Source organism: Streptomyces sp. NPDC102467, assembly GCF_044765445.1.
Taxonomy (GTDB): Bacteria; Actinomycetota; Actinomycetes; order Streptomycetales; family Streptomycetaceae; genus Streptomyces.
Genome location: NZ_JBIWKA010000002.1, coordinates 289,744 through 342,103 on the forward strand (window position 1 = coordinate 289,744; position 52,360 = coordinate 342,103).

Annotated in this window: 66 protein-coding genes, 2 pseudogenes and 1 riboswitch (2 of these 69 running past the window's edge); of the genes and pseudogenes, 35 read left to right on the plus strand and 33 right to left on the minus strand. The window is 71.0% G+C overall.

All coding sequences use genetic code 11. From position 1 onward, the window contains the following. On the minus strand, positions 1–270 hold the 5' portion of the coding sequence (locus tag ACIREE_RS04410; protein ID WP_404146036.1) for a GlxA family transcriptional regulator. 687 nt of this gene lie to the left of the window's left edge; only the first 270 of its 957 coding nucleotides appear in the window; it begins with the start codon at positions 268–270; its stop codon lies beyond the left edge, outside the window. Between the two features lie 371 nt (positions 271–641). Here ACIREE_RS04410 and ACIREE_RS04415 point away from each other — a divergent pair, with 371 nt between their 5' ends. Further along, entirely contained in the window at positions 642–2,702 is a 2,061-nt protein-coding gene (locus ACIREE_RS04415; protein WP_404146039.1) for a restriction endonuclease, read from the plus strand. A 162-nt stretch (positions 2,703–2,864) separates the two neighbouring features. Here ACIREE_RS04415 and ACIREE_RS04420 read toward each other — a convergent pair. From ACIREE_RS04420 to ACIREE_RS04490, 15 genes and pseudogenes are all read right to left on the minus strand, one after another. After that, positions 2,865–3,825: pseudogene (locus ACIREE_RS04420) on the minus strand (IS701 family transposase); the annotation flags it as partial. Further along, positions 3,753–3,998: a hypothetical protein gene (locus ACIREE_RS04425; RefSeq protein WP_404146857.1), complete on the minus strand. Its 246-nt coding sequence runs from the start codon at positions 3,996–3,998 to the stop codon at positions 3,753–3,755. The gene ACIREE_RS04425 and the pseudogene ACIREE_RS04420, both read right to left, overlap by 73 nt. Then, positions 3,995–5,427, minus strand: a pseudogene (locus ACIREE_RS04430) (ABC transporter transmembrane domain-containing protein); the annotation flags it as partial. The pseudogene ACIREE_RS04430 and the gene ACIREE_RS04425, both read right to left, overlap by 4 nt. A gap of 82 nt (positions 5,428–5,509) precedes the next feature. Further along, positions 5,510–6,547, minus strand: coding sequence for a YihY/virulence factor BrkB family protein (locus ACIREE_RS04435; protein WP_404146041.1), 1,038 nt, complete (start codon positions 6,545–6,547; stop codon positions 5,510–5,512). 47 nt (positions 6,548–6,594) lie between these two features. Further along, on the minus strand, positions 6,595–7,236 hold the full coding sequence (locus ACIREE_RS04440; protein ID WP_404146044.1) for a LysE family translocator: 642 nt from the start codon (positions 7,234–7,236) through the stop codon (positions 6,595–6,597). Between the two features lie 33 nt (positions 7,237–7,269). Then, positions 7,270–7,494, minus strand: coding sequence for a gas vesicle protein K (locus ACIREE_RS04445; protein WP_404146819.1), 225 nt, complete (start codon positions 7,492–7,494; stop codon positions 7,270–7,272). Between the two features lie 200 nt (positions 7,495–7,694). After that, the gene (locus tag ACIREE_RS04450) at positions 7,695–7,883 is read right to left on the minus strand and encodes a gas vesicle protein (protein ID WP_404146047.1); all 189 of its coding nucleotides are present in this window, start codon (positions 7,881–7,883) and stop codon (positions 7,695–7,697) included. Continuing rightward, complete coding sequence (locus tag ACIREE_RS04455) at positions 7,880–8,746, minus strand: GvpL/GvpF family gas vesicle protein (protein WP_404146050.1); 867 nt, start codon at positions 8,744–8,746, stop codon at positions 7,880–7,882. Before ACIREE_RS04455 ends, ACIREE_RS04450 begins: the two co-directional genes overlap by 4 nt. Further along, positions 8,739–9,110, minus strand: coding sequence for a gas vesicle protein (locus ACIREE_RS04460; RefSeq protein WP_404146053.1), 372 nt, complete (start codon positions 9,108–9,110; stop codon positions 8,739–8,741). Before ACIREE_RS04460 ends, ACIREE_RS04455 begins: the two co-directional genes overlap by 8 nt. Further along, a complete protein-coding gene (locus tag ACIREE_RS04465; RefSeq protein WP_404146056.1) occupies positions 9,110–10,300 on the minus strand; it encodes an SRPBCC family protein in 1,191 nt (396 codons plus the stop codon). Before ACIREE_RS04465 ends, ACIREE_RS04460 begins: the two co-directional genes overlap by 1 nt. Next, positions 10,293–10,931: a DNA primase gene (locus ACIREE_RS04470; protein WP_404146059.1), complete on the minus strand. Its 639-nt coding sequence runs from the start codon at positions 10,929–10,931 to the stop codon at positions 10,293–10,295. Before ACIREE_RS04470 ends, ACIREE_RS04465 begins: the two co-directional genes overlap by 8 nt. Positions 10,932–10,984: 53 nt before the next feature. After that, the gene (locus ACIREE_RS04475) at positions 10,985–11,230 is read right to left on the minus strand and encodes a gas vesicle protein GvpG (protein WP_404146062.1); all 246 of its coding nucleotides are present in this window, start codon (positions 11,228–11,230) and stop codon (positions 10,985–10,987) included. Between the two features lie 7 nt (positions 11,231–11,237). Further along, on the minus strand, positions 11,238–11,981 hold the full coding sequence (locus tag ACIREE_RS04480; protein ID WP_404146065.1) for a GvpL/GvpF family gas vesicle protein: 744 nt from the start codon (positions 11,979–11,981) through the stop codon (positions 11,238–11,240). Further along, entirely contained in the window at positions 11,978–12,403 is a 426-nt protein-coding gene (locus tag ACIREE_RS04485; RefSeq protein ID WP_404146067.1) for a gas vesicle structural protein GvpA, read from the minus strand. The genes ACIREE_RS04480 and ACIREE_RS04485 overlap by 4 nt, the downstream gene beginning before the upstream one ends. Positions 12,404–12,463: 60 nt before the next feature. Beyond that, positions 12,464–12,841 carry a gas vesicle protein gene (locus tag ACIREE_RS04490; protein ID WP_404146070.1) on the minus strand — a complete coding sequence of 126 codons (378 nt, stop codon included), beginning with the start codon at positions 12,839–12,841 and terminating at the stop codon, positions 12,464–12,466. Between the two features lie 307 nt (positions 12,842–13,148). On the opposite strand from ACIREE_RS04490, the gene ACIREE_RS04495 reads away from it, so the two are divergent. From ACIREE_RS04495 to ACIREE_RS04505, 3 genes are all read left to right on the plus strand, one after another. Further along, positions 13,149–14,357: a phosphatidylserine/phosphatidylglycerophosphate/cardiolipin synthase family protein gene (locus tag ACIREE_RS04495; protein ID WP_404146073.1), complete on the plus strand. Its 1,209-nt coding sequence runs from the start codon at positions 13,149–13,151 to the stop codon at positions 14,355–14,357. A gap of 177 nt (positions 14,358–14,534) precedes the next feature. Beyond that, complete coding sequence (locus ACIREE_RS04500) at positions 14,535–15,272, plus strand: restriction endonuclease (RefSeq protein WP_404146822.1); 738 nt, start codon at positions 14,535–14,537, stop codon at positions 15,270–15,272. 52 nt (positions 15,273–15,324) lie between these two features. After that, positions 15,325–16,377: a YihY/virulence factor BrkB family protein gene (locus ACIREE_RS04505; protein ID WP_404146075.1), complete on the plus strand. Its 1,053-nt coding sequence runs from the start codon at positions 15,325–15,327 to the stop codon at positions 16,375–16,377. Positions 16,378–16,444: 67 nt separating this feature from the next. Here the strand turns inward: ACIREE_RS04505 and ACIREE_RS04510 are convergent, their stop codons facing one another. After that, a complete protein-coding gene (locus ACIREE_RS04510; RefSeq protein ID WP_404146078.1) occupies positions 16,445–16,624 on the minus strand; it encodes a hypothetical protein in 180 nt (59 codons plus the stop codon). A gap of 159 nt (positions 16,625–16,783) precedes the next feature. Here ACIREE_RS04510 and ACIREE_RS04515 point away from each other — a divergent pair, with 159 nt between their 5' ends. Together ACIREE_RS04515 and ACIREE_RS04520 are read left to right on the plus strand one after the other, a co-directional pair. After that, positions 16,784–16,927, plus strand: a complete 144-nt coding sequence (locus ACIREE_RS04515) for a hypothetical protein (protein WP_363193562.1) — start codon at positions 16,784–16,786, stop codon at positions 16,925–16,927. A gap of 177 nt (positions 16,928–17,104) precedes the next feature. Next, entirely contained in the window at positions 17,105–17,401 is a 297-nt protein-coding gene (locus tag ACIREE_RS04520) for a DUF5133 domain-containing protein (RefSeq protein WP_404146081.1), read from the plus strand. 32 nt (positions 17,402–17,433) lie between these two features. On the opposite strand, the gene ACIREE_RS04525 is transcribed toward ACIREE_RS04520, so the two are convergent. Then, complete coding sequence (locus ACIREE_RS04525; RefSeq protein ID WP_404146084.1) at positions 17,434–17,847, minus strand: ATP-binding protein; 414 nt, start codon at positions 17,845–17,847, stop codon at positions 17,434–17,436. Positions 17,848–18,076: 229 nt separating this feature from the next. Here ACIREE_RS04525 and ACIREE_RS04530 point away from each other — a divergent pair, with 229 nt between their 5' ends. Both ACIREE_RS04530 and ACIREE_RS04535 read left to right on the plus strand, forming a co-directional pair. Then, complete coding sequence (locus tag ACIREE_RS04530) at positions 18,077–18,478, plus strand: STAS domain-containing protein (protein ID WP_404146087.1); 402 nt, start codon at positions 18,077–18,079, stop codon at positions 18,476–18,478. A 66-nt stretch (positions 18,479–18,544) separates the two neighbouring features. Continuing rightward, entirely contained in the window at positions 18,545–20,503 is a 1,959-nt protein-coding gene (locus ACIREE_RS04535; protein ID WP_404146090.1) for an acyl-CoA dehydrogenase family protein, read from the plus strand. Positions 20,504–20,518: 15 nt separating this feature from the next. Here the strand turns inward: ACIREE_RS04535 and ACIREE_RS04540 are convergent, their stop codons facing one another. The 7 genes from ACIREE_RS04540 to ACIREE_RS04570 form a co-directional block, all read right to left on the minus strand. Continuing rightward, positions 20,519–20,908 carry a VOC family protein gene (locus ACIREE_RS04540; protein ID WP_404146093.1) on the minus strand — a complete coding sequence of 130 codons (390 nt, stop codon included), beginning with the start codon at positions 20,906–20,908 and terminating at the stop codon, positions 20,519–20,521. A gap of 6 nt (positions 20,909–20,914) precedes the next feature. Next, complete coding sequence (locus ACIREE_RS04545; protein WP_404146096.1) at positions 20,915–21,829, minus strand: Rieske 2Fe-2S domain-containing protein; 915 nt, start codon at positions 21,827–21,829, stop codon at positions 20,915–20,917. 103 nt (positions 21,830–21,932) lie between these two features. Continuing rightward, the gene (gene mihF / locus ACIREE_RS04550; protein WP_404146099.1) at positions 21,933–22,190 is read right to left on the minus strand and encodes an integration host factor, actinobacterial type; all 258 of its coding nucleotides are present in this window, start codon (positions 22,188–22,190) and stop codon (positions 21,933–21,935) included. Positions 22,191–22,394: 204 nt separating this feature from the next. Continuing rightward, positions 22,395–22,955, minus strand: coding sequence for a Dps family protein (locus ACIREE_RS04555; protein WP_404146102.1), 561 nt, complete (start codon positions 22,953–22,955; stop codon positions 22,395–22,397). Between the two features lie 270 nt (positions 22,956–23,225). Beyond that, entirely contained in the window at positions 23,226–24,095 is an 870-nt protein-coding gene (locus tag ACIREE_RS04560; protein ID WP_404146105.1) for a SigB/SigF/SigG family RNA polymerase sigma factor, read from the minus strand. Positions 24,096–24,216: 121 nt separating this feature from the next. Then, positions 24,217–24,345 carry an LPFR motif small protein gene (locus ACIREE_RS04565; RefSeq protein ID WP_404146108.1) on the minus strand — a complete coding sequence of 43 codons (129 nt, stop codon included), beginning with the start codon at positions 24,343–24,345 and terminating at the stop codon, positions 24,217–24,219. A 105-nt stretch (positions 24,346–24,450) separates the two neighbouring features. Further along, on the minus strand, positions 24,451–25,611 hold the full coding sequence (locus ACIREE_RS04570; RefSeq protein WP_404146111.1) for an aromatic acid exporter family protein: 1,161 nt from the start codon (positions 25,609–25,611) through the stop codon (positions 24,451–24,453). 292 nt (positions 25,612–25,903) lie between these two features. Between ACIREE_RS04570 and ACIREE_RS04575 the strand changes: the two genes are divergently transcribed. The 7 genes from ACIREE_RS04575 to ACIREE_RS04605 all read left to right on the plus strand — a co-directional run bounded on the left by ACIREE_RS04575 (position 25,904) and on the right by ACIREE_RS04605 (position 30,748). After that, on the plus strand, positions 25,904–26,920 hold the full coding sequence (locus ACIREE_RS04575) for an SDR family NAD(P)-dependent oxidoreductase (RefSeq protein WP_404146113.1): 1,017 nt from the start codon (positions 25,904–25,906) through the stop codon (positions 26,918–26,920). 40 nt (positions 26,921–26,960) lie between these two features. Further along, a complete protein-coding gene (locus ACIREE_RS04580; RefSeq protein ID WP_404146116.1) occupies positions 26,961–27,149 on the plus strand; it encodes a hypothetical protein in 189 nt (62 codons plus the stop codon). Between the two features lie 94 nt (positions 27,150–27,243). Beyond that, a complete protein-coding gene (locus tag ACIREE_RS04585; RefSeq protein ID WP_404146119.1) occupies positions 27,244–27,507 on the plus strand; it encodes a DUF5133 domain-containing protein in 264 nt (87 codons plus the stop codon). Between the two features lie 91 nt (positions 27,508–27,598). Continuing rightward, positions 27,599–28,645: an acyl-CoA dehydrogenase gene (locus ACIREE_RS04590; protein ID WP_404146121.1), complete on the plus strand. Its 1,047-nt coding sequence runs from the start codon at positions 27,599–27,601 to the stop codon at positions 28,643–28,645. Then, positions 28,642–29,418 (plus strand): PIG-L deacetylase family protein, encoded by a 777-nt coding sequence (locus tag ACIREE_RS04595; protein ID WP_404146124.1) that lies wholly within the window; start codon positions 28,642–28,644, stop codon positions 29,416–29,418. The genes ACIREE_RS04590 and ACIREE_RS04595 overlap by 4 nt, the downstream gene beginning before the upstream one ends. Then, complete coding sequence (locus ACIREE_RS04600; protein ID WP_404146127.1) at positions 29,415–30,032, plus strand: SAM-dependent methyltransferase; 618 nt, start codon at positions 29,415–29,417, stop codon at positions 30,030–30,032. The genes ACIREE_RS04595 and ACIREE_RS04600 overlap by 4 nt, the downstream gene beginning before the upstream one ends. After that, positions 30,029–30,748 carry a glycosyltransferase gene (locus ACIREE_RS04605; RefSeq protein WP_404146130.1) on the plus strand — a complete coding sequence of 240 codons (720 nt, stop codon included), beginning with the start codon at positions 30,029–30,031 and terminating at the stop codon, positions 30,746–30,748. Before ACIREE_RS04600 ends, ACIREE_RS04605 begins: the two co-directional genes overlap by 4 nt. Positions 30,749–30,769: 21 nt before the next feature. Here ACIREE_RS04605 and ACIREE_RS04610 read toward each other — a convergent pair whose 3' ends face one another. Continuing rightward, on the minus strand, positions 30,770–31,948 hold the full coding sequence (locus tag ACIREE_RS04610; RefSeq protein ID WP_404146133.1) for a PP2C family protein-serine/threonine phosphatase: 1,179 nt from the start codon (positions 31,946–31,948) through the stop codon (positions 30,770–30,772). A gap of 162 nt (positions 31,949–32,110) precedes the next feature. Between ACIREE_RS04610 and ACIREE_RS04615 the strand changes: the two genes are divergently transcribed. From ACIREE_RS04615 to ACIREE_RS04665, 11 genes are all read left to right on the plus strand, one after another. Next, positions 32,111–32,434, plus strand: a complete 324-nt coding sequence (locus tag ACIREE_RS04615) for a gas vesicle protein (protein WP_404146136.1) — start codon at positions 32,111–32,113, stop codon at positions 32,432–32,434. 31 nt (positions 32,435–32,465) lie between these two features. After that, positions 32,466–32,981 carry a gas vesicle structural protein GvpA gene (locus ACIREE_RS04620; protein WP_404146139.1) on the plus strand — a complete coding sequence of 172 codons (516 nt, stop codon included), beginning with the start codon at positions 32,466–32,468 and terminating at the stop codon, positions 32,979–32,981. 2 nt (positions 32,982–32,983) lie between these two features. Further along, positions 32,984–33,739 carry a GvpL/GvpF family gas vesicle protein gene (locus ACIREE_RS04625; RefSeq protein ID WP_404146142.1) on the plus strand — a complete coding sequence of 252 codons (756 nt, stop codon included), beginning with the start codon at positions 32,984–32,986 and terminating at the stop codon, positions 33,737–33,739. Positions 33,740–33,741: 2 nt separating this feature from the next. After that, positions 33,742–33,996, plus strand: a complete 255-nt coding sequence (locus ACIREE_RS04630; protein ID WP_404146145.1) for a gas vesicle protein GvpG — start codon at positions 33,742–33,744, stop codon at positions 33,994–33,996. Between the two features lie 5 nt (positions 33,997–34,001). Beyond that, positions 34,002–34,826 (plus strand): histone protein, encoded by an 825-nt coding sequence (locus ACIREE_RS04635; protein ID WP_404146148.1) that lies wholly within the window; start codon positions 34,002–34,004, stop codon positions 34,824–34,826. A gap of 6 nt (positions 34,827–34,832) precedes the next feature. After that, complete coding sequence (locus ACIREE_RS04640) at positions 34,833–35,906, plus strand: SRPBCC family protein (protein ID WP_404146150.1); 1,074 nt, start codon at positions 34,833–34,835, stop codon at positions 35,904–35,906. Further along, positions 35,903–36,244, plus strand: coding sequence for a gas vesicle protein (locus ACIREE_RS04645; RefSeq protein ID WP_404146153.1), 342 nt, complete (start codon positions 35,903–35,905; stop codon positions 36,242–36,244). The genes ACIREE_RS04640 and ACIREE_RS04645 overlap by 4 nt, the downstream gene beginning before the upstream one ends. Continuing rightward, positions 36,241–37,074 (plus strand): GvpL/GvpF family gas vesicle protein, encoded by an 834-nt coding sequence (locus ACIREE_RS04650; RefSeq protein ID WP_404146156.1) that lies wholly within the window; start codon positions 36,241–36,243, stop codon positions 37,072–37,074. Before ACIREE_RS04645 ends, ACIREE_RS04650 begins: the two co-directional genes overlap by 4 nt. Before the next feature lie 2 nt (positions 37,075–37,076). Continuing rightward, complete coding sequence (locus ACIREE_RS04655) at positions 37,077–37,304, plus strand: gas vesicle protein (RefSeq protein ID WP_356490759.1); 228 nt, start codon at positions 37,077–37,079, stop codon at positions 37,302–37,304. Then, the gene (locus ACIREE_RS04660; protein WP_404146160.1) at positions 37,301–37,579 is read left to right on the plus strand and encodes a gas vesicle protein K; all 279 of its coding nucleotides are present in this window, start codon (positions 37,301–37,303) and stop codon (positions 37,577–37,579) included. Before ACIREE_RS04655 ends, ACIREE_RS04660 begins: the two co-directional genes overlap by 4 nt. Before the next feature lie 135 nt (positions 37,580–37,714). Further along, positions 37,715–38,188 (plus strand): Asp23/Gls24 family envelope stress response protein, encoded by a 474-nt coding sequence (locus ACIREE_RS04665; RefSeq protein WP_404146163.1) that lies wholly within the window; start codon positions 37,715–37,717, stop codon positions 38,186–38,188. Positions 38,189–38,247: 59 nt separating this feature from the next. On the opposite strand, the gene ACIREE_RS04670 is transcribed toward ACIREE_RS04665, so the two are convergent. Beyond that, a complete protein-coding gene (locus ACIREE_RS04670) occupies positions 38,248–39,045 on the minus strand; it encodes a SigB/SigF/SigG family RNA polymerase sigma factor (RefSeq protein ID WP_404146166.1) in 798 nt (265 codons plus the stop codon). A gap of 227 nt (positions 39,046–39,272) precedes the next feature. On the opposite strand from ACIREE_RS04670, the gene ACIREE_RS04675 reads away from it, so the two are divergent. The 4 genes from ACIREE_RS04675 to ACIREE_RS04690 all read left to right on the plus strand — a co-directional run bounded on the left by ACIREE_RS04675 (position 39,273) and on the right by ACIREE_RS04690 (position 42,338). Beyond that, the gene (locus tag ACIREE_RS04675) at positions 39,273–40,076 is read left to right on the plus strand and encodes an alpha/beta fold hydrolase (RefSeq protein ID WP_404146825.1); all 804 of its coding nucleotides are present in this window, start codon (positions 39,273–39,275) and stop codon (positions 40,074–40,076) included. Continuing rightward, the gene (locus tag ACIREE_RS04680; RefSeq protein ID WP_404146170.1) at positions 40,076–41,416 is read left to right on the plus strand and encodes a PP2C family protein-serine/threonine phosphatase; all 1,341 of its coding nucleotides are present in this window, start codon (positions 40,076–40,078) and stop codon (positions 41,414–41,416) included. Before ACIREE_RS04675 ends, ACIREE_RS04680 begins: the two co-directional genes overlap by 1 nt. After that, entirely contained in the window at positions 41,413–41,763 is a 351-nt protein-coding gene (locus ACIREE_RS04685; RefSeq protein ID WP_404146173.1) for an STAS domain-containing protein, read from the plus strand. The genes ACIREE_RS04680 and ACIREE_RS04685 overlap by 4 nt, the downstream gene beginning before the upstream one ends. Positions 41,764–42,164: 401 nt before the next feature. Then, positions 42,165–42,338 carry a CsbD family protein gene (locus tag ACIREE_RS04690; RefSeq protein WP_363193526.1) on the plus strand — a complete coding sequence of 58 codons (174 nt, stop codon included), beginning with the start codon at positions 42,165–42,167 and terminating at the stop codon, positions 42,336–42,338. Between the two features lie 74 nt (positions 42,339–42,412). Here the strand turns inward: ACIREE_RS04690 and ACIREE_RS04695 are convergent, their stop codons facing one another. From ACIREE_RS04695 to ACIREE_RS04705, 3 genes are read right to left on the minus strand one after another with little or no spacing between them, the layout of a single operon-like run. After that, positions 42,413–42,667 carry a DUF6332 family protein gene (locus tag ACIREE_RS04695; protein ID WP_404146176.1) on the minus strand — a complete coding sequence of 85 codons (255 nt, stop codon included), beginning with the start codon at positions 42,665–42,667 and terminating at the stop codon, positions 42,413–42,415. A gap of 45 nt (positions 42,668–42,712) precedes the next feature. Beyond that, complete coding sequence (locus tag ACIREE_RS04700; protein WP_404146179.1) at positions 42,713–43,453, minus strand: hypothetical protein; 741 nt, start codon at positions 43,451–43,453, stop codon at positions 42,713–42,715. 28 nt (positions 43,454–43,481) lie between these two features. After that, positions 43,482–44,768 carry a hypothetical protein gene (locus tag ACIREE_RS04705; RefSeq protein WP_404146181.1) on the minus strand — a complete coding sequence of 429 codons (1,287 nt, stop codon included), beginning with the start codon at positions 44,766–44,768 and terminating at the stop codon, positions 43,482–43,484. 249 nt (positions 44,769–45,017) lie between these two features. Here ACIREE_RS04705 and ACIREE_RS04710 point away from each other — a divergent pair, with 249 nt between their 5' ends. Continuing rightward, a complete protein-coding gene (locus ACIREE_RS04710; protein ID WP_404146184.1) occupies positions 45,018–46,454 on the plus strand; it encodes a hypothetical protein in 1,437 nt (478 codons plus the stop codon). Positions 46,455–46,489: 35 nt separating this feature from the next. Beyond that, positions 46,490–47,935, plus strand: coding sequence for a hypothetical protein (locus tag ACIREE_RS04715; protein ID WP_404146186.1), 1,446 nt, complete (start codon positions 46,490–46,492; stop codon positions 47,933–47,935). 7 nt (positions 47,936–47,942) lie between these two features. Here ACIREE_RS04715 and ACIREE_RS04720 read toward each other — a convergent pair whose 3' ends face one another. Then, positions 47,943–48,683, minus strand: coding sequence for a lysophospholipid acyltransferase family protein (locus ACIREE_RS04720; protein ID WP_404146189.1), 741 nt, complete (start codon positions 48,681–48,683; stop codon positions 47,943–47,945). Between the two features lie 109 nt (positions 48,684–48,792). On the opposite strand from ACIREE_RS04720, the gene ACIREE_RS04725 reads away from it, so the two are divergent. Both ACIREE_RS04725 and ACIREE_RS04730 read left to right on the plus strand, forming a co-directional pair. Continuing rightward, positions 48,793–49,041, plus strand: a complete 249-nt coding sequence (locus ACIREE_RS04725) for an acyl carrier protein (protein ID WP_404146192.1) — start codon at positions 48,793–48,795, stop codon at positions 49,039–49,041. After that, positions 49,038–50,243 carry a beta-ketoacyl-[acyl-carrier-protein] synthase family protein gene (locus ACIREE_RS04730; RefSeq protein ID WP_404146195.1) on the plus strand — a complete coding sequence of 402 codons (1,206 nt, stop codon included), beginning with the start codon at positions 49,038–49,040 and terminating at the stop codon, positions 50,241–50,243. The genes ACIREE_RS04725 and ACIREE_RS04730 overlap by 4 nt, the downstream gene beginning before the upstream one ends. Positions 50,244–50,281: 38 nt before the next feature. On the opposite strand, the gene ACIREE_RS04735 is transcribed toward ACIREE_RS04730, so the two are convergent. Together ACIREE_RS04735 and ACIREE_RS04740 are read right to left on the minus strand one after the other, a co-directional pair. After that, positions 50,282–50,959 (minus strand): (2Fe-2S)-binding protein, encoded by a 678-nt coding sequence (locus ACIREE_RS04735; protein WP_404146198.1) that lies wholly within the window; start codon positions 50,957–50,959, stop codon positions 50,282–50,284. 25 nt (positions 50,960–50,984) lie between these two features. Beyond that, positions 50,985–51,365: a (2Fe-2S) ferredoxin domain-containing protein gene (locus ACIREE_RS04740; protein ID WP_404146828.1), complete on the minus strand. Its 381-nt coding sequence runs from the start codon at positions 51,363–51,365 to the stop codon at positions 50,985–50,987. A gap of 68 nt (positions 51,366–51,433) precedes the next feature. Beyond that, positions 51,434–51,560: riboswitch (cobalamin riboswitch) on the minus strand. A 262-nt stretch (positions 51,561–51,822) separates the two neighbouring features. On the opposite strand from ACIREE_RS04740, the gene dhaK reads away from it, so the two are divergent. After that, on the plus strand, positions 51,823–52,360 hold the 5' portion of the coding sequence (gene dhaK, locus ACIREE_RS04745; RefSeq protein WP_404146201.1) for a dihydroxyacetone kinase subunit DhaK. Its footprint extends 455 nt past the window's final position; the window shows 538 of its 993 coding nt (coding positions 1–538); its start codon is at positions 51,823–51,825; its stop codon lies off the right edge, out of view.

Genomic DNA, 52,360 nt, shown 5'->3' on the forward strand with positions numbered 1-52,360 from the left:
GACGACGGCCGGCGGCGGATCGTCGCGGTCCGGGAACCGGTAGCCGGGGACGAAGACGATGTCGGCCCACGCGAGCGCTTCGAGACCGTGGGCGACGACGTACGACAGGCCGTCCCCGCCGGTCACCGGGCCGGGCGCCGCCCCGCACACCCGTACCTCGTACGGCATGCTCGCGCGGGTCGTGAACACCTGGGCCGGAATACCGACGTCGAGCGGCTTGGCGCCCTCGCTGACAAGGACGGCGACACGATGCAGGCGGGAGGCGGGCACGTGACGAGGGTACGCGGGGTGATCGTCACCCGGCCTGCCGGGCGATCCGGGCCACGGCCGCGGCCGGCTCGCCGAGACGCGCGGCGGCGGTACGCCAGTCGGCCGTGACCGCGGCGTGCGGCCGGCACGGCAGCGGGGTCCTCTCGGTGATGGTCGTCCCCTCGTCGGTCGGGGCAGGTCCGACGGGCCTGAGTGCGCGTACTCATTCTCCGCGTAGGTCCCTGAAATCCCGTACCGCCAGAGCTGGTTGCCTTTGACAGGCGGATATGCGCGGAAGGGATTGCTGGGTAAAGTTGTGAGGTCACCGTCCAGCTGTGGGGGCAGCGTGAGTCCGTCGACGGTGATGCGCAGGCGGGGGAGGTTCTTCACATATGAGTCGTCGCTCCACCGGTGTCCTCGGCGTCTGGGCCGAGATGCAGCGGCAGCAGCAGCGTCAGTCGGAGGCCGAGGCCAGGCAGCTCAGGCTGGAAGCTCAGCGGGCACGCGCGTACCAGCGCCGGGTCGCGCAGAGCCACCGGGAGTACCGGCAGGCGGAGGCCCATCGTCGTACGGAGGAACTCGACGCCCGAGTGGCCTCGCTGCAGGGGCTGCTCGCGGCCGGCTGCCGGGCCCCCGCGTTCCGTGCCGACTCGCTCCTGCGCACCGACGAGATCGAACCGTTCACGCCGGGGCCACTGGCGAACCCTGTGCCGCCGCCGGATCCGCTGCGCTACCAGGCGCAGAACGGGTGGACGGCGAACCGCCGCGCCCAGGCCCAGGCCGAGGCGCACGCGCGGTATCAGCGGGATCTGCGCGATGCGCAGGCCGCGGAAGCGCGGCGGCAGCAGGAGTTGACCGCGTACTGGAACCAGTACGACGCGTGGGCGGCGGCCCGGCGGACCGAGGTGCGCCGGCACAACGCGGGTGTCACCGCGGTGGTCGAAGGGGTCCGCCGCCGAGAACCGGATGCCGTCGTCGAGTACTTCTCGGCGGCGCTGTACGCCTCCACCGCGTGGCCGGAAGGCTTTCCGCGCCGGGTCGCCGCCGCGTACGACGCGGCCGCCGGGCAACTGGTCCTGGACTGGGAGCTGCCCGGGTACGACGTCGTCCCGGAGGCCAAGGCGGTGCGGTACGTCTCCTCGCTCGACCAGGACAAGGAGAGTCCGCGCCCGCTGGCCCAGCGCCGCGCGCTCTACCGGGAGGTGGTCGCGCAGTGCGTGCTGCTCGCGCTGCACGACCTGTTCGCCGCCGACGAGCCGGGCGCCCTGGACTCCGTGGCGTTGAACGGCTTCGTCGACGACCACGATCCCGTCACCGGCCGGCCCGGGCAGATCGTGCTGGCCACGGTGATGGCCTCGCGCACGGCGTTCGCGGATCTGCATCTCGCGCAGGTCGACCCGGTCAGCTGTCTGGGCGACGGACTGCGCGGTCAACTCTCTTCGAAGCCGGACCAGTTGAGCTCAGTACGGCCCGCGCGGCGACCGGACGAGGCCGGGAACCGGGTGGTCAGCCACGGCGGCGACGGCGAGCCCGACCTGTACGCGATGGACCCGATCGCCTTCGAGTCGCTCGTCGCCGAACTCTTCCGGGCCATGGGCATGCAGGCGGTCACCACCCAGCGCTCGAACGACGGGGGCGTGGACGTCGACGCCCTCGATCCCGCCCCGATCCGCGGCGGCAAGATCGTCGTGCAGGTGAAGCGGTACCGCAACACGGTGCCACCCACCGCCGTCCGCGATCTGTTCGGGACCGTGCAGGACGCCGGGGCCAACAAGGGTGTCCTGGTGACTACTTCGCGCTTCGGCCCCGGGTCCCACACGTTCGCCAACGGCAAGCCGCTGGAGCTCATCTCCGGCGAGGAGCTCGTCGACCTCCTGCACCGGCACGGCTTGCGCGGGCGACTGGGTCCACGGCCCGGCACGCGGGCCGACAGACCCTCGGCCGCCGCTCCCGAACCCCAACTGCCCGCCGATTACAACGTGTTGGGCATGTCGTGGTCGGGGTCGGTGGCCCTGGACATCTGCGCACTCGTCTGCCGCGGCAACCGCGTCCTGAGCGACGACCACTTCGTCTTCTACAACAACCCTCGCACTCCGGACGGTGCGGTACAGGCGCTCCCGCCGGCCGGCTCCGACAAGGCCGCGCTCCGGGTCTCCTTCGAAGGTCTGCCACCGGCCGCCGACCGCTTCGTCCTCGTGGCGGCCGTCGACCCGGAGGTCAACCCGGACGCCGACCTGGCCGGATTCTCCGACGCACGGATACGCCTGCTGGATCCGCGGCTGACCGAGATCGGAGCACTCGACGTCTCCGACGGCCGCCCCGGCGAGACGGCACTCGTCCTCGGCTCGTTCCGCCACCGGCCCAGCGGGGACTGGGACTTCGTCGTAGGCGGCAAGGGGTACAGCGGCGGCCTGGAGGCACTGCTGCAGGACTACGGGATCGAGGTCGACTAGTACTGCAACGGTGCTTGTCCTGAGTGCTGGCCAGTTTTTAGGGGCTGTGGCCGCGTCGTTTGTAGTGGCTGATGCGGGCTTGGTGTTGGCGCTGTCGCCGCCAGTGTGACCAGTGCAGGATGTGATCGACCGGGGTGGGACGGCGGTTGGTGAGCCGAGTGATCAGCCGTCGGATTTCGGCGAGGCTGAGGTGGATGAGCTGGGAGGATCCGTTTCTGCTTTCTCCGTATCCAACTGGCGGGCCCGCAGGACGGTCAGGCAGGCGTGGGCGGCCATGGCCAGGGTCATGTGGCGGTGCCGGCCGGGGTAGCGGCGAACCTGGTAGTCGTCCAGGCCGCATTCCTGCTTCGCGGTCTGGAAGCACTCCTCGACCGCCCAGCGGCTGCCCGCGACACGGATCAGCTCGTCCATGGTGGTGTCGGCGGGGCAAGAGGCGATGTAGTAGGAGATTTCCTCGGGCCTGCTGACGCTGCGGCGGGCCAGGACCCAGTGCCGGCGGTCTTCGCGGTGCCAGGGCCGCACCTCGATGCGTGCCCAGTCGTAGATCCGTCGGCCATGGGCTCCCTCGCCGCAGGACCGGCGTTTCCACTTCTGCCGCGCCAGGCCGGGAAACAGGTCGTGGACGGGATGGTCCATGGCCCAGCGGGTGACGACGGTGTCGTGCCTGGTGGTGGCCATGACGTGGAAGACGTCCGCTTGCTCGAGCTCGGATCGCCAGCCCTTGCTGAAGCCGTAGGAGGCGTCCGCGGTCACCCAGTTGAACGGGATTTTCTCGGCGTTGGCCCGGCGGACCATCGCCTTGGCCATCGCCACCTTCGTGGCGAAAGGCGACACTGTCGTCGATGCCCGCCTGCTGGCAGCGGTCGCGGTCATCCGTCCAGGACATGGGTAGATACAAGCGGCGGTCGATCAGCGTGCGTCCCCGCTCGGACGCGTAGGCGAGGGAGACCCCGACCTGGCAGTTCTCGGTGCGTCCCGCGGTGCCGGAGTACTGCCGCTGCACCCCGGCCGAGCGGATGCCCTTCTTCAGAAAGCCGGTGTCATCGACGATCAGGACCGCATCGCGGTCACCGAGGTTTGCCACGACGTAGTCCCGCACGTCGTCGAGTACCTCGTCGGCGTCCCGGTGCCGAGCAGGGCCCGCGCCCGGTCCGGCCGGACGAGCGCGCGCAGGGCGGCCCGGGTCCTGGCGGCGGTGGCGACGGGCAGCAGTTCCCTGACGTCGTCCGTGGCGGCCGGGACGCCGGCGGGAGTCTCGGCGTCGGGCAGGTCCGGTATCGCGGAGACCGTGGTCATGACAGCACCGCCGCACGGTAGAGGGGATGGTCGCGTACGAGGTCCTCGTGCGGGGCCTCGGCGGTGACGGTGCCGCCCTCGATGAGGACGACGCGGTCGGTGGCGGCGAGCAGCGCCGGGCTACTGGTGACCAGCAGCGTCGTCCGGTCGGCGCGGACGCGGCGGATACCGGCGGCGATCCGGGCCTCGGTGGCGGCGTCCACCGCGGTCGTCGGGTCGTGCACGACCAGGACGCTGCGGTCGGCGGCCAGGGCCCGCGCCAGGGCGACGCGTTGGCGCTGGCTCCCGGAGAGCGAGCTGCCGCGCTCGCCGACCCCGGCGTGCACGCCGGCCGGGAAGACGGCGGCGACCTGGTCCACGGCGGCCGCGTCCATGGCGGGCCCGGATCGCTCTCCCGGGGCGCGGCCGCGGTCACGTTGGCGAGGAGGGTGCCGTCGAAGAGCTGGGCGTCGTGCTCGGCCACCAGGAGGGCCGAGCGCAGGGCCTCGGGAGCGAGTTCGGTGACCGGCGTGCCGTCCAGGGTGATGCTGCCGCGCTCCGGATCGCACCGGCGCGCGAGGCAGCGCAGCAGGGTCGTCGCGTCCGCCGGGTCGGTGACGACGATGCCGAGGTGTTCGCCTGGGCGCACGGTCAGGTCGACGGCGGTGAGCCCCTCGTGGCCGAGCCCGTCGAGGCGCAGTTCGCCGGGTGCGGGTCCGCCGAGCGCCGCGGTGCCGCCGCTGGTCTCACCCGGCGCGGCCGGCACGTCGGCGATCCGGGTGGCCGAGGCGCGTCCCTTGGCGAACTCGGCGCCCACATAGGCCAGTACACCGATCGGTCCCGGCAGGAAGAGGGCGAGGCCGACCGCGGAGACGAGGGCGCCGAGGCCGATGGAGCCGGTCAGGACGAGTCGCCCGGCCACGAGGGCGATCAGGGCGATGAACGCCCCGGTGAGGGCCAGCATCAGGCCGTTCTGCAGGGCTTCCGCGCGGGCGGCCCGGAGGTTCGCGGACAAGGACGCCTGGCTGGTGGACCGGTAGCGGTCGACGGCGGCGCGTTCGGCTCGCAGCCCCTTGAGCACCCGGACCCCGGCCACCAGGTCGGCGGCGACGGCCGAGGCGTGCGCGGCGCGTTCCTGTTCCGCTTCGCTGCGGTGCTCCAGGGGGCGCGCGAGGAAGTGGCCGAGGACCATCAGGACCGGCGCTCCCACGAGGACGAGCAGCCCGAGGGGAAGGGAGGCCCGGAGCAGCAGCACCGCCCCCGCCACCACTCCGACGACCGCCGCCACCCCGAGGGTCACGGCCATGTTGAGCGCGCCCACTCTGCGGGCGTCCTCGGTGGCCACGCTCACCAGGGCGCCGGCCGGGCGGCCTGCCTCGGCGCCTCCGTGCGGGGCGAGGACGCGTTCGACGATGTCCAGGCGGAGGCGGTGCGCGGCCTGTTCGGCGGCCGGCACTTCGAACAGCTGCACCGGGAACAGCTACACCTCGGAAAAGAGCGCTCAGCGGATCACACCGTCTCGTTACGTCACGTCACGTCTCGTCCATGCGACGCCTGTCCTGCTCGTCCCATGCCCGCGTGTCACGCGGCTCGGCATACGGCTCGGCCTCGGGCGGATGACCGCCGGCGATGGCGCGCTGGCGCGCGGTCTCCGCGTCGAACTCCAGGCCCAGCAGGACGGCCAGGTTGCTGACCCACAGCCACACGAGGAAGACGATCACCCCGGCCATCGTGCCGTAGGTCTTGTTGTACGAGGCGAAGTGGGCGACATAGAAGGCGAACCCGGCGGAAGCGGCCAGCCAGACCAGCAGAGCGAGCACACTGCCCGGCGTGATCCACCGGAATCCCCTGACCTTGGCGTTCGGCGTGGCCCAGTAGAGGATCGCGATCATGATGGTGACCAGGACGACGAGGACCGGCCACTTCGCGACCGACCACACCGCCAGCGCGCTGTCGCCGATGCCCAGCATGGTGCCGGCCTGTCGGGCCAGGCCGCCGGTGAACACCACGATCAGAGCGCTGACCGCGGCCAGCACCATCAGCACCACGGTCACCCCCACGCGCACCGGAAGGACCTTCCACACAGGGCGGCCTTCCGGAATGTCGTAGACGGCGTTGGCGGATCGGATGAACGCCGCCACGTAGCCGGAGGCCGACCAGACCGCCAGCACCAGGCCGACGATCGCGATCAGGGAGCCGGTGCCGCTGTTGCCCTGCAACTGCTCCACCGCCTGCGTGATGATGTCGCGGGCCGAGCCGGGCGCCAGTTGCTTGAGGTTGGACAGCACTTTGTCCGAGGCGGACTTGCCCGTCACCCCCAGCAGGGAGACCAGCACCAGCAGTGCCGGGAACAGGGACAGCACCCCGTAGTACGTCAGCGCGGCCGCCCGGTCGGTGAGCTCGTCGTCCTTGAACTCCCGCAGGCTGCCCTTGAGTACGGCCGTCCATGACCGTTTCGGCAGGTCGGTCGGTGCCTTCGGAGCCCGCTGTTCGACCTGTTCGTCCGGACCGAACCGGTTGGTGTCGCGGTCCTCATCGTGGTCGTGCCGTGGAATTGGTCGTTGCTCCATGAGCGGCGGGTAACCCGTCTGCTCGCCGCCACGCCTGGCTCGCGGCTTCAGGATGACGCCGCCACGCCCGCGCCGATGCCGATGAAGAGCCAGCCGGTCATCAGCTCCCAGCGCCGACGGATCGCCGGCCGCGCGAGGAGTGCCCGCAACCGCGCGGCCACGGAGACCAGCACACCCCAGTACACAAGGCCGATGACAATGTCGAGGGCTCCCAGAAAGAGGATCTGCCGGGTCGCGGAACCGTCGCCGTCGACGAACTGCGGCAGGACACTGAGGAAGAAGAGCGCCGCTTTCGGGTTGAGCACATTGGTCAGGAACCCCTCGGCGAAACCCGAGCGCCGACGGGTGCGCGACGCACGGCGTCCGTGCGCTTTCGGCGCACGGACCCCACCGCGCTCGCCCGCACCCCGCCTGGCCGTCACCACAGCTCGCACGCCCAGGTAGACCAGATACGCCGCCCCCAGCAACTTGATGGTCTGGAAGATCAGAGCGGAGCGGGCCGCGATCACCGACAGCCCCAGCACCGCGGCAGCCATATGCACGCAGAGCCCGCCCTGAGCACCCAGCGCGGCGGCGCGCCCCCTGGAAGAACTCTCGGCCGCGCACCGGACGATGACCAGGAAATCCGGCCCCGGAACGAGATAGGCCACTACCACCACGCCGAGAAAACCCAACAGATCGACCGACATCCGCTCTCCACTCCTCGACGGGTGCAGCCGGGTTCAGCGCGGCAGCAGCGGGCCCAGGGGCCCGAGATCGATGTTGAGGTCCTCGGGGCCGAGGTCGTAGCGCTCGCGCAGTTCCGTCATCCGGTCCTCGAGCAGCATCAACGTGAGGCCGATGCGGTCCTCCTGCTCCTCCGTCAGGTCGCCCGTGTCGAAGCGGCGCAGCGCCTGACGTTCCATCAGCTGTCGCAGCAGTTCGATGATGGTCAGGACGAGCTTCATCAGGTCCCGCTCCACCGTGTCGGGCTCGATCTGGATGCGACCGCGCCCCTTCCCCACCTCGGGCTCCCTGCCGGGGTCCCCTTCGGGCTGCGCCTGAGGCTGCGCTTCGGGGCCCTGGGCCGGCCCGCCACAGGTCGGGCACGTGCTTTGTGCCGTGGCCTCCAGTGGCGCGCCGGGGCGGCCCGTATCGTCGTAGGGGCTCACAGGATGTTCTCCCAAGGGGAGGGGACGTTCTCGTTCACCGAGCTGATCAGGGCCTTCAAGTCGATACGGACCAGGTCCACGTCCGCGATACGCAAGGTGACGTCGCCCGCGAGGACCACTCCCCCGGCGAGCAGCCGGTCCAGCAGGTCCACGAGGGCCACCTCGCGTCGCTCGATGACGGTCATCGCGTGTCACCTGTCGACGGCCCCGGCTCGTCCGCGCGTTCCTCGGGCGGTGCGGAGAAGGAGTACGCGGCCCATGGTCCGGTCAGTTCCACGCGCAGTCCGGGCTGCGTGTCCTTGGTCGCGTCGACGAGTTCCACGAACGCCTCCGACGTCGAACGGTCCACCAAATAGGCGCCGTTGAGGACGTTGCGTCCCGAGCTCCTGGCCAGTTCCGGGTTCTGCGGCGGATGGATCCGGGTCTCCGCGCAGGCTTGCGCGAGCTGGTCGTGGAGCTGCTGCGCGAACGTCTCCGCCTGTTGCCATACCTGGTCGCGTCCGTCTCGTTCGGCACGACGACGGCGCAGATAGTCGCGGCCCGAACCGCTGCCGAGCGCCTGCGCGGTGACGCGCTCCCGCCTCTCGGACCCCGTTGCCCTGGAACCGGAACCGGAACCGGAACCGGAGACGGCAGTCGGCTCGGCCGGCTGCTCCTCCACGAAGACCTTCACACCCCACTCCACCCGGTCCCGGATGCGCACGAGGGAGGTACGGAAGCGCTGCTCCTCCTCTTCAAGCATGGCGCGCACCCCGCTGTCGTCGCGGAACACGGTCGCCAGCCGGAGCGGCAGCGGGCTGGTGACCGACATGAGCGCGGCGATCACCGCCTGGTGGGCGCGTGCCGTGTCGGAGAGCCAGTCGAGGTTCTCCAGGTTCCGGCGCAACGCGCTCTCGGAGAATTGCTCGGCCGGCACGTGACTCACGACGGCCGTCAGACCGGCATGGTGGATCTGCCGTGGCACGGCCTCGCCCACGCCGGTCAGGTCCGCCGCGAGCGGGGCGTCGAGGGAGTCACAGACCGCGTAGACGTACCGCAGGTCAGTCATGGTGCGGCTCCTCCTCCTTCTCCCGGGCCGGGTCCAGCGCCTGCGACGACGTGCTCCCGCCCTCCAGGGCTGCGAGCCGCTCCCGCAACTCGGCGTTCTCCCGGGCGAGTTCCTTGCGCCGCGCACCGGACGACAGCGACGGGTCGTCCTCCCACCAGTCGATGCCCATCTCCTTCGCCTTGTCGACCGAGGCGACGATCAGGCGCAGTTTGATCGTGAGCAGTTCTATGTCGAGCAGATTGATGCGGATGTCACCCGCGATCACGATGCCCTTGTCCAGCACCCGCTCCAGGATGTCCGCGAGGTTCGCCCCCGAACTCCCCCCGTTCAGGGGGGAGTCGGGGAACCTGCTTGCTGTGCTCATCAGCGACTCCGGGCGGGTGCGTGCTCGCGCCGGTCGGGCTCGTCGGCGGGCTCGTCCTCGTCGGCGTCGGCCTCGGCGTCCTCGTCGGCGTACTCGACGTCGTCGTCCTCAGCGTCCTCGGCGTCCTCGTCGACTTCGGCTTCCGCGCCCGCTTCCTCGTCCTCGTCCTCGTCCTCGTACGCCGGCTCGTCCTCGTCGGCGTACTCGTCGTCCTCGGACGGCTCTTCCTCGCTCTCGCCGTCCTCGGCGCGGGCCTCGTCCTGGTCCTCGTCTTCGTACTCGCCGTCGGGCTGGTCCTCGGACTGCTCGTCGGACTGGTCCTGCGAGCGCTCCTCTTCCTCCTCGGCGACCGCGTCGTCGTGACTGCGGACGACCTCGCCGTCGCGGATCTCACCACGCCAGCCGTCCGTCGCCTCGCCCTTGATCGAGATGAAGCGCGCGAAGTGCTTCAGGTCGAGGCGGGCACGACGGCCCTGCGCCCGCCAGATGTTGCCGGTCTTCTCGAAGAGGCCCTTGGGGTAGTACTCGATGATCAACAGGACGCGGGTGAGGTTCGCACCGAGTTCGTGGAAGGTGACGACGCCCTTCGTGGTGCCCTTCGCCCCTTCGGAGCTCCAGCTGATGCGCTGGTCGGGCACCTGCTCCGTGGTGTGCGCCTTCCAACTCCGGCTGGACCAGAAGATCTTCATCTGCCAGTCGGACGTGACGTCGTCCGCGCGGTTGGAGTTCTTCACGCCCCGCGCGAAGGTGGAGAACTCCTGGTACTGGGTCCACTGGTCGTAGGCGGTGCGGACGTCGACGCCGACGTCGATGCTCTCCAGGATGACGGTCGGCTTCTGGCCGGCACCGGACTTGGACTTGCCCTTGCCGCCCTTGCCGAACATTCCCTTCACCCCGTCGACCAGATTGTCCTTGAGGTGGCCCGCGCCGGTTTCGACGGCCGTACGCACCGGGCCCTTGCCCTCGGCGAGCTTGCGGCCGCCGTCCATGGCGAGCTTGCCGAAGCCGGGGCTGTTTCCTTCGGCGATGTCGTTGAGCTTGGCCGTGGTCTGGCCCAGCTTGTTGCCGACGCCGGTCAGCAGATGGGTCGCCTTGGCGGCGAGGTAGTCCTGCGCCTCGGCCTTCAGCCGGTCGGCCGCCTGACTCTTCGCGAGGTCCTTGAGCGGGTTCGCCTTGGGCAGCTCAGCCATTGTTCCGGCCTCCCTTCGTACCACTGCTCGGGGACCGCCTGGCGGCCCCCGCGGGCTTCTTGGCCCGGGACGAAGCCGACTTCTTGGCGGTCGTCCCCTGTGCCCGTGTGCCCTGCTCCGGCTTCCGCCGACCGGACGACGCGGACTTCTTGGCGGGCGCCCGCTTGCGGGGCGCCGGCCGCTCTTCGTCCTGCGCCGACGCCTTGTCGTCGTCCTGCGCCTCGTCCCGCGCCTCGTGCTGCTCGTCGTCCCGCGCCTCGTGCTGCTCGTCGTCCCGCTCATCGACGTCGTCCGCACTGTCGGACTCCGTGGAACCGCCCTCTAGACGGTCCCGCACACCGGTCGTGCTGCTGTGCAGCCTGTTGGCCAGGCCCTCCATCTGCCGTTCCAGGATCGCACCGGTGGCAGCCTTGCCGACGCCGCGGAAGTCGTCGCGCAGCTGCCCGCCGAGCTCCTGGAACTGCGGGTTCTTGTCCAACTGGGTGCGGACCAGGTCCACGACGGCCTTGGGGCTCAGCTGCAGCTTCTTGCCGGCGACCATGGTGCCGACGGCGAAGGCCAGCTTCATCTTCTTGGTACGTCCCAGGAGGTACCCGGCTCCTACTGCGAGGCCGACTGCTGTTCGGTTCATGGTGTCGTCCGTTCCTGCACGTATGGCTTCACGCGCCTAGGTGTGATCCGGCGTCACGCGCCTGTCTGTCTGCTCCGACCGGCCTCGAGCCGGTCGAGAAGCTCGTCCTCCATCCGGTCGAAGGTCTCCTCGTCGATCTCGCCCGCCTCCAACTGCTTCTCCAGGGCGGCCAGTTGCGCTTGGATGGCCGAGGGGTCGTAGTACTGGCTCTCCGCTTCCTTGACCACCTGGTCGAGAACCCACATGGAGCCTCGAACAGGGGCCAGCGGCAGCAGGAGCACCTCGCTCAGCAGCCCCATGAGTGCCTCATCCCGCGGCGGAGGCCGCCGGGGCCGGCTCCACGAAGCTGTAGGGCGGGAGCGGCCCGTTGACCCGGAAGACCAGGTGGGGAGCCGCCTGCCGGATCTCCTCGATCGCGCCGAGCAGCCGCTCGGAGGAGGCCCGGTCCACGAGGAAGGAGAGGTTGGTGATCCAGCCGGTGCTCCCCGGCGCCTCGCTGACATCGTCGGCCTGCGGCTCGAGTGCCGTACGGACCATCTCGGCGTCCTGCGCCTCGCGGGCCTGGACGGCCTTCGCGACGGTCTCGCCGAGGAGCAGCTTGTCCTCGTGGCTGCCGCCACCGGCGTCACGGTTGCGCACCGCGAGAGCCCGCACGTCGTCGTTCTCCGCCATGACGGTACGCAGTACCGCCTCTTCGTCGTGCTGGACCTTGACGTTGTACTCCACGCGCTCGCTCAGCGCGGCCAGCCGCTCCTGATAGTGCGTCACCCGCTCTTCGAGGGCCGCCGCGACCGCGGCGTCGTCCGTCGCGACGCTGCCGAACCGCATGGGCAGGACGGTGCCTCCACCGCCGGCCTCGGACAGGACGTTCTGGTGCGCGAGCAGATCGCGCCGCTTGGGCCGCAGGTTCTCGGGGGCGTCACTCACCAGTGCGGCGAGGCCGCCGGCCGTGACGACGCGGACGGTCAGCGCCGGGCTACCGATGCCTTCCATGCCGTCGGGCAGGCTCGGGTGGTCGGCACCGGCGATGCCGTATACGTAGGTGCTCATTCCTGCTCCTCCTTACGACGGCTGGACGAGGCGCGGCGCTGACGCGGGCGGGACTCGCTCTGGCTCTCGTCGCGGGCCTGCGAGAAGGCGTCCGATATGGTCTCGGCCGCGCCCGAGAGCGCCCCCTTGGTCTTGCCGTGGGCGCCGGACTCCATGGTGTCGCCGATGATGTCCGTCAGTCCTGAGGGCTTCTTGCTGCCGGTCTCCAGGTCGAGGCGGTTGCACGCCTCGGCGAAGCGCAGGTACGTGTCCACGCTGGCGACGACGATGCGGATGTCGATCTTCAGGATCTCGATGCCGACCAGTGAGACACGGACGAACGCGTCGATCACGAGGCCTCGGTCGAGGACCAGCTCGAGCACGTCGTAGAGGCCACTGGTCCCGCCGCCTCCACCACCCTGTTGGGTCGTTGCGACTGTCATGTGCTTCTCCTCCCTTTCATTCGCCTTTCGGGGAGCTCGCCGCCCGCCGGCGGCGGCCGGTCAGTGGCGGTCGTCGGACCGCCCGCGCTCGTAGCGCCTGAGCCGCCGGTAGCCGGTGAGGATGCCCTGGTCGTCCAGGGCGACCTCGTAACTGGCGAGCAGGCTCATCGTGTCGGGGACCCTGGACAGTTCCAGGACCTCCACCTCGAGCAGCCACCCGTCATCGGTGGCACGGAACGAGGAGACCGAGTCGACCTGCCTGCCGGTCAGCTCCGTCAACTGCTCGCGTGCCTCCCGGATCGCCTCGGTCGGACGGAGGCTCTTGCTGGGCCGGGGCTTCTCGGCCGCGGCGCGCCTCCTTGTTCCGCTCCCCTTCTTGGCGGGTTCCCTCGATGTGCCGTCGGACTCGTCTTGTGAAGGATTTGATGTGTCTGTCATTTCGATCTCCACCCCGCGTGCCCGTGAATCTCTGGCCAAACCTTCATGGTTCTCGCGTTCTGTGAACTCGTGGTGTGCAGAGGCCCGTTCGCCCCGGCAGCCAGGCGCCGCTTGAGAAGCGCGTATCCCGTCCCGGCGTCCGAATGCCCCGCTCGCGCCGTGTTACGACTCACAGCCACGACACGACGGACGGTCCCCTGGCGCGCGGACCGCCCCTGTTCGGGCGGACACATAGTCGGATGCCGCGTGAACGAGTTGTGAGGGGGCACCGGTCTCACGCTGTACACATCGATGAACCGGAGTTCCCATGTCTGCGTCCCCCGTAAGCACCGTTCCAGTCACGTCCGCGAGCAGAGCGGCGACGGATCCCCGTCAGCAACTGCGGCGCCGCCTGGAGCGGTTGATCGGGATCGCGGCCACGGAGGGGAACAGCCTCGTACCCCTGCGCAACGGGGACGAGATCTTCCCCGCCATGCTGGACGCGATACGCGGCGCCCGGCACACGATCGACATGATGACGTTCGTGTACTGGCGGGGTGACATCGCCCGCGAGTTCGCTCTCGCGCTCGCCGAGCGCGCCCGGGCCGGGCTGCGGGTGCGGCTGCTGCTCGACGGTTTCGGCAGCCGCACCATCGAGGAGAGCCTCCTCGGGCTCATGAACGAGGCGGGCGTGCATGTCGCCTGGTTCCGCAAGCCACTTCACCTGTCCCCGTTGAAGCAGAACCACCGCTGCCACCGCAAGGTCCTCGTCGTGGACGAGGTGACCGCCTTCACCGGCGGCGTCGGCATCGCGGAGGAGTGGTGCGGCAACGCCCGTGGTCCTCGCGAATGGCGGGACACCCACGTCCATGTGCGCGGGCCCGCAGTCGACGGGATCTGTGCGGCTTTCGCCCAGAACTGGGCTGAATGTCACAATGAACTCTTCGACGCATGCGACCGCTTCGTGGAGCACGAGGCACAGGGAGACGCGATCGTTCAGGTGGTCCGCGGCTCGGCCAGCTTCGGCTGGCAGGACATGCAGACACTGCTCCGTGTGGTGATCGAGTCCGCGCGGCACCGACTGCGCCTGGCGACCGCCTACTTCTCCCCCGACGACTACTTCGTCGAGCTGTTGTGCAAGGCGGCCCGCCGCGGGGTGCAGGTCGAGCTGCTCGTGCCGGGCCCGCACACGGACAAGCAGATCAGCCGCGTCGCCGGCCGGCATTACTACGAACGGCTCCTGAAGTGCGGCGTGATCGTCCGCGAGTACCAGCGCACGATGCTGCACTGCAAAGTCGTCACCGTCGACGGCCACGCGGCCCTCATCGGCTCGTCGAACCTCAACCGGCGCTCCATGAACCACGACGAGGAAGTCATGCTCGCCGTCCTGGACGAGCCCTTCACCGCGGCGCTCGACGCGGACTACGACGAGGACATCACCCACAGCGTCCGGGTGGATCCCGCTCGTTGGGCCGAGCGGCCGCTCGCCTTCCGGGCCGCCGAGGCCGCGACGCGCACCGTGCAGCACTTCTTGTGACCCTGCACTCGTACGAGTACGAGTACGAGCACGCGTAGCCTCATTCGCACTCGTCGATCATGGAACGAGCAGGTCGGGGCACTCGTCGTCCACGGAGATTCGCGACGACGCGCAGGAGACCGAGTGCTGACACACAAGACGAAGAGTGCCGCGGGCCACGTTCAGGTCACGGAACGACTGTCCAGGCCGATCATCGCCCTCGGCTTAGTCGGTGCCCTGGTCTGCGCCACGGTACTGCTCTTCATACGCTTCGCCGACTGGGCCGGCGCACATCCCCTCGGCGCGGTACTCCTCGCCCTGCTCGCGATACCCGTGCTGTACGTCCTGTTCCGCGCCATGCCACGCACCCGCGAGCTGCGCCGCGCCGCCCGCGCGGGAATGGCCCAGGCCGACCGCGAGCTCGCCGCGTCGGCGCGGATCGAGGAGACGCCTGTAGCGTCCGCTGCCGACCGGGATCACGAGACCATCCGCCTCGGGACGGGCCCCGCCGCGCCCCGGGACGGCCTCACCGCCGTACTGCCGGAACCCGCCCCCGACTTCACGGACCTCGACCCCGACGGCTTCGAGGCGGCCGTGGCAGCACTGTGCGAACGGGACGGCTGCACGGACGTCGAGATCGTGGGCGGCGCGGGCGACCTCGGCGCCGATGTCCTCGCGACCGCGCCCGACGGCCGACGCGTCGTCGTGCAGTGCAAGTTGTACGGGCCCACGCACAAGGTCGGCTCCCAGGACCTCCAGCGCTTCGGCGGCACCTGCTGGACCGTGCACGGAGCACAGTTCGCGGCTGTGGTGACCACCAGTGAGTACACGGCGCCGGCCGAGGAGTACGCGCAGGCGTGCGGCATCCGTTGTATGGACGGTTCCGAGCTCGCGGCCTGGGCGGACGGCTCGGGGCCGACGCCGTGGGGCCTGTGACGACGTGTGGGTTCACAGGTCTGAATCCCCGTCCGGCGGACATCCGGGAGTCATGTCGAAGCAGCGGAGCAACCTTGAACGGCGCGATGACGAGGCGTCGGACGCGGACGAAGCGGCGGAGTACGGCCCCTCCCCCGAGGTCGAGGAGGCGGCGCCGGACAGCCCGGCGGATCTGTCCAGGCACGCGTGGGGGCAGGTGCTGCGGGGCAGTCTCCGCGAGTTCCAGAAGGAGGAACTCGCGGATCGTGCGGCCGCTTTGACGTACTACTCCGTCCTCTCCCTCTTTCCCGCTCTGCTGGTCCTGGTGGCGCTGCTCGGCGTGGCCGGCGAGACCGCCACCCAGAAGGTTCTGGACAGCCTGGAGTCGCTGGCTCCGGGCGCGGCGCGGGAGATCCTCACCCATGCCGTGAAGCAGTTGCAGGGGCACTCGGGCACCGGCTCGGTGATGGCCGTGGCCGGTCTGGTACTGGCCGTGTGGTCGGCGTCGGGCTACGTGGGCGCGTTCATCAGGACGGCGAACCAGATCTACCACGTACCTGAAGGGCGACCGCTGTGGAAGGTCGTGCCGCTGCGCCTCGGCCTCACCCTGGCCCTGATGCTGCTCGCCACGCTGAGCGCGCTCGTCGTCGTGTTCACGGGCGGGGTCGCGCGGCGGGTCGGCTCCGTCTTCGGGATGGGAGACACCGCGCTCACCGTCTGGTCACTCGCCAAGTGGCCACTGCTCGCCGTCCTGTTGGTGCTGATGATCGCCCTGCTGTACTGGGCGGCGCCCAATGTGAAGGGACGCGGTTGGCTCTGGGTCACGCCGGGCGGGTGTCTCGCCCTGGTCGTCTGGCTCGTGGCCTCGGCCGGTTTCACGCTGTACGCGGCAGGGTTCGCGTCCTACAACAAGACGTACGGCACCATGGCGGGCGTCATCGTCTTCCTCGTATGGCTGTGGCTGAGCAGTCTGGCCATCCTGCTGGGCCTCGCGTTCGATGCCGAGATCGCCCGGCAACGGGCGATCAGCGGTGGACACCCCACCCAGGACGAGCTGTTCATCGAGCCGCGCGACACCAGCGCCTGGGACGAGCGTGACGTTCAGCAGATACAGCAGACACCCTGACCGGCCGACCGCCCGCACTCGCGATGACTTCCGCGGGTACGGGCGGTCTTTCCGTTCCGGCGCGAGGTCAGCGTCGGCGTGACGTTCTGGTGCGTGCCCAGCCGCCGGCTCCCGCCAGGTGCAGGGCCAGCGCGGTCAGGCCGAGGAGCATGACGTTCACCGAGGTGAAGACGTCGTTCGTCGAGATGTCGGCGGCATTGATCAAGAACGCCAGGAAGAACAGCACAGCGGCGGCGATGGCGAACATGTGAACTCCCGTTCCTCGTCGGACTCTTGTCGGACGCTTGTCAGTTCCTTGTCTTCGTCGCCCGTGTGCCCTCTTTCGTGTTCCGTACCGCATCACGGGTAGCCGGAACAGAAGCAGCGACCCAAGGTCGCTCCCTTGTCGAACCACCATGGAGGCGTCATGCCCGGCATTTTCGACCGGATCAAGCAGTACAGCCGCACCCCGCAGGGCCGCCGCGCCATCGCGACGGCGCGGCGCACGGCCTCGGACCCCCGCAAGCAGGCGCAGGCCCGCGCGTGGCTCGGCCGGCTGCGTCGCCGCTGAGCCGTTGTCGCGCAGCGCGGAACATGCGGCGACGTGCGTGACGCAGACCTCCCGGAGCAGTGCGGCCTGATCATCCGGATCTCCCGGCCGCACGTACGAAGGCAATCACTCGGGCAGTCACCCGAGCGGTTACTCAGGCGGCCCGGTAGGCATGTCCGGGCAGAACCTGGGCAGTCGGTGTCCGTCGATCCCGGTTTCACGGGACGCCAGGACACCAGGACAACCGAACAGGGGCGCCTCGTGCTGAATACCGAGCCGATGTTCATCCGGACTCTGCTGAGCCGCTATGCCGACGTGCAGTTGCGCTTCTCGGAGCGGCCGACCCAGGAACTCCGGTGGCAGCTCGACGACGTCACCTACACGTTGTGCGTCAGCACCGGGACCCAGTCCGTGCGCGACGCCCTGATGGCAGCCGATCGCGTCCTGGAGCGCGCCGCCGCGACGCGCTCCGGCGATGAGTCACAACCCGCCTGAACCACCGGTCCGAACCGTCCCGCCGCACCCCGTCACAGGGGCCCTTCGGCCACCGGCCGCGGCAGGGGCAGTACGGCGGTGATCGTCTTCCCGCGCGGCCCCACATCGACCGCGACGTGTGAGCTGAGCCGCTGCACCACCATCCAGCCGAACCCGCCCGGCACGCTCGGCGCCGAGGGCGCACGGCGCGGCACCTCCGCGCTGCCGTCGCTCACGCTCATCCACAGGACATCGCCCTGGAGGCCGGCCTCGAAGCCGGTCGTCCCGCCCGCGTGGCGGATGGCATTGGCGGTCAGTTCAGTGGCCACCAGCAGCGCGTCGTCGTGCAGACGTCGCGCCTGGTGCAGCGGAAGGCCGCAGCACACTTCCATGAGAACCCAACTGATTTCCGCCCGGGCCTGCGCGCAGGTCGTGCGCTCTGAAGCAGGTGTCTCGGGAGCACTCATCAAGACGTGATCCTCTCTCTGTACACGTGCAAACACTGCATTTCGTCGTCGCTTCGTTTCCGCTTTCCCAGCGCTGCTATCCGCACACCCCCTCGGACAAGTCACTCGCTCAAATTGCGTTCACACCCGTGAAAAACCGCTTCGACCTGGTGTTTTCCCAGGCATACAGGAGTTCAAGAACACAGCCGTCCCGTTCCTGAGAGGCCTGGGCATATGACAGGGTCGGGGCATGGCATGTGACAGTGAAAGCATCGAACTCACCCAGCGGGAGCGGGTGGCGGTGGTCACGTTGCGCGATGACATCGACCTCGAGGACGGCGCCGAGGTCACCGCCGTCTTCCATCGCGCGCGTACCGACACCGGCACTGACGCCACGCTGCTGGATCTGGGCGAACTCGCCTTCGCCGACAGCACCCTGCTCAACCTGATCCTGCGGGCGAGGGCCGAGCACGACGAGGCGCGGCGGCCCTTCGTCCTGGCCGTCCCTGACGGCAGTGTCGTCCGGCGGCTGTTCGACATCACCGGCGTCACCGACGTCCTGGCCCTGACCGGCAGCCAGGAAGAGGCACTGCGGCACATTCACGCGACTCTGGACAGCGGCACCGGATCGCCCGCCGAGCCCAGCCCGTGATTCCGCGTGTGCGCCGATCGGTCCAGCGGGCGGCTTGATCGCCCTACGGACGGGTAACAGAGCGGCATGTCCACCGAAATCGCCACGCACCCGAGCGGTTATGTGCAGCCCGCCGTCGACATCGCAGCTCTCACCGCGGTGCTCGACGGCGAGTACGCCGAGATCCGCGACCTGGTCCGCACGAACCTCGCCACCTACGCCTCGGTCCTCGACGACGCCGAGGAACTCGGCATCGAGGAGTACCGCGAGCGCGTGCGCGCCCTTGTCGTCGAGATGGCGGCGACGGGCCAGACCGGCATGGGCTTCCCGAAGGAGTACGGCGGCGGTGGCGACATCGGCGCCTCGATCGCGGCGTTCGAGACCCTGGCCTTCGGCGACCTGTCGGTGCTGGTGAAGGTCGGCGTGCAGTTCGGTCTGTTCGGCGGCGCCCTGCTGCAGCTCGGCACCGAACGTCACCACGACGCCTACCTCCCGGACGTGATCACCGGGAAGCTGATGGGCTGTTTCGCGATGACCGAGACCGGACACGGCTCCAACGTCCAAGCCCTGGGCACCGTCGCCACGTACGACGCCGAGAGCCAGGAATTCGTCATCACCACCCCGGACGACCGGGCGCGCAAGGACTACATCGGCAACGCCGCCCGCCACGCGGAGCTTGCGGTCGTCTTCGCCCAGCTGGAGGTGGACGGCACGTCCCAGGGCGTGCACGCCTTCGTCGTCCCGGTCCGTGTCGACGGCGAGGTGGCACCGGGCGTCCGGATCGAGGACGACGGCCGCAAGATGGGCCTCAACGGTGTGGACAACGGCCGGATCTGGTTCGACGGCGTACGGGTGCCGCGCGAGGCGCTGCTGAACCGCTTCGCCGACGTCACCCCCGAAGGCGTCTACGAGAGTGCGATCGAGAGCCCCAACCGCCGCTTCTTCACCATGCTCGGCACGCTCGTCCAAGGGCGGGTCAGCGTCGGCGGCGGCGCCATCAACGCCGCCAAGGTCGCCCTCGCCGTCGCCACGAAGTACGCCGTGCGGCGCCGCCAGTTCAAGGCGACCTCGGACACGGAGGAGCAGGTGCTCCTCGACTACGGCCTGCACCAGCGCCGCCTGCTGCCGCTCATCGCCCGTACGTACGCGCTGCACTTCGCCCAGGACGTCGTCCGCACGCAACTGCACGAGGTCTTCTCCGGCATCAAGGACGACGAGGAGAGCAGGCGGGAGCTGGAGTCACGGGCCGCGGGCACCAAGGCGCTCGGCACCTGGCACGCCACCCGCGTGATCCAGGAGTGCCGCGAGGCGTGCGGCGGTGCCGGCTATCTCGCCGTCAACCGGTTCGCCGCGCTCAAGGCCGACAGCGACATCTTCACGACGTTCGAGGGCGACAACCACGTTCTGCTCCAGCTCGTCGCAAAGGGCCTTCTCACCGGCTACGCGAGCGAGTTCGGGGACATGGACCAGCTCGACATGGTCAAGTACGTCACCGGCCTCGCCGTCGAGACGGTCATCGAGAAGACCTCGGCCCACAAACTCCTCGAACGGGTACGCGACCTGCTGCCCGGCGGCGACGAGTGGGACCAGGAGGCGGGCCTGCTCGACTCCGAGTACCAGCTCGCCATGATGCGCTTCCGCGAAGAGCACATGCTGGCCGGCGCGGCCCGCCGGCTCAAGCGCGGGATGGACCAGAAGACCGATCCCGGCGTCGTCTTCTCCCAGGTGCAGGACCACGTCATCGCAGTGGCCGACGCGCACGTGGAGCGGCTCGTGCTCGAAGCGTTCGTCGCCAAGGTGCGCGCGCTCCCCGACGGTGACAACAAGGTGGCGCTGGGGCTGCTCTGCGACCTCTTCGCCCTCACGACGATCGAGTCGGACCGCGCCTGGTTCATGGAGCACGGCCGCCTCACCGTCCAGCGTTCCAAGGCGATCAGCCGTGAGGTCAACGACCTCTGCCGCAAGGTCCGTCCGCTCGCGCTCGACCTCGTCGACGCCTGGGACATCCCGCCGGAGATGCTGCGCGCGCCGGACCTGGTGGGGTGAATTCCCCCGGGCCTTCTAGTCGAGGTCCTGCCGGCCGAGGTAGTGCGCCCGTCCCTCGTCGTCGAGCCCTACCGGACCCTCGGGGATGACGCAGAATTCGTTGCCCTCGGGGTCCGCCATCACCAGGAAGCCCCCGTCGGCGTACTCCGGCAGTCTGCGCCCGCCGAGCTCCTCGATGCGCGCCTGCTCGGCGGCGGGCTCGGGCGAGGTGATGTCGATGTGCAGACGGTTCTTGCCCGCCTTGGCCACACCGCTCCGCTGGAATCCCATCCCCAGGCCGTTGTCCCGCTGGAGCCACACATAGGGCCCGGTGCGGTCCACGACGGGGCGGCCGAGCACCTCGGACCAGAAGGCGGCGAGCCGCTCGGGGTCGGCGGCGTCGAGGATGAGGCAGTTGATCCGCATACGCGCTCAGCCCGCCCCGGGCAGGCACACGGCCACGGTGCCGTCGGCGTCGACCCGGGTCTCGAAGCACGGCTGCGGCGCGGTGGCGGGGCCGCGCACCACCGAGCCGTCGGCGAGGCGGAACACGCTGTCGTGCCACGGGCACGTCACGCAGCCGTCGGCGACCTCGCCTTCCGACAGCGGGCCCGCCAGGTGGCTGCACCGGTCGGCCAGCGCGTCGATCGTGCCGTCCTCTGCGCGGACCACCACGACCGGCACCTCACCGAGCATCCAGCGCACCGGCTTTCCGGCCGTCAGTTCCCCGACCGGGCCGAGCCGGTGCCAGCCGGGCTCGACCAGATGGGGAACGGGCTCCGTCTTGTTGGCCCCCGCGGCCTGCCGGTAGGCGAGGTGACCGCCGATGAAACCGCCGACGCTCGCACACGTCAGACCGCCGAGCCCGAGAGCACGGCCGAGCATGGGGCGGCGCCCCCGTACGACGAACGACGCGCCGTACAGCGAGACGGCGCCGGCGTTGGCGGCGGCGTGCACCAGGCCGGTGCGCATCTGCTGTTCGTGCTGCTCCGCCCAGTCCGCCCACCCGGCCAGCGCGGTGGGCAGCGCGGTCAGCGTGCCCAGGCCCACGAGGACGCGGGCGGGCCGGCGGGCGCCGGGCAGAAAGTCCAGGACGGCCGAGGAGATCCAGGCGCCCATCGGCACCTGCACCAGTACCGGATGGAGCGGGTGGCCGAGCTGGCGGCCGTGGAGCACGTCGCGAAGGGCGCCGAGCGGCAGCGCCCGGACGGCCTTCTGCACGGGCGTCACCACCCGGTCGAGAGCCTGGGCGTTCTCGACTCGTTCGAGCGCGTCGACGCAGGAGCGCAGCAGTCGGGGTACGAGGACGCCGACGGTCGGGGGCCGGGTGCCGGGAGCAGGTGTCATGGCTGGCGATTCTCCCGCTCCGCGCGTAACAAACCCGGCATCCCGGTATCAAGGGCGAACGCGTCGCCCGCAACGGCCCACAGCCTCGGACTACGGCCTCGGACTACGACGCGTCGGGGAAGACGGCCCGTAGCCGCTCGCGCTGCGTGGCGGAGAGGCCCTGTACGCGCCGCCGCGGGGGAATGCCGAGCTCACGCATCAGCTGTCGGGCCCGTACGTCTCTGATCCCCGGCATGGACATCAAGAGGCTGTGCACGCGCATCGCACCCACCACGGGGTCGCCGCCGCGCTCCAGGACCTCCCGCAGGGACAGCGAGCCGCGCTGCAGCGCGGTGAGCACCTCTCCCCTCTCGACCCGCACGGCGATGGCTCTCTTCAGGGCTTCAGCCCTCTGACGGGCCGTCAAAGCAGGCAGCGCCATTGCTCGGATCCCCTCCGCCGACCGATTGGTCTGTCAGTTACAAGTGCCCAGCTGAAGGGCGACTGAACAGTCCGGGCGTGGCCACGCGAAAGGGGGCGCGACCGGCAATCGGTCGCGCCCCCTGCGACAGGAGCCGCCTCGGCGTCACGCCGAGGACTCGGCGGCCGCCTCCTTCTCCGTGGTGGCGTCGGCCGTGGTGAGCGTGCCGCCCGCCGTCTCCAGGTGGGCGCGCACGAACCACTGGAACTGCTCCAGGTCGCGCAGCTGCCCGATCAGCAGGTCCTCGGTGGCCGGGTCGATCTCCCCCACCGTCTTGATCGTGGCCCGGAGGTCCTCGACGACACCCGTGTACACGAGGTCGAGGGCGCCCAGGTGAGCGATGGCGTCGGCCCGGCCCACGCTGTAGTCCTCCCATGTGCGCCCCGCGACCAGTGCGCCGGGCGTGCCCTGGGCGACCCCGCCGAGGGCGGCCAGGCGCTCGGCGACGTCGTCGGCCATGTTGCGGACGGCGTCGACCTGCGGGTCGATCATCTCGTGCACCGCGATGAAGTGCGGGCCCACCACGTTCCAGTGGACGTGCTTCAGCGTCAGGTGCAGGTCGTTGAAGGAGTGCAGACGCTGCTGCAGCACCTCGATGACCGTGGCGGCGTCCTGCACCGTGATGCCGGGGACGGTGTAACGGGGGGTGGTGGCCTTGGAAGTCAACGTACAGCCTCCTGTCTCGTACCGGTTTGCCCTGTTTCGGTACCCCGTTTCGGCGGTCCTATCCACGCCGATCCGAAGCACCGGGCCGATCTGCCGCTATGCCTCCGCGGCGGATCGTGGTCTTCGTGCCGGGTGCCCTGCCCCGCGCCATCCATGCAGGCAAAGCCCCAGCTGGGATGCGTCCTGTCCGCACTCCCCGCGCCGCACGCACGCCGCCCCCGGTCCGGGCGGACCGAGGGCGGGAGAACGAGATCGGCGGGGCGGGCCCGGCTAGTCGCTCGTCAGCAGACCGGCGCGCAGCTTGCCCAGCACGCGAGTGATCAGCCGGGAGACGTGCATCTGCGAGTAGCCCAGCTCGTCGGCGATCTGCTGCTGGGTCTGCTCCTCGACGAAGCGGAGGTGGATGATCCTGCGCTCACGGTCGTCGAGGTCCGCGATCAGCGGGGCCAGCGAGTGGTAGTTCTCGACGAGTTCGAAGCGGTCCTCGTCGAAGCCCACGAAGTCGGCCAGCATCGTGTCGGACTCGTCGTCCTTGCCGCTCACGGCGGCGTCCAGCGAGACGCTGTTGTAGCCGTTGGACGCCATCTGCGCCTGCGCGACCTCGGAGGGCTCCAGCTGCATCAGCTCGGCGAGCTCGGCCGTCGACGGCGACCGCCCGAGGCGCGTACGCAGCTCCTCGGTGGCCCGGGACAGTTCGAGGCGGGCTTCCTGCAGGCGGCGCGGGACGTGCACGGCCCAGGAGGTGTCCCGGAAGAACCGCTTGATCTCCCCCGTGATGTAGGGAACGGCGAAGGAGGTGAACTCGACCTCACGGGTGAGTTCGAACCGGTCGATCGCCTTGATCAGGCCGATCGTGCCGACCTGGATGATGTCTTCCATCTCCTGCTGACCGCGGTGCCTGAACCGCGATGCGGCGTAGCGCACCAGCGACAGGTTCATCTCGATCAGGCAGTTGCGCACGTACTGGTACTCGTGCGTGCCCTCCTCCAGCTCGGCGAGCCGGTCGAAGAAGCGCCTGCCGACCTCTCGCGCGTCCTTCGGCGCGAGCGAGGCCGGGTCCGCGTAGGCGCGGTCGATCAGGTCCTGCTCCGCCTGCGGGGCCGCTGCCTGCGTCCGGTCCTGCGCCGCCACGGTGGTCATGTGTCCGCCCCTTCTAGTTCTGATCTCGCCTGCCACTCTCACGCTGCCAGCGCACCTCTCCTGAAAGCAAATACACATATGGGCCGACCTGCTGTTGAGCCCCCCGGAGGTGCCGGGACGCTCAGTGCCGGCCCTGTGCGCCGGCAGAGGCGCCGCCGAAGAGCCGTGCGACGGCCCGGAAGGGCAGCGTGACGACGGTGGCGATGGCGCCACCGATCGCGCGCAGTACATCAGCGATGGCCTTGAACATGGCGGTTCCTCTCTGTCAGCAACGGGCCCGGCTCTCGACGGGATTCCCTCGAGGAGCGCGGGCGGCCTCAGGCTGGGTCTCCTCAAAGCGGTTTCTTAAACCGCCTCAGTCCTCAGCGGTGTCCATCAATACGTTGCAGGTGTTCTGGAACTCCTCCATCAGCCGGCTCGCCTCGACCACGAGAACGCCGTACGGCCGGGAGATGTCGGCCAGCGGCAGCTCCGCCTCCTGGGCCGCGCCCAGCACCTTCTGCAGGGCCTCCTGCGCGGTGGCCGCCAGCTCGCACATCTGCTGGGCCTGCTCGGTGAGGGTGTCGCTGTCGAGCTCGGCGATGACATGGGCGATGTCGCGCAGGCTCTCCGCGAAGTCGGCGTACGTCTTCAGGACGGGCGCGTAGCTATAGGTGTTCTCCGTCTCGCGCCACCGGCCCAGCGCCCGGGTGAGCGAGCCCAGCTGGTAGACCGCCCGCTCCAGGGCGTTGACGGTCTGGCGGTACCGGTCGAACGTCAGGTAGCCGCGGTGTGCGGGCAGCAGGCGCCTGGGGTTGAAGGGCAGACTGTTCTCCGCCGTGCTCAGCCCCGCCCGGGCCTGGCCGACAGCCGTCTGCACGCGCTCGCCCGCCCTGCGCCACTGCTCGGCGCGCTCGGCGTCGACGTTCCCGCTGCACAGGCCGTCGGCCATGTCGTCCAGCAGGTACTCGATCTCGGCGGCCAGGGCGTGCAGTCCCTGCTCGGCACTGCGGTAGCGCAGGGGTGGGGCGATGCACAGATTGACCAGCAGCCCGACCCCGCAGCCGATGAGGACGAGCAGGATGATCTGCCCGAGCTGGCTCGCCTTCGCCGCGGTGGTGGTGGCCGAGGCGTAGGTGGAGAAGGCGAAGAAGGCGGCCGTCGCCACCTGGGAGCGCTGTTCGCCCAGCGCCGGCCACTGGCCGATCCACAGCGCGATGAACGCGACCACGACAAAGGCGAACAGGTCGGGACCGGCGACGAAGCCGACGGCGGCCTGGATACCCACTCCGACCGTGACCGCGGCGGCGTACCGCAGCGCCTGCCAGACCGACCGGGAGAGGGTGACGTTCATGATCAGCACCGCGGAGAAGGGCGCGAATGCCGGGGAGGTGGCCCGCAGCAGATCGTGCGCGACCCACCAGGACACCGTCGCCGCCAGCACGCTCTTCCCGATCAGCAGCGCCGTGTACCGCTCGTGCCCCGGCGAATTCCACGCCCGCACCCACCACGCCCAACCACTCCGAAGCCGATTCACCACGGGTCCCCGCCGCCTGCCTCTCCGCACGTTCCCGGTCCCGCGATTCGGGACCATCCATCACAAGTAACCAGGTCGGGGCGCTTTAACAACACGAACAACACCTCAACCCACCCGAGTCGCGCCCCGCGAGGACGGCCGCGCGGCGATCGGCCCCCGGACTTAGGCTGATGCGCAGGCACCTAACGAGCCCTCCAGGCGACCCGGCGATCACCGGATTGACGATGCGGCCCCGGGGAACGCGCCGCTGACGACACCTTCCCCTTCCCCTCGGAGACAGGGAGTGACCTTCATGCCGGCATCGCTGCCGCTCCGCCCATCCGCACCGCTGCACGGTCTGTCCGCCGTGGTCACCGGTGGCTCACGCGGCCTGGGACTGCTCATCGCCGACGAACTGGTGCGCCGCGGCTGCTCCGTCACCCTCGCGGCCCGGGACGCGGCCGAGCTGGAGCGGGCCGCCGCACTGCTGCGGCAGCGGCATCCCGGAGCCCCCGTGCGCACCACGGTGACCGACGTACGCGACAGGAAGAGCGTCGCCGACCTGTTCCGGCAGACGGCGGCCGACTGCGGAGGCGTGGACGTGGTCGTCGCCGACGCGGGGATCATCCAGGTCGCTCCGGCCGAGACCGTCGGCGTGGCCGGCTTCGACGACGCGATGAGCACCATCTTCTCCGGCGCCCTGCACACCAGCCTCGAAGCACTCCCCTACCTGCGCGAGAGCGCGGCGGGCGGCAGGCTGGCCCTGATCGGCTCCGTGGGAGGTCTGCTCGCCGTACCGCACCTCCTGCCGTACTCCTGCGCCAAGGCGGCCGTGGGCGCTCTGACCGAAGGGCTGCACGTGGAGGCGGCGCGCGCCGGCGTCTCCGTGACGGCCGTGCATCCCGGTCTGATGCGTACGGGCTCGCACCTGCACGCCGTGTTCGGCGGTGACCGGCGCCGCGAGTTCGCCTGGTTCTCCGCGCTCGCCGGGACTCCGCTGGTCTCGATGGACGCGCGGCGCGCGGCGGACCGCATCGTCACCGCCGTCCAGCGCCGCCGGGTGCGGCTCGTGCTCACCCCGGCGGCTCGCGCGGCCGACAAGGCGCACGGGCTCGCTCCGGTACTCACCGCGCGGCTCAGCCATGTCGCGAACGCTCTGCTGCCCGCCCCGGAGGGCGAGCCCGAGCTGCGTCCGGGCATCGACGTCGAACCGGCGGCCCCCCGCACGGTCGGGGAGCGGCTGCGTTCGCTGGGCAGTGCCCTGAACGACCGGGCGGCACGCGCTTACAACGAGCGCCACCGCACCGCGCAGGAGCGGGCCCAGCCCTGACGCCGTCACCCAAACCGCCCCGCCGACCCAAGGAGCCACCATGACCCACCACCGCGACCGGCAGCACGACGAGACCCGCCCCGCCCAGACCGCGACGGAAGAGGTCCTGGACGAGTTCGAGGACGCCGAGACCGACCCCCAACACCAGGAGAAGAAGGACCGGCGACGCGGGGAGAGCGCCGACGCGATCACGCCCAACCCTGCCGCTCAGGAGGACGCGGGGGGGTGAATGACCCTGCCGGGTCCCCTGCGCGGCGATGCATGAAATGAGCGTGCCGGGACACTCGGGGTGCGAGTTGCTTGAGTAGAAGGAGCCTCTCGGAATGATCACTCCCCACCCGCAGATCCTGCGCACGCTGGTGTCCCGTTACGCGACCGCGCGGGTCCAGCTCATCGACGACGACACCGTGGCGAACCGGCGCCTTCTTGAGGACGCCGCGTACACGCTGTGCGTCACCACCGGTACCTGCGAGATCGAGGACGCTCTCGCCGCGGCGGACCGTTTCCTGGCGGCGACGCCGACGGACGCACAAGCCCGGACGCCCCAGGCGGGCCAGGGGCAGGCCGACCAGACGCTGGTGGCCTGAACCGGCTCTCATCTGTCCGTGCCTCTTTACGTACACGGCACATCGGTACACGGCCGTACGTGGCACATCGGTACATGGCAAAGGATCACGCATGACGGACAGTACGTTGGCGCCCGAACACTCCACCACGAGCGGGCCGTCCGGCCGGGTTCCCGACGGAATCGCGCCGGACGAGGCCCGCCGGGAGAGTGCCGCGCGGTTCGCCGCGGTGGTCGGCCTCATCGATGCCGGGAAGCTGGAGTTCCCGCTGCCCGGCTCCGGGCGCACCGGAGCGCGGCTGGCTGCCCTGCAGTCCGTCGCCGAGGACGATCTGTGCCTGGCCCGGCTGGTCGAGGGGCACGTGGACGCGCTGGCCATCCTCGCTGAACTGGGCGGCCCGCCGCCCCGGCCGGGACAGCGGTGGGGTGTCTGGGCCGCCGAGCCGCCCGGCGCCACGCTCGAAGCCACCCGCTCCGGCGACGGCTGGGTCCTGAACGGCCTGAAGCCGTACTGTTCGGGCGCCCACAGCTGCACCGACGCCCTGGTCACGGCGCGGACACCGGAGGGCCGACGGCTCTTCGCCGCCGCCGTCGACGCACGTCGATGTGTCCCGGTGGAGGGCAGCTGGCAGGCGGTGGGCATGGCGGGCAGCGATACGCCCGATGTGCAGTTCGAGCAGGTCCCCGCCGTCGCCGTCGGGGACGTCGAGTCCTATGTGCGCCGGCCCGGCTTCCAGCACGGCGGGATCGGCGTCGCCGCCTGCTGGTACGGCGGCGCGCTCGCCGTCGCCCGCACCCTGCGCCACGCCGCCGCCAAACGTCCCGACCCGCATACGGACGCCCACCTCGGAGCGGTCGACATACAGCTGCACGCCGCCGAGACCGTGCTCCGGCGCGCGGCCGCGGAGATCGACGCCGACCCCTCGGACAGCAGCGGCCAGGCAGGCGTACGCGGCTTGCGGGTCCGTGCCTTCATCGAGTCGGTGTGCACCGAGGTGCTGACCCGGGTGGGCCGCGCCACCGGGGCGGGCCCGCTCTGCCACGACCTCCGGCACGCCCGCGACGTGGCGGACCTGACCGTCTATGTGCGCCAGCACCACGGCGAGCGCGATCTCGCGGAGCTCGGCGGCCTCCTCGCCCGCCCGCAGGACGCCCGGTGACGCGGCCCGCTGTGCGGACCGACCACGCCCCGGCCGCGAACCCGATCCAGGCGGCCGGCACCGACGAGGCGTACTGGCGCGGCTGGAGCGGGTGGGACGCGATACCGGACGCACATCTGCCGGACCGCGGCCGGGTCGTGGTGGTGGCCGCGCACCCCGACGACGAGGTGCTCGGCTTCGGCGGCGCGATGGCCGTCCTCGCGGAGCGCGGGGTGCGGCTGACCGTCGTCTCGATCACGGACGGCGAGGGCTCGCACCCCGGCAGCCGGGTCGTGACACCCGCCTCCCTGGCCCGTCTGCGGGCCCAGGAGCTGCGGACCGCCCTGACCGAACTCGGCGCCGAGCAGGCTCGGATCGTCCGCCTGGGAGTTCCGGACACCGGCGTGGCCCGGCACGAGGAACAGATCGTGGACGCGCTCGCGCCGCTCGTCCGTGACGCGGACCTGGTCGTCGCACCGTGGACCGGCGACGTGCACAGCGACCACGAGGCGGCCGGCCGGGCCGCCCTCACGGCCGCGCACGGCGTGGGCACCCCCTGTTCGCTGTACCCGGTCTGGATGTGGCACTGGGCGGCACCGGACGACCCCAGGGTGCCCTGGGGGGCCGCCCGGCGTGTACAACTCCCTGCACACGTACAGGAGTTGAAACGGGCGGCGATCGACCGGTTCACCACCCAGATCCATCCGTTGGGGCCGGGCCCCGACGAGGCGGCGATCCTCCCGCCCGAGGAGCTGGCCCATCACCTGCGCCCCACGGAGGTCCTGTTCCAGTGAGCACCCCGCCCTCGTACTTCGAGGACATGTACCGCGGCGCGTCCGACCCCTGGCATCTGACCGAGCGCTGGTACGAACGGCGCAAGTACGACCTCACCCTCGCCGCGCTCCCCCGCCCGCGCTTCCGCCGTGCCTTCGAACCGGCCTGCTCGGTGGGCGAGCTCACCCTGCGGCTGGCCGAGCGCTGCGACTCGCTTCTGGCCTGCGACCGTGTCCGGTCGGCGGCCGACAGCGCGGCGCGCAGGACCCGCGACCTGGCGCACGTCGAGGTCCGCCGGCTCACCCTTCCCGAGCAGTGGCCCGCGGGCACTTTCGACCTCGTCGTCCTGTCCGAGCTGCTGTACTACTTCGACACTCCCGAGCTGACCGTCCTGCTCGAGCACGCGGTCGACGCCCTGGAAGCGGGCGGCACCCTCGTGGCCGTGCACTGGAACCATCCGGTCGCCGAGCACTTGCGCACCGGCGACGAACTCGCCGACATCCTCGGGTCGATCCCCGAACTGGCCCTGGCCTCCGAGCACCGTGAAGCGGACTTCGTCCTGCAGACGTTCGGCCGCCGCCAGGACGACGGCACAGCGCTGCCCTCCCCCGCGGCCGCGGAAGGCCTGGTGTGAGACCGCGCTCCCTCGCCGTCCTCGTACCGGCCCACGACGAGGAGGCCCTGCTCCCCGCGGCGTTGGACGCGATCCGCACCGCCGCGCGGCATCCCGCGCTGCGGCGGATCCGGGTGATCACCGTGGTCGCCGCGGACAGTTGCTCGGACGGTACGGTCGCGGCGGCACTGCGCGCGGGTGTCCAGGTCGTCCAGGTCGCGTGTCGCAACGTAGGACTGGCGCGGGCCGCGGCGGCCGACCGCGCCCTGGAGATCCTGGACGGCCCGGAGGGGGTCTGGTTCGCCTCGACCGACGCCGACAGCATCGTGCCGCCGAACTGGCTCGCCTTTCAGCACGCGCGCGCCGTCGAAGGGTGGGACGCGGTCGTCGGCACCGTCGCTGTCGCCCAGTGGCCGCAGCTCATACCCGGCCTGGCGGCCCGGCACCAGCTGCACTACATCGCCTCCCGCCCGGCACACGGACCCTGGCACCACCCGCATGTGCACGGCGCGAACCTGGGTGTGGCGGCCGACGCCTACCTGACCGTCGGCGGCTTCCCTCCGTTGCCGGTGAGCGAGGACCACGGCCTCATCGCCGCACTGGGCGCCACCGGGCACCGCGTTCTGCGTACGGCCGACTGCCCCGTCGCCACGTCGGGCCGCCTGCACCCGCGAGCCCGCGGCGGATTCGGCGACCACCTCGCGGGGCTCGCCCTGGAAGAGGGACCCACACGCTGATGAACGGCCGCCCCGGTCAGGTCAGTTCGCCTGGGGGCGCCACTCGAACATGAGGATGGTCGCGTCGTCACGCAGCCGGTGGTCCGAGGCGTCGAGGAGCGAGTGGATGAGCCGGCGCAGCGTCTCCGCGGCCAACTCCCCCGCGGCGGCCGCGCGGATGACGTAGTCGGCGAACCGCTCGAGGCCGAGCTGACCGCCGTCCGCGCTGCGCGCTTCGGTCACCCCGTCGGTGTACATCAGCACCCGGTCGCCCGGCTCCAGCGCGATCTCGTGCACATGGCGCGGGATGGAGGAGAAGATCGCGGGCAGCCCCATGGGCGGCTCGGGGTCGCGCTCCAGGGCGCCGGAGATCAGCTGCCGGTCGCGGATGAGCAGCGGGGGCGGATGGCCGCAGTTGATCCAGCGCAGCCTGCCGGTGGCGAGGTCCAGCTGGGTGAGGACCGCCGTGCAGAACTGGTCGGGCAGCCACTGCGACAGGGCCGTGTCGACCGCCTCCACGAGGTCGGGCAGGTCGGCGCCGGTGCGCCGGGTGTTCCGGGCGGCGGCCAGCGACACCACCGCGGTCAGTCCTGACGCCAGGTTGTGGCCGACGGCGTCCAGGACACCGGCGTGCAGCGTGGTGTCGGTGAGCGCGTGGTCGAAGGCGTCGCCCCCGATCTCGTAGGCCGGTTCCAGGACGGCCGTGGACAGGGCGTGGGTGGTACCGATCGTGCGGGGCGGCAAGTAGGCACGCAGCATCTCGGCGGGCAGGGTCATGGAGTCGGTGCGCGAGCGGCGCACGAAGGAGTCCTTGTACGCCCGCTTCGACGTGATCATCATGGCGCACAGCGCCGCGAGTGTTCTGGCGCGGCGCAGGGCCACCGGGTCGAGGACGGGCGCCGCCACCGCGAGGACTCCGAGCCGTTCCGCCCCGTCCACCAGCGGCAGCCAGGCGGTCATCCCGCCGTGGTGATGTTCTTCCACCCGTAGGGACTGGGTGCGGTAGCTCCAGCCCGCCAGGGAGCCGTCGACGGGCAGGGCCGGCGCGGCCGCGTTGAGCGGAGTCAGCCGGCGCTGCTGCAGATCGGCCAGGTAGACCACCGCGTTCGCCAGTCCGAGCGCCTTGGAGCTGCGGGCCACGGAAGTCGCGAGGTCGAGGGCCAGGTTGTCCGGATCGGCGAGGAACTCGCCCAGGGCGCTGTCCGCCGACTCCGAAAACACACCCTGCTCCTCTCGGTCGTACCGTCCCGACGGGCTCGGCCGCCTTGGGCAGTCTCACACCATGCCGCGCGGCTCGCCTGCGCAGCAGCGCCGCCCGCTGGGCCGCTACCCCACCGGCTCTCCCAAGATGCGGCGAGGCCGACCTTGACAAGACTTGGTGGCATGGCAGACCAACGTTCAGCTCGGGCCGGCGGCTCCTCGACAGCGACACGGAGGAGATCCGCGCCCAAGAAGGGGCCCGAACATGCCGCCCGTGCCGCCTGCCAGAGCCTCGAAGGGCTGATCGGCCACCGCACCGAAGGCGTTTCGGCAGTGCGGCGCGGCGACGACGGCGGCTGGTGTGTCGTCGTCGACGTCCTCGAAGTGGCCCGCATCCCGGACACGACGAGCCTGCTCGCCTCCTACGAGGTGCTGCTCGACCGGGACGGCGAACTCCTGGAGTACCGACGGCTCCGCCGGTATCGGCGGGGCGCCGCCGACGAGTGACCCACTCCGTACGACAAGGGGAAGGACCCTGATGACGACCACGACCTACGCCGACGAGATCGCTCCCTGCCCTCCGCGCGCCGGCACGCTCTACGACGTGCTGGAACTCATCCTCGACCGGGGCATGGTGATCGACGTCTTCGTGCGGGTCTCCCTGGTCGGCATCGAGATCCTCAAGATCGACGCACGCATAGTCGTGGCGAGTGTGGACACCTACCTCCGCTTCGCGGAGGCGTGCAACCGCCTCGACCTCGAACGGGATTCGGGCAGCACCACCGTTCCCGAACTCCTCAGTGGCGGCGCCGCCAAGAAGATCGGCAAGCGCAAGGTGCGTTCGGCTGCGGAGTCCGTCGGTGACACCGTGCGCAAGGTGGTGGGCGGGGACGGCCGCTCGGACGGTCAGGACGACCCAGACGACCCGGACGACAACGAGGGCTACGACGACGCCGACGACGGGGACGAGGAGCAGTACGAGCCCCCCAAGAGGCGCCGCGCTCCTGCCCGCAGCAGCAGCGGCGCGAGCCGGCGGCGCAGGGCGGAGGCATGAGCATGGCGGTCGACGCACTGTACGTCTACGCGATCGTCCGGGCGGGGACTCCGCTGCCCGAGGAGGCCGTAGGGGTGGGCAGTCCACCCGCCGAACTGCGCACGGTCGGCGCGGGCCCGGTGACGGCGGTCGTGAGCGCCGCTCCTGCGAAGTTGCGCGCCCGGCGCCGCGATCTGATGGCGCATCAGAACCTGCTGACGGGACTCGCGGAGGCGGGGCCTGTCCTGCCGATGCGTTTCGGCGCGGTGGCGCCGGACGAGGGCACGCTGCAGGCCCAGTTGGCCGCCGCGCAGGCGCACCACCTCGCCACGCTGGAGCGGCTCGCCGGGCAGGTCGAGATCAACGTCAAGGCCATGCCCGCCCGCGACGCGCTGGCCGCCCTGGTCACCGGTGAGGCGACCATACGGCGGCTGCGCGACGAGGCTCGCCGACGCCCCGGTTACGAGGCCAACGTGCGGCTGGGCCAGGCCGTCGCCGCCGCCCTGTCCCGCCGGGCGACCGAGGCCGGTCAGCAGGCCCTGCGCGGTCTCGCCTCGATGGCCCGCGCGACGGCGACCGGCCCCGACGTGCAGGGCTGCGCGCTCAACGTGTCGTTCCTCGTGGCCCGTGCGGACACCGACCGTTTCCGCGCCACCGCCGAGCAGTTCGCCGCCGCGCACCAGGAACACGTCGACCTCCACGTCGCCGGGCCGCTCCCCTGCTACAGCTTCGTCGGCACCCGCGCCCCGGCCCTGCCCCTCGCGGTCGGCGGGGGCTGACGATGGGCTTGATCACCGGAGTGCTGCTTCTCCCCCTCGCCCCGGCACGTGGCGTGGTGTGGGTCGCGGAACGGCTCCAGGACGCCGCCGAGCGCGAGCTCTACGACCCGGGCGTGGTGCGCGCGCAACTCGCCGCACTCAACCAGGACCTGGACGAGGGGCACATCACCCTGGCCGAGTTCGAAGCGGATGAGGAGCGGCTGCTCGACCGGCTGTATGCCGCGGGGACCGGCCCGACGCCGACAAACAGAAGGTGACAGGCATGGACGACCAGAGCAAAGTAGCGCTCGCGGCAGCCGTCGTGGGCGGATACGTACTGGGTCGGACCAAGAAGGGCCGACTGGCTCTGAGCGTCGCGACCTACCTGGCGGGGCGGCGGTTCGCACTCGAACCCCGCCAGCTGGCAGCCCAAGGGATGCGCAAGCTCGGCGAGATGCCGCAATTCGCGCAGTTGCAGGACCAGGTCAGGGGCGAGGTGCTCGGCGCCGGCCGCCAGGCCATGACCGCTGCCGCCCAACGCGGCATGAACACGCTGGCGGACGCCATCGGCGACCGCACCGCCCGGCTCACCTCGGCATCGGAGCCGGGATACGGAGACGAAGCCGAGTACGAAGACGAAGGAGAAGTCGGCTACGAGGACGAGGAGGACGTGGACGGCGACTCCGAGGACGAGGAATACGAGGACGAGCCGGAAGAGGCTGAAGAGGAAGAGGAGGAAGCCCCTGCGCCGCCGCGTCCCCGGCGCGGCAGGGCGCCCGCCCCGCCTGCCAAGAAGGCCCAGCAGGCCCCCTCGGCCACGTCGTCGTCCGGAAAGTCGGCGTCTGCGAAGAGAACGGCATCTCCGGCCAAGAAGGCGCCCGCGGGCAAGAAGGCGACCCCCGCCAAGAAGTCGGCCCCGGCGCAGAAGACGGCCGCGAAGAAGTCGGCGCCGGCCAAGAAGACAGCTGCGAAGAAGACGGCCCCGGCCAAGAAGTCGGCCCCCGCCAAGAAGTCGGCACCGCAGAAGTCGACGGCCAAGAAGTCTGCCGCCAAGAAGTCGGCGTCAGCGAAGCGGACCGCGCCCAAGCGCGCCGATCGGCGGAGGTAGCCAGTCATGGCAAGGAACGACAGGGACGAGTCCGAGGCTTCCGAGGAGTCGGGGGTCGGGCGGCTCAAAGAAGAGCTGTCGAAGTTCGCCGGCGCTCAGGTCCAGCACTTGGCCGACAAGGCGGGCGACAAACTCACCGACCTGACGGGCAAGTTGAGCGACGCGGCGGAGAACAGCGGCTCGTTGGCGTCCATCGGCTCGCGGGTGCTCCAAGGCGAGTCGCCGGTGAAGGCGTTCGTCTCGGACAAGGCCAAGGGCGCCAAGGACGCGGTCGTGGACAAGGCGAAGGAGGCCTTCGGTGGTGGCGGCGGCAAAGGCAAGGGCAAGGCCGGTGACAGCAAAGTCATGAACATCATCGAGGTCCTCGATGTGGGTGTGCCGCTGCGTACGGCCTACGACGCCTGGACGCAGTACGACCAGTTCAGCGATTTCACCAAGGGCGTTCGCTCCGTCTCGAAGGGCGACGAGACGGAGAGCGACTGGAAGGTCAAGGTCGGGCCGTCCTCGCGCAGTTTCAAGGCCACGGTCCAGGAGCAGATCCCGGACGACCGCATCGTGTGGAACTCCGAGGGCGCCAAGGGCAGCACGCGCGGCGCCGTCAGCTTCCACGAACTGGCCCCGAACCTGACGCGGATCGTTCTGGTCGTCGAGTACTACCCGTCCGGATTCTTCGAGAAGACGGGCAACCTCTGGCGCGCCCAGGGCCGCCGCATGCGGCTGGACTTCAAGCATTTCCAGCGGTACGTCACGCTCACCGACGAAGAACCGGAGGGCTGGCGCGGCGAGATCCGGGACGGCGAGGTCGTCCTGTCTCATGAGGACGCCGTCGAGCAGGAGGAGCAGGAGGGGCAGGAGGATCAGGAAGGGGCGGAGGACGAGTGGGACGGGGACTACGACAACGCAGCCGACCCGGCCGACTCCGACGACGAAGAGGCCGAGGACGGCGAAGAAGAGCCTGACGAAGAAGAAGGCGAAGAAGAGGGCGAGGAAGAGGACACGGACGAGGACGCGGACGAGCAGGAGGAGCCGCCTCCTGCCAGGCGTCCGGCCCGTAAGCGCCGAGCGGGGGCGTCACGGTGACCGACCTCGACTTCAGGCCGCAGGGACAGCAGGTGGCCGGTCCCACGAGCACCAACCTGGCCGACATCCTCGAACGGGTGCTGGACAAGGGGATCGTCATCGCGGGGGACATCAAGATCGACCTCCTCGACATCGAACTGCTCACCATCCGGCTCCGCCTCTTCGTCGCCTCCGTCGACACCGCGAAGAAGGCGGGCATCGACTGGTGGGAGACCGACCCGGCACTGAGTTCACGGGCGTCGCGCAGCGCGCTTCAGGACGAGAATCGCGAGCTGCGCGAGCGTCTTGAGGCGCTGGAGGCGGACGCTGACGGCAAAGAGGAGGCCGGGCAGTCGTGAAGCACCCCGCCCCCGCCGCGCACGCACAGACGCAGGCACCCGCACCGGACGCGACCGCCACGTACGTCTTCGCCGTGTGTCGCGGTACTCGTGCCATCAACACGGCCGACCTCACCGGTCTGCCGGGCATGCCCGGCGGCGGACAGGTCCGGCTGCTCGCCTCCGGAACGCTGACAGCCGTCGTCCAGACCGTGCCGGCCGCCGACTTCACCGACGAGGTCTGGCAACTGCGGCTGTCGGACCGGCAGGAGATCGAGCGGTACGCGCGCGCTCACCACGAGGCGGTGTCCGCGGCGGCCGCCCGTGGCCCGGCCGTTCCCCTGCCCCTCGCCACCCTGTACCTCGACGACGAGCGGGCCCGCGGTGTCCTCGGCGACGAGGCGGCCCGCTTCCACGGCGCCCTGAAGCGCATCGCGCACCACACGGAGTGGGGCGTGAAGGTGTACCGGCCCCCGGCTCCGCCGGAGCCTGCGGTCTCCGCCGCGGCGGCCCGCCCGGGTCCGCCGGCGCCGGGTGCCGGTCTCGCCTACCTGAACCGCAAGCGCGGCGTCCACGACCGGCGGGAGCGGAGCCGGGAAGAAGCGCTGCAGGTCGCGGAGTCCGTGGACGCGGAGCTGCGCGACCTCGCCGCCGAATCCCGGCGGCTCCGTACACACGGTGCGGCTCTGACAGGTGAGCAGCGGGTGCACGTACTCAATGCCACCTATCTGGTCGCCGCGGACCGGGCGGACGAACTCCGGCGGGCGGTCGGTTCCTTGAGGGAGCGCACGGGTGCGCAGATCGAGCTGTCCGGCCCGTGGGTGCCCTACTCCTTTGTCGGCGGGGTGTAGTGGTGGAGCGAGAAGTGGTGCCCTGGGACAGTCCTGAGCCCTTGAGCGGTCCGTTGGGTGTGCCCCTCGTCGACCTGTTGGACCGGGTGCTGGCGACCGGTGTGGTGGTCAGCGGCGACCTGGTCATCGCCATCGCCGATGTGCCCCTCGTCCGCCTGTCGCTGCACGCGCTGCTGTCCTCGGTGAACGAGCGTGTGCCCGCGCCCTGGGCGGACGGGGGGCCGCTGTGACGGGCTCCCGCGTCGACCTCGACTCCGAGAAGATGGGGCGCGACCTGGTGGCCCTGGTCCTGACGGTGGTCGAGCTGCTGCGGCAGTTGATGGAGCGGCAGGCGATCCGCCGGGTCGAGCAGGGCGGCCTCGACGGCAAGCAGGTCGAAGAGATCGGCACCACCCTCATGCTGCTCGACCAGCGCATGCAGGAACTCTGCGAGCAGCACGGAGTGAATCCGGAGGATCTCAATCTGGATCTCGGGCCGCTCGGCTCGCTCCTCCCCCGCGACTGAGAACCCCGTATCCGGCGGGCGCGGCCGCGCTCGTGTCACTCGAATGGCAGATCACGACCATGGGGCGCAGAGTGAGTGAGGGGACCTCACGGGCGGGCGCCCCCGTCCGTGCCGGCAATTCACTGTGAGGCGGCCATGTCCGACATCGGACTCGGAAGCGGCAGCACGACGACACGTAACGCGGAACAGAGCGGGACGCCCGGCACGCGCGGCACCACCACCATCGCCGACGGTGTCGTGGCCACCATCGCCGGGATAGCGATCCGGGACACGGACGGCGTCCATTCGGTCGGCAGAGGCGCGTCGAAGGCGCTGGGCGCGGTCACCGGCCGCAGGTCCGGCTCCTCGGGCGCAGGACGCCCGGTCAAGGTGGATGCGGACGAGAAGCAGGTCTCGATCGCCGTCGACGTCGAGGTCGAGTACGGAGTGCTGATCCACGAACTCGCCGATCAGATCCGTACGCACGTCACCGACGCGGTCGAGACGATGACCGGGCTCGATGTGACGGAGATCGACATCAATGTCTTCGACGTCCATGTCCCGGACGATGACGATGACGACGGCGGTACCGACGCCGGCGGCGGTGCCGGCGGGTCCCGCCTGCGGTGAGCGTCGCTCCGCCCGGCCGCCCCTGCGGTCGGGCGGAGTCGTCGGTGAGGTCGGGCGGGTCAGGCGGCCTGCCGCTGGTCCTCGGGCGCCCTGTTGGCGTGGTCCCGTACCTGCGCGCAGCTACGGGTGATGAGGCGGGAGACGTGCATCTGGGAGATGCCGACCTTCTCGGCGATCCCGGCCTGGGTCATGTCCTCGAAGTAGCGCAGGTAGAGGATGGCGCGTTCCCGTTCGGGCAGCGCCCTGAGTCCTTCCTTGGCGGCTTCCCGGTCGGCGATGACGTCGTACCCGGTCTCGGTGTGCCCCAGGGTGTCGGCGAGGCTGAGGCCGTCCGCGGCGGTGCCGACCTCCGCATCCAGCGACAGAGAGTTGTAGCTCTCCAGCGCCTCCATCCCGTCCCGTACCTCGTCCGGGGTCAGCCCGGCCCGCGCGGCTATCTCCTCCATGCCCGCCTCGCCGTCGTGACCGGGCTCGTCCATGACGTCGCGGCGCGCGGCGCGGACCTTGTTGCGCAGGTCCTGGACCCGGCGCGGGACCCGCACGTCCCAGGTGTGGTCACGGAAGTGGCGGCGCAGCTCCCCGGTGACGGTCGGCACCGCGTACGACTCGAAGGCGCCCCGCTCCGGGTCGTAACGGTCGATGGCCTTGACGAGGCCCATGGCGGCGACCTGCTTGAGATCGTCCAGGTTCTCGCCCCTGTTGCGGAACTTCGTGGCGAGGCGGTGGGCCATGGGCAGCCACGCCTCCACCAACTCCTGGCACAGGAGGTCGCGTTCGGGTCCGTCGGGAGCGGCGGCGAGGCGGTGGAACGCCTCTGCGGTCTCGGGCGCGTCATCGTGCACTCGGCGGGTGGCCATCAGGAGGTCCTCCTATCGCTGCTTCCGGCAAAAGTGACCGTGAGAAGCGACGGGACCGCATCGAGGCACAGTGCTCCCCACAGCTGCGCCTGTGGTCCCAAGCACTGACACCCGCTTGCCCTGCGGCCCCGGTGACAAACAGTGCTCACGGGCCACGCATGGTGGCGGCCGGCCTGCGCCGGGACCTGGCGACACACGTTCCTCGTGAGGCTGGGATCATGGTGTTCATGGACATCCTCCGCAGGAACAACGTCACGGTGACAGGGAACCCGCAGGGGCGTGCGGTCGTGCTGGCCCACGGCTTCGGCTGTGACCAGAACATGTGGCGGCTGACGGTGCCCGCGCTGGAGCGGGACCACCGTGTGGTGCTGTTCGATTACGTGGGCGCGGGCCGTTCCGACCTGTCCGCGTTCTCGGCCGAGCGCTACGACTCTCTGGACGGCTACGCCCAGGACGTGGTGGAGGTGTGCGACCGGCTCGACCTGCGCGACGCGGTGTTCGTGGGCCATTCGGTCAGCTCGATGATCGGTGTGCTCGCCGCCCGGCAGGTGCCCGAGCGCATCGGGTCCCTGGTGATGATCGCCCCGTCCCCGCGGTACATCGACGACGAGGGTTACCGCGGCGGGTTCAGCCAGGAGGACATCGAGGAGCTCCTCGAGTCCCTGGAGGCGAACTATCTGGGCTGGTCGGCGACGATGGCGCCGGTGATCATGGGCAACCCGGAGCGGCCCGATCTGGGCGACGAGCTCAAGAACAGTTTCTGCGCCACCGACCCCGACATGGCACGGGTCTTCGCACGGACCACGTTCCTCTCGGACACCCGCGACACGTTGCAGGGCATACGGGTGCCGACGCTGATCCTGGACTGTACGCAGGACGCCATCGCTCCCCGCGAAGTCGGCGCCTACGTGCACGGCGCGATTCCCGGTTCGACGCTGGTGACGCTCGACGCGACCGGACACTGCCCGCACCTGTCCGCGCCGGAGGCCACCAACGCGGCGATCACCGAGTTCCTGGCAGGTCTGCGGTGATGAGCTGCACCGGTCCGGGGCCCGATGAGACCGACGGCGGCACGGCCTCGGCCGCGTCGTTCGCCGCGCTCCTGGAGGACAGCACCGAGGACCTGTACGACAACGCGCCCTGCGGGTACCTGTCCACGCTGATGGACGGCACCGTCGTGAAACTCAACGACACCCTGTTGAACTGGCTGGGGCTCGAACGGGAGGCGGTGGTGGGCGAGTTGCGGTTCACGGACCTGCTGCCCGTGGGCGATCGGCTGTACCACGAGACACACTTCGCGCCGCTGCTGCGCATGCAGGGCGAGATCAGCGGGGTCGCCCTCGAACTCAAGCAGGCCGACGGCGGCCGGCTGCCGGTTCTGGTCTCGGCCACGGTCAAGTACGGCAGCACCGGCACGCCCCTGCTGACCCGTATCACCGTCTTCGAAGCCGCCGACCGCCGCTCCTACGAGACGGAGCTGCTGCGCAGCCGCCGGGCCGCAGAGGAGTCCGCGCGGCAGGCCCGCGCCGACCGGACCCGCCTGCAGCAGGCGCTGGCCGTGCTGCAGCAGTCGTTGCTGCCCGCGGCCCTGCCCGTCGTCCCCGGGGTGGAGACGGCCACCTATTACCACGCCGCTTCCCCGGACCGGCTCGGCGGCGACTTCTACGACGTCTTCCCGCTGGACGGCAAGAGCTTCGGCTTCTTCCTCGGGGACGTCTGCGGCAAGGGGCCCGAGGCGGCCGCGGTCACCTCACTGACCCGGTACACGCTGCGGGCCGCCGCCCTGCACGACCCCGACCCCGTGGCCGCTCTGACCACCCTCAACCACGTCCTGAACGAGCGGTATTCGGGCGACGATCCGCGCTTTTGCACCGCCATCTTCGGCGTCCTGGAACCCGAGGCGGACACCGGGCGCGTCACCGTCCGGATCGCCTCCGGCGGCCACCCGCCGGCCCTCGTCCTGCGCACCGGCGGCACGGCCGGCTTCCTGCACACCCCCGGCGGTTTTCTCGTCGGCGCGCTGCCCGACGCCCGCTTCACCACCGCCACCACCACCCTCGCCCCCGGCGACACCCTCCTCCTCTACACCGACGGTGTCATCGAGGCCCGCACCGGCCCCGACCGCTCGTCCCTCTTCGGGGACGAGGCGCTGCGCGCCTTCACCGCCGAGCACGCCGGCACGTCCGCCACCACCGTCATCGCCGCGCTGGCCGACCTGCTGAGTGGGCTGGGTGAGGGCCTCGACGACGACACCGCCCTGCTCGCGCTGGGTGTCCCCGCGTCCGGGACGACCTCCGACACGCCTTCCGATACGACTTCCGCTACGACATTCGGTACGACTTCCGCTACGACGACGAAGAGCACGCCATGACGCCGCTGAAGATCATTGCCGAAGACTGCGCGACCGGGACGGTCCTGAAACTCGTCGGCGGCCTCGACCACGACACCGCCCCCGAGCTGCGTGACGCACTCCCCACCATCGCTCTCGAACCCGGCCGGCTCCTGATCCTGGACCTCGCGGCGATGCCCTTCTGCGACTCCAGCGGCATCAGCGCCCTGCTCGCCGCCCGTAACCACGCCCACTCCGTCGGCGCCGACATCGCCCTCGCCGCGGTCCCCGCCAACACCCTGCGCATCCTGCGCATCGTCGGCCTGGACCAGATCTTCGCCCTCCATCCGGACACCGTGACCGCGTCCCGTCCCCGCGAAGTCGGCTGACGCACGCGAAGAAGGGGTGGGCCCCGCCGTCCCAGGCAGGGCCCACCCCTTTGGCACGTACACCACCGCCCGTGGTGCCGCGCCGCTCATCGGAAGAGATCAGACGGTGCGCATCACCATCGGTACCAACGGCCCTTGCGGCCACCGCTCGCGGCGGGCCGGACCACGAAGCCGAGCAGCCACGTTATCGACCTCCTGGCAACCATGTGCTCCTGACCCGCGCTCACAAACACACAAGCGGTGCGTTACTTTCACGAGTCGAAGGGAATGCGGACGCCCGCCTCGCACCCGGCGTGCGACCGGCATGCGATCCGATCGCCATACCGATGTTTGCCCCGCGCCTGAGCGGCCAGGCGAATACCCAGGACATGATGTCGATGCCAAGGGAGCGTGAGCGGACCATGACCGCCAACGAGAAGGCCAAGGCGAAGACCGAGCAGGTCAAGGGCGCCGCGAAGGAAGCCGCCGGACGCACCGTCGGCAATGAGCGTCTCACCGCCGAAGGCCGTGCCGAGCAGATGAAGGGTGACGCACGTCAGGCCAAGGAGAAGACCAAGGACATCGGCAAGCACTGATCTCGCGCACCACACCACACCACACCACACCACGATGTAGGGGCGGCCTCTTTGAGGGGCCGCCCCTACATCGCTCACCGCCCCAGTCGCCGTTGTGCGTCGAATCGAAGCAGCACCCGCACGACACGCCATACCGCGGCGACCGCGGCAAGCACCGCTCCCGCCACCAGGAAGCCCTTCCGCAGCGGTGCGGAGACGCCGACCAGGAGGGCGGGCACCAGGACCACGCCGAACACGAGCGCGGCCAGCGCTCCGGCCGTCACCAGCGCGAACATGATCTCCACCGTCATCGCGTCTTTCTCTCCGCGCGATTCCCGCCCCTGGTCCATGCCGCAAGTCGTATCAAGAAAGCGCCGGTTCTGTGGTCTCCGTGGTCAGAAGTACCGCGTGAACGGAGTCGGATCGACGGCGAACAATCCGTGGAAAGGGCTGTCCAGTTGGTAGATGAGGAGCACGGTGAAGGTGATGAGGCCGGACAGGCCCATCACCATCACGACGTGCGTGAAGCTGCGTTGAACACCGAACATGAACATGAAGGCGATGGTGAGTACGCCGCCGACGATCAGGCCGAACCAGATCGCCGGTGACAACCGCTCCGCGGAGTCGGCCTCGCGGCCGCGCCGTGCCTCGTCCAGGGTGCTCAGCTGCCCCAACGTCTCCTGGCCCGTGGCCTGTTGGGCCGGTGTGGCGTCCGCAGGGACCTGACTCGTCGCACGCACCTCGTCCAGCAGACGCCAGCCGGCCGGGCCCAGCGGGGCGCGCTCGGCCATGGCGGGCCACTCCGTGTCCGTGACGTGCCGGATGTACGTGTCGATCTCGCCGCGCATCCGGTCGGCCTGCGCGGCGGGGAGGCCCGCGGCGAGCAGATGGATCTGGTGCGCGGCACTGGCCTCGGCGGCGACGTGGTCCTCGGCGCCGGAGTGGGTGTCCCAGACCGACACCAGGGCGAGGCCGAGGACGAGGGCGTACAGGACACCGACCATCATGGAGATGTACTCGGCGACGTCCTCGCGGGGCTCTTCGTCGGGACCCAGTGGCCAGAAGCGGTGTTTGAGCAGGACGACCGCTCCGGCGAGCAGGGCGACGCCCAGGACGACGGCGAGGCTTTCGATCATCGGCGGGTCCCGTTTCGTGGTGGCACGGTCAGAGTCTGCGGGAGCCGAACACGGCGGCCGCGATGGCTGCGGGCAGCAGGATCAGGAAGAGCGCCGCCAGGATGCCCAGGCTCGTGGGGGTGTGGTCCGCCCGGACGAAGCGCCTGAGCAGCGTGTGCTGCGACCGGGCCTCCTTCGGTACCGCCGCAGGAGGTACCGACGATGCCGCCGCGGTCGGCGGGACCACTGCCGGAGCCCGGCCCTTCGCCTTCCCCGGAGGTACGGCCGGGGCGGGTGGCGCGACGCCGGGAGCCGCACCCTCGGGCGCGGCGGGGCCGGGCGGCGCGACGCCGGGGGCCGCGCCGCCCGGCACCGCGACGCCCGGGACCCCGATACCCGGTACCGCCGCGTTGCCCGGTGCCGCGATGCCCGGCGGAGGCGGCGCCGGGGGGAAGAACGCCGCGGCGAAGGGAGGCACGGCGGCCGGTCGTTCGACGCGCGGCGGCCGCTGCTGGTGGGCAACGGGCGACAGCGGCCGATGCGTCACGGGAGAGAGGGGTGCGGGGGCGCGCAGCGTGAAGTGCGCCGAGGCCCGTGCGGTGAGGAGCGGGGGCGCCACCGGCCCGCCGTGCGGATCGAGGGTGCGGAGCAGGTCGCTGCCGTCGGCCCGCCCCCGGCTGACGTACGTGCCCGGGGTGCGCCGCACCTCGGCGGTGCACGCCGCTCGCGCCCCGGCGGGGAGGTGGGCGACGACCGGCTGCCCGCCCGCGCAGGCGATCCGGTCCGGCGCCAGCACGGGGTCCGTGACCCGGACGCCGTGGACGGGCCGGTTGCCGTTGTTGACCAGGAGGTAGCGGACCAGCGCCCGGTCGGGGCCGATCACGCGCGCCGACTCCGTCAGGGCCAGGGCGGCGCCGACCCCGGCGTATCCGGACCGCGCGCTCGCCTGCACGGAGGCGCGCACCAGGTGCAGTTGTCCGACGGCCCTGACCTCGCCGATCCAGGCACCGGGGCGCGCGGTTCCGGTGGCCGTGCAGCGCGCCGAGTGCAGGCCGGTCAGCAACGGCAGCCGGTCCCGCCCACCGGGGCAGTGGATCGCGGCGCCCGGCATCGCGGGGTCGCGCACCCGGACCTCGTGCAGATCGGCGCCGCTGTGGTTGACGAGACGGTACGACTTGACGACGGCGGCGCCGGTCCGGATGCCGGGGTGCAGGGCGCCCAGGCCCGGTCGGGTGTTCACCGTGACCTCGAGGGTGAGTCCGTGCGGCCCTGCGCCGTCGGCGACGGAGGGCCCGGCGGCCGACCAGCACCCCGTGGCCAGGAGAAGGCCGACCAACAACCACCGTGCCGATCGTGCCGGTCGCGTCGCCCTCGGGCCTTCTCGTCCGATGATCACACCGGAATGCTGTGCACGGACCGGCCCTCGCGGTCGCACCCGGCGCGCGTACACGCTCGGTGATTCACCCGAGCGGCCGCAACGGCTCTGCCGACCGGCGCGGCGGCGGTTCTACTGCTGGGAGTGACAGGTCCGGCGTCGTGCGTCCCCGCGCGGTGCGGCCGGGACACCAGGGATGAGGTGGCGGGGATGACAGCCGGGACAGCCGATGCCGTCGGCGAGCGGACGCCCGTACCGCAGACACCGTCGGCGCAGCAGGCACTGGCACCGCAACAGCCGGTCAGGACCGATGCCCAGCTGCTGATCGCGGCCTCGGTGCTGCTCGCGGACGCGGCGATCGCGGCACGAAGGACCGGCGCCGAACTGACCGCGGCAGGCGGCAGCTGGCGGGTCGGCCTGCAGGCACTGCGGCGCCCCGGCTGGGCCTTCGGCACCGCGCTGTCGGCGGCCCGCGCGATGACGAACCCCGCCGGGCTCGGCATCGCCGCCAACGGCGGCCTGGTCGGGGAGACCGTCCGGTCCCTGGGTGCGGCGACGCGTCGGCGGCCCGCCTGTGTGGCGATGGCCGTGGACGCCTTCGCGCTGCGCATCGAGGCCGCCGCCCGTGAACATCCGAACCTCGCGGCCCCGCTCGCCAAGCGGCTCACGGACGCCGTGGTCGCCGGCCGCAGGATCGAAGTGGTGCGCGCCGCGCGGGAGTTGGTGGATCTGCTCGGCGTCACCCGCACCCTGACCACGTTCAGCCCCGTGATCATGGAGCTGCTCGCGCTGGCCGGGCTGCTCGACGAGAACCCGACCAACGACAGCTTCGCCTGGGTCACCCTGGCCGGCGGCGTGCCCACCACCGACCCGCTGCTCGGCCTGCCCGCGGCCCTGATCCGGCACCTCAACCCGGGCGCGGGGCGCGCCGAGCGCTGCGAGGCCGACGCGATGCTGACCCGCGTGCTGGCCCGCTCCGGCAACGACATCGTCCGCTACATCGACGACATCTCCGCCCTGGGCAACCACGGGCTCGCCCTGTTGCGGAGCATCTCCTGCGCGGACGGCACGCTGCGGCACGTCCTGCTGCTGCCGGGCACCAGTTTCGGACGGCTGAGCAACAGCACCCCGCAGGACCTCGTCGGCGCGTTCGACGCGCTGCTGCGCACCGACACCACGTACAGCCGGTCCGCGAAGCAGATGCTGCTGCGCGCCGGTGTGCCCGAGGGCGCGGAGCTGATGATCGTCGGTCACAGCCTCGGCGGCATCACCGCCATGAACCTGGCGTGCGACCTCGACTTCGTGTCCACGTACCGGCTGACCCATGTGGTCACCGTCGGCTCCCCCATCGACACCAAACGGCCCGCCGACCCCACCACCCGGGTCATCAGCCTCGTCAACCAGCACGACGTCATCCCGGGCCTCGACGGGCGCGGGCCGGCCTCGGCGAACGACATCCCCGACAGCTGGATCGAGCTCTCCTGGCTTGACGAGACGTACGACTACCCGCTCTCCCACGCCCCGCAGGCGTACGCCGACACCCTGCGCAGCGGCGACGTCCCGCACCGAGCCCGCGTCAACGAGCTCATCACCCGCTACGACGGCGAGATCGTCGGCAACCAGCCCTATCTGCTGCGCGACAAGTGACGCCGCCAGCCAGCAACCTCCGAGGGAGACCGGCGATGAACGCCCCTGACACCACGACCGCTCCGCGCCGCCCCGCGACGGCCTGGCCCCTGGAGAACGCGCTGATCAGCGCCGCGCTGGCGGCCCAGCGTGTTTCCTGGATCGACGCGCCGGCCCGCGCCTTCGGCCTCACACCGTTCACCCGGCAGAGCCTGACCCGGCAGGTCCTGGCGCAGCTGCGCCGCACCGCGTCCGGCCGGCCGACCCGGCTGCGCACCGCGTTCGGCACCTTCCTGATGCCGTTGACCGCCGACGACGCGACGAGCCTGGTCGGTGTCGCCGACGAGGCCGGCGCCCGGGGCACCGTCACCGCCCTCACCGCCGAGGGCCGCCGGCTGCGGCTGACCCCGCACACGGCGATGCCCGTCATTCCCGGCGCGGTACGTGACCGCGTGCGGGCGGCCGCCGACGAGGAGGCCGCGGAGATCTACGCCGCGCGCCGCACCGACGACAGCCTCGCCCGCGCCGACTGGTGCGCGCTCGCCACCCGCCTCGCGCGGCGGATCGTCCTCGGGGACGGCGCCGCCGACGACAGTCTCGTCAGCGCCATCCTCGAAGCCGCCGCGCGGGCCGAGGACAGCACCGAGTACGCCGCCCGCGCCGCCGCACTGCGCCGCCGCCTCGACCCGTACGTCCATGCCGACTCCCCCGACGGACTCGTCGCCGCCGACGTCGCCGCCGACGCCAGGGACGCCGTCGTCGAGCACGCGCTGGAGACCGTCACCCGGGCCCTCACCGACACGGCGGCCCAGGCGCTGGCGCTGGTGACGGTGCAGCCGCTGATGCCCGCCACCGACCGCACCGAGCGGGCCGTGCACGAGGCCCTGCGCCGCTACCCGCCGCTGGCCGCCACGGTGCACGAGGTCCACGCCCCCTTCGCATGGGACGACCTGGCCGTGGAGGCGGGCACCGAGATCCTGTGCGCGACCGCCTGGCTGCGCGACCTCGACGAGGCACAGGGCCATGACAGCCACGACCCGTCCGCGGCGCTGTGCGCGGCGCCCGCACCGTGCGCCGCGGCCGAACTCGGCGTCCTCGCCGCCACCGAACTGGTCCGCGCCCTCACCCGGCTCGCCGAGCCGGTCGTTCTGGCCCCGCGGCTGACCGCCGACTCGCTGCCGGCCGAGTTGCCCGTCGCGTCCCTGCGCATCGCCCTCGCGGACGCCGAGCACGGGCCGCGCGACACCGACACACGGCCCGTGGCCGACGGCTACCTGCCGCCCGCCGTCGGGCAGAGCCCCGCCCATTACGCCACGTTCGCCGCGGCCGGTGCCCGCAGCCTGGAGGAGCACGCCAGGAAACTCGCCGACTGCGCACGGCAGTCCGGCTGGAACCACGACGCGTTCGGCGAGCAGTGCCGGATGACGCTGCTCGCCCACGCCAAGCGCTGTGCCCGCGCGGCCTCGGACGCCCGCCGGGCCGCCGACTGGCTGGCCAACTGAGCTTGTCCTACCAGAACGGGCTCGTCCGGCGGCGCCGGTCCCGGTCGACCATGCCCTGGACGGTGATCCAGACCTCGTCGCACAGTCGCCGCGCCGCGGCCGAGCGGGCGGTGAAGGTCTCGGCGCGGGCCGGGGCGGGGACCGGTTCGCCGATGCTGATCCGCCACTTCGCCGGCAGCGGCAGCAGCGTCGTGAGGGGGAAGTACGGGAGGTCGAACCGGCGGGCCAGCGCCCGGATCTCACCGAGCTTCGGGTACGTCTCCTCGGCGCCCACGATCGACACGGGTACCACCGGCACACCGGTCTGCACCGCGGTGGCCGCGAAGCCGGGGCTGAAGGGCCGCATCCGGTAGCGCTGCGAGAACGGCTTCCCGACCCCGTCGAGTCCCTCGGGGAACACGGCGACGAGATGCCCGGCCTCCAGCCGCTCCCGGCCCAGGGTCGGATCATCGGTGAAAGCGTCGTGCCGACGGGCGTACGAGGCGAGGGGCGGGCACCGGAAGACCAGCGCCGAGGCATAGAGGTGCACCGGGCGGCTCAACTCCCGGTGCAGGAGCTTGTGCAGGACGAAGGCGTCGAGCCCCCACGCGCCGGAGTGGTTGGCGACCACGAGCGCGGGCCCGGTCCGCGGCACGTTCTCCAGGCCCGCCACCTCTACGCGGAAGTATTCGTCGGCCAACCAGCCCAGCAGGCCGTCCAGCAGATCGGTGCCGACTTCGTCCAGCGGTCTCGCGTTCGCTTGTGTCACGAGATCCCACTTTCAGCTGAAAATGAGCCACCGCAAGCCTAAAGATGCCATTGAGGTGGTCTCTCTCACTAGCGCCCGAATTCCGGGAGCGTTCAGGGAAAGGCCCGCCATGAGTACCTCTGCGTCACCCGCGACCACGGATCTGATCACCGGCCTGCTCGTCGGCAAGTTCGAGGTGGACCCGGCCGTCGTCCGGGCCGATGCCCGCATGACCGACCTGCTCGCCGACTCGCTGATGATCGTCGAGATGGCCATCACGCTCCAGGACGAACTGGGCGTCAGCGCCACCGAGGACGAGCTGAGCGAGCTCACCTTCGCCGAGTTCTCCGCCCGCGTCGACGCGCGCCGCGCCGGATGAGGCGGGACACCAGCGTCGCGGTGACCGGCCTCGGCCTGGTCACCGCGGCAGGCCCGGACACCGAGAGCACCTGGGCCGCGGTCCGTGACGGCCGCGCGACGGCCCGCCCCGACCCCGAACTGCGGGACCTGCCCGTCTCGCTGAGCTGCCGCGTCGACGCCGTGGAGGAGCTGCGCCCACGGCTGCCCGGCGCCGCGCACCTCGATCCCGGCGCCCGCATGGGCCTGGCCGCCGTCGCCCAGGCCCTGGACGCGGCCAAGCTCGACCCCACCGCGTGGGACCCGACCCGCGTCGCCGTGGTCACCGGGTGCTCCGTGGGCGGGGAGAACACGCTGCGGGCTGCCGCGTCACGCCTTGCCACCGACGGCCCGAGGAGCGTCTCCCCCTACTTCCTGACCGGCTATATGTCCAACATGGTGTGTGCCGCCATCGCCCTGCACCTCGGTGTGACCGGGCCGGCCCTGAACGTCGCGACCGCGTGCGCCTCGGGGACCACCGCGATCGGTACGGCCCGCGATCTGCTCGCCTCGGGACAGTGCGACATCGCCGTGGTCTGCGGCGCCGACGCTGCCGTCACCCCCCTCATCGTGACGGGCTTCGCCCAGCTGCGCGCACTCTCCGACCAGCGCTCCCGCCCGTTCGACGCGGCCCGCGACGGCTTCGTCATCGCCGAGGGCGCGGGCGCCCTGGTCCTGGAGCGGCCCGAGTACGCGGCCGCCCGCTCGGCCCCCCGCCTCGCCCGGCTCATCGGCTACGGGGCGAGCACCGACGCCCACCACCTGGTGGCCCCGCACCCCGAGGGGCGCCACGCGGAGCGGGCCCTGCGCGCGGCGCTCGCCGAGGCGGGGGTCTCCCCGGGCGACGTCGACCACGTCAACGCGCACGGCACGTCCACCCCGCGTGGCGACGCGATGGAGGCGGCGGTCCTGGCCCGCGTCTTCCCGCACCGGCCGCCGGTCACCTCCGCCAAGGGCGCGCTGGGCCACACGCTCGGCGCGGCCGGCACGATCGAGGCCGCGCTGACGATCCTGGCGCTCCGCGCGGACCTGGTCCCGCCCACGGCCGGGCTGACCGACCCCGACCCGGCCCTCGACATCGACGCGGTCTCCGGCACCGCCCGGCCCGTCCCCTCGACCGTGGCCGTCAGCAACTCCTTCGGCTTCGGCGGCCACAACGCGGTGGTGGTCCTGGCCCGCGACTGAGCCCCGGGATCGGAGGCTCGTCGAGCTGCCCCCGGCTGTCAGTGACCTGAAAAACAGCAGTCACCACACATGCCACCGGTCGGCGCGCGGTAGAGGAGGCAGCAGCTGCGCCGCCGGAACGTCAGATCCGGGCCCGAGATGGTGCCCGTCCCCGCGAGGCGTCCCGTACCGAGCAGATCGCGGGTGAGGGGGACCAGTACCGGGCGCACCTCGGGGCGGGCCCTCAGCAGCACGGCCGCGGACCCGACGAGCGCGGACGCGACGTTCCCGTCCAGGAGGCGCGGCGCGACTTTCACGCTCAGCGTCCTCTCCAGCACCGCGAGGGGCGCCGCCAGTTGTTCGTACACCGCGTCGGCCAGGCGCGGCGGCGGGTCGACCGGGCGCCCTTCGAGAGGTTCCCGCAGCCGTACCGCCGAGCTGTCGTCGAGCCACTCCAGGCCGCTCAGGTCGGGCACGATCCCATGCAGCACCGCGCATGCCAGCAGCGGTGACCACAGACGGGCCGAGAGCCCCAGGTGTGCGATGGACGTGCCGACGCGCGCCTCGCCCGTCGCGAAACGGCGGTTCACCTCGCGGGCCCGCTCGGCGAAGCCGTCCGCGAACGCCGCGGCCGTCCCCTTCCCGGCCATGCCGACCACGGTGGGCAGGACGAAGAACCCGCCGAGACCGGCCACGTCCCGGAGCGCGTCACGCACCGCCGCAGGAGTCGGCCTCACTCGGTTCTCCCTCGCGGAAAACCCCTCACGAGGCCGTGACACGCCGGGGAGAAGTGATGACGTACAGGTCGAGGATCGCGGGCATCGGCGCCACTCCGGGGCCGCCCGCCCGCACCCAGGTGACGATGTCCTCGGTCGCGTCGGGGTCGTTGACGAGGCCGAGCCACACGGGCCGTGCTCCGCCGGCGCGTCCCGCGGCCGACGGCTGCACCACAACGACGTTCGCCTGCTCGCACACGTCCAGGCACTCGGTGACCCGTACGGGGACCGCGGACCGCAACCGCGCCGTCTGCGCCGCGTGGTCGCCCGGCACCTTCACCGTGCCGCAGCAGCAGTCCCGGCACACCACCACCCGGCTCGGGGTCCCTGCCACCGCGTCCTCCCCCGGCGCAGCACCCGTCGGCATTCCTGCCATGCCCCACTCCCTCTCACCGGGGAGATCCGCCCCGGTACGCGTTGAGGAGGCGACAGCGTGAGTCTCCTGGCTCTCGGTTCACCGCCGGCCCCGGCCGATCCGCCCGCGGTCGCGGACAGTGGCCTGTCGGGATCGACGCACCGATCACAGTGGCGGGACCGCGCCGGAATCACACCGGCTTCCTCTGTCCGCCATCGCCCAAATCGTCGGCCATCCTCTCACGCGCTTCCGATCGAGCACGGCCCGCCGGGACATCGCGGCCGCAGCCTGGCGTGCGCGTCTTCGCTGTCAGGCGGGGCCGGCCGTTCTCGACGCAGGCGGGCACGGGCCCGTGCCAACGCGCCCACCGGCTTACCTCACCGATCAGGCCCCGCCGGGTGCTCCGCACGCGGCCTGCGCAGATACTGACGTGGGACGCATCAGTTGCCCACGTCACATGGAGGTACCCGTGAAAATGTTGATCAATGTGGCCGAGACCGTCGTCGCCGACGCCCTGCGCGGGATGGCCGCCGCCCACCCCGAGTTGACCGTCGACGTCGACAACCGGGTGATCCTGCGCCGGGACGCGCCGGTTGCCGGGAAGGTGGCGCTGGTGTCGGGCGGCGGCTCCGGGCACGAGCCGCTGCACGGGGGTTTCGTGGGGCCGGGGATGCTGTCCGCGGCCTGTCCCGGTGAGGTGTTCACCTCGCCGGTGCCCGATCAGATGGTGCGGGCCGCCGCCGCGGTGGACAGCGGGGCGGGCGTGTTGTTCATCGTGAAGAACTACACCGGTGACGTGCTCAACTTCGACATGGCCGCCGAACTCGCCGAGGACGAGGGCATCCAGGTCGCCAAGGTACTGGTGAACGACGATGTCGCGGTGGTCGACAGCCTGTACACGGCCGGACGGCGCGGGACCGGCGCGACGCTCTTCGTGGAGAAGATCGCGGGGGCCGCGGCCGAGGAGGGGCAGCCGCTGGAGCGGGTCGAAGCGCTCGCCCGGCAGG

Bases quoted from the DNA above. Each gene is read 5' to 3' on its own strand.
- ACIREE_RS04560 (WP_404146105.1), bottom strand. From the start codon at position 24,095: ATGACCACCGTGGCGGCGCAGGACCGGACGCAGGCAGCGGCCCCGCAG.
- ACIREE_RS04630 (WP_404146145.1), top strand. From the start codon at position 33,742: ATGGGCTTGATCACCGGAGTGCTGCTTCTCCCCCTCGCCCCGGCACGT.
- ACIREE_RS04535 (WP_404146090.1), top strand. From the start codon at position 18,545: ATGTCCACCGAAATCGCCACGCACCCGAGCGGTTATGTGCAGCCCGCC.
- ACIREE_RS04435 (WP_404146041.1), bottom strand. From the start codon at position 6,547: ATGGAGCAACGACCAATTCCACGGCACGACCACGATGAGGACCGCGAC.
- ACIREE_RS04530 (WP_404146087.1), top strand. From the start codon at position 18,077: ATGGCATGTGACAGTGAAAGCATCGAACTCACCCAGCGGGAGCGGGTG.
- ACIREE_RS04440 (WP_404146044.1), bottom strand. From the start codon at position 7,236: ATGTCGGTCGATCTGTTGGGTTTTCTCGGCGTGGTGGTAGTGGCCTAT.
- ACIREE_RS04640 (WP_404146150.1), top strand. From the start codon at position 34,833: ATGGCAAGGAACGACAGGGACGAGTCCGAGGCTTCCGAGGAGTCGGGG.
- ACIREE_RS04615 (WP_404146136.1), top strand. From the start codon at position 32,111: ATGGCAGACCAACGTTCAGCTCGGGCCGGCGGCTCCTCGACAGCGACA.
- ACIREE_RS04710 (WP_404146184.1), top strand. From the start codon at position 45,018: ATGACAGCCGGGACAGCCGATGCCGTCGGCGAGCGGACGCCCGTACCG.
- ACIREE_RS04465 (WP_404146056.1), bottom strand. From the start codon at position 10,300: ATGGCTGAGCTGCCCAAGGCGAACCCGCTCAAGGACCTCGCGAAGAGT.
- ACIREE_RS04455 (WP_404146050.1), bottom strand. From the start codon at position 8,746: ATGACTGACCTGCGGTACGTCTACGCGGTCTGTGACTCCCTCGACGCC.
- ACIREE_RS04585 (WP_404146119.1), top strand. From the start codon at position 27,244: ATGATCACTCCCCACCCGCAGATCCTGCGCACGCTGGTGTCCCGTTAC.
- ACIREE_RS04525 (WP_404146084.1), bottom strand. From the start codon at position 17,847: ATGAGTGCTCCCGAGACACCTGCTTCAGAGCGCACGACCTGCGCGCAG.
- ACIREE_RS04485 (WP_404146067.1), bottom strand. From the start codon at position 12,403: ATGACAGTCGCAACGACCCAACAGGGTGGTGGAGGCGGCGGGACCAGT.
- ACIREE_RS04510 (WP_404146078.1), bottom strand. From the start codon at position 16,624: ATGTTCGCCATCGCCGCCGCTGTGCTGTTCTTCCTGGCGTTCTTGATC.
- ACIREE_RS04445 (WP_404146819.1), bottom strand. From the start codon at position 7,494: ATGAAGCTCGTCCTGACCATCATCGAACTGCTGCGACAGCTGATGGAA.
- ACIREE_RS04515 (WP_363193562.1), top strand. From the start codon at position 16,784: ATGCCCGGCATTTTCGACCGGATCAAGCAGTACAGCCGCACCCCGCAG.
- ACIREE_RS04670 (WP_404146166.1), bottom strand. From the start codon at position 39,045: ATGGCCACCCGCCGAGTGCACGATGACGCGCCCGAGACCGCAGAGGCG.
- ACIREE_RS04700 (WP_404146179.1), bottom strand. From the start codon at position 43,453: ATGATCGAAAGCCTCGCCGTCGTCCTGGGCGTCGCCCTGCTCGCCGGA.
- ACIREE_RS04740 (WP_404146828.1), bottom strand. From the start codon at position 51,365: ATGCCGACGGGTGCTGCGCCGGGGGAGGACGCGGTGGCAGGGACCCCG.
- ACIREE_RS04565 (WP_404146108.1), bottom strand. From the start codon at position 24,345: ATGTTCAAGGCCATCGCTGATGTACTGCGCGCGATCGGTGGCGCCATC.
- ACIREE_RS04475 (WP_404146062.1), bottom strand. From the start codon at position 11,230: ATGGGGCTGCTGAGCGAGGTGCTCCTGCTGCCGCTGGCCCCTGTTCGA.
- ACIREE_RS04425 (WP_404146857.1), bottom strand. From the start codon at position 3,998: ATGACCACGGTCTCCGCGATACCGGACCTGCCCGACGCCGAGACTCCC.
- ACIREE_RS04470 (WP_404146059.1), bottom strand. From the start codon at position 10,931: ATGAACCGAACAGCAGTCGGCCTCGCAGTAGGAGCCGGGTACCTCCTG.
- ACIREE_RS04480 (WP_404146065.1), bottom strand. From the start codon at position 11,981: ATGAGCACCTACGTATACGGCATCGCCGGTGCCGACCACCCGAGCCTG.
- ACIREE_RS04460 (WP_404146053.1), bottom strand. From the start codon at position 9,110: ATGAGCACAGCAAGCAGGTTCCCCGACTCCCCCCTGAACGGGGGGAGT.
- ACIREE_RS04545 (WP_404146096.1), bottom strand. From the start codon at position 21,829: ATGACACCTGCTCCCGGCACCCGGCCCCCGACCGTCGGCGTCCTCGTA.
- ACIREE_RS04505 (WP_404146075.1), top strand. From the start codon at position 15,325: ATGTCGAAGCAGCGGAGCAACCTTGAACGGCGCGATGACGAGGCGTCG.
- ACIREE_RS04690 (WP_363193526.1), top strand. From the start codon at position 42,165: ATGACCGCCAACGAGAAGGCCAAGGCGAAGACCGAGCAGGTCAAGGGC.
- ACIREE_RS04665 (WP_404146163.1), top strand. From the start codon at position 37,715: ATGTCCGACATCGGACTCGGAAGCGGCAGCACGACGACACGTAACGCG.
- ACIREE_RS04685 (WP_404146173.1), top strand. From the start codon at position 41,413: ATGACGCCGCTGAAGATCATTGCCGAAGACTGCGCGACCGGGACGGTC.
- ACIREE_RS04590 (WP_404146121.1), top strand. From the start codon at position 27,599: ATGACGGACAGTACGTTGGCGCCCGAACACTCCACCACGAGCGGGCCG.
- ACIREE_RS04580 (WP_404146116.1), top strand. From the start codon at position 26,961: ATGACCCACCACCGCGACCGGCAGCACGACGAGACCCGCCCCGCCCAG.
- ACIREE_RS04725 (WP_404146192.1), top strand. From the start codon at position 48,793: ATGAGTACCTCTGCGTCACCCGCGACCACGGATCTGATCACCGGCCTG.
- ACIREE_RS04695 (WP_404146176.1), bottom strand. From the start codon at position 42,667: ATGGACCAGGGGCGGGAATCGCGCGGAGAGAAAGACGCGATGACGGTG.
- ACIREE_RS04730 (WP_404146195.1), top strand. From the start codon at position 49,038: ATGAGGCGGGACACCAGCGTCGCGGTGACCGGCCTCGGCCTGGTCACC.
- ACIREE_RS04495 (WP_404146073.1), top strand. From the start codon at position 13,149: ATGTCTGCGTCCCCCGTAAGCACCGTTCCAGTCACGTCCGCGAGCAGA.
- ACIREE_RS04575 (WP_404146113.1), top strand. From the start codon at position 25,904: ATGCCGGCATCGCTGCCGCTCCGCCCATCCGCACCGCTGCACGGTCTG.
- ACIREE_RS04680 (WP_404146170.1), top strand. From the start codon at position 40,076: ATGAGCTGCACCGGTCCGGGGCCCGATGAGACCGACGGCGGCACGGCC.
- ACIREE_RS04450 (WP_404146047.1), bottom strand. From the start codon at position 7,883: ATGACCGTCATCGAGCGACGCGAGGTGGCCCTCGTGGACCTGCTGGAC.
- ACIREE_RS04715 (WP_404146186.1), top strand. From the start codon at position 46,490: ATGAACGCCCCTGACACCACGACCGCTCCGCGCCGCCCCGCGACGGCC.
- ACIREE_RS04540 (WP_404146093.1), bottom strand. From the start codon at position 20,908: ATGCGGATCAACTGCCTCATCCTCGACGCCGCCGACCCCGAGCGGCTC.
- ACIREE_RS04675 (WP_404146825.1), top strand. From the start codon at position 39,273: ATGGACATCCTCCGCAGGAACAACGTCACGGTGACAGGGAACCCGCAG.
- ACIREE_RS04620 (WP_404146139.1), top strand. From the start codon at position 32,466: ATGACGACCACGACCTACGCCGACGAGATCGCTCCCTGCCCTCCGCGC.
- ACIREE_RS04635 (WP_404146148.1), top strand. From the start codon at position 34,002: ATGGACGACCAGAGCAAAGTAGCGCTCGCGGCAGCCGTCGTGGGCGGA.
- ACIREE_RS04625 (WP_404146142.1), top strand. From the start codon at position 32,984: ATGGCGGTCGACGCACTGTACGTCTACGCGATCGTCCGGGCGGGGACT.
- ACIREE_RS04415 (WP_404146039.1), top strand. From the start codon at position 642: ATGAGTCGTCGCTCCACCGGTGTCCTCGGCGTCTGGGCCGAGATGCAG.
- ACIREE_RS04490 (WP_404146070.1), bottom strand. From the start codon at position 12,841: ATGACAGACACATCAAATCCTTCACAAGACGAGTCCGACGGCACATCG.